This is a genomic window from Phenylobacterium sp. P4_E10 (assembly GCF_056401675.1).
Map to the genome: position 1 here is coordinate 55788 of NZ_JBFUIW010000009.1, position 57153 is coordinate 112940.

A 57153-nucleotide genomic window follows, 5' to 3' on the forward strand; every position below is an offset into this window, starting at 1 on the left:
TAAGAACACGGTTAGCGGAAAGGAGCATGCGCCGCGCCCGATTGCCGCGCGGCGTGGCCCTGCGCGATTAAGGAACAGGTAGGGGCGCCGGCGCAGAGTGCGCTGAAGTGCGCTCAGTCAGTGAGATCCTACCATGTTCAAGCGCGTCGCCGTGGGGCAGCGAATTCCGGCCGCGGCCCTGGCCGAACTGCAGGACGGCGAACTGACGGTGGTGCGGACCGAGCGCCTGTTCGAGGGCAAGCGCGCCATCGTGATGGGCATGCCCGGCGCCTTCAGCCCGACCTGCGCCCAGAAACATCTGCCCGACTTCATCGCCGCCGCCGACCGGCTGCGCGCCGCCGGCTTCCAGCTTCTCGCCTGCGTCACGCCCAACGACCCCTGGGTGATGGAGCGCTGGGCGCAGGACGTCGATCCCAAGCGCAAGGTCCGCTTCCTGTCGGACGGCAACATGGACCTGACTCGCAAGCTGGGCCTCAGCGTGCGGGCCGACGATTATCACCTGGGCGAACGCAGCGCCCGCTACACGATGATCCTGCGCGATGCGGTGATCGAGAAGCTGTCCGTCGAGAACGCGATCGACGAGTTCGCCTGCACGGCGGTCGATGCGGTGCTGCTCTAGGCCTTGAGACGCCGGCCGCGCCGTCGCATGTAGCTTGCATGAGCGCTCCCAAGCCCCCCGCCGCCCGCCGCGACCCGAAGAGCATCGAGCAACTCGGCCGCACCCGCATCGACGACTACGCCTGGATGAAGGACGACAACTGGCGCGACGTCCTGCGCGACCCCAAGGTCCTGCGCGCTAACATCCGCGAGCAGTTGGAGGAGGAGAACGCCTATACCAAGGCGCTGCTGGCCGGCACCGAGGAGTTGCAGGCCCAGCTGTTCGCCGAGATGAAGGGCCGCATCAAGGAGGACGACTCCACCGTCCCCGTCCCGGACGGCCCCTTCGACTACTATGTGCGCTACGAGATCGGCGCCGAGCATCCGGTCCATGGCCGCCGTCCGCGCGGCCAGGAGAGCGGCGAGCAGGTGCTGCTGGACGAGGAAGCGTTGTCCAAGGACAAGGCCTTCTTCCAGGTCGGCGCCGCCAGTCACAGCCCTGACCACAAACTCTACGCCTGGGCCGCCGACGAGCAGGGCTCGGAGTACTACACGATCCGCGTGAAGGACCTGGAGAGCGGCGAAACGCTCGAGCAGATCATCGAGAGCGCCTACGGGGCCTTCACCTTCTCGCCCGACAGCCAGTGGCTGTTCTGGATCTGGCGCGACGAGAACGCCCGGCCCTCGAAGGTCTTCCGCCGCCCGGCGCGCGGCGGCGAGGACGTGCTGGTCTATGAGGAGGCCGACGAGGGCATGTTCCTTGGCGTCGGCGTCGCTTCCGACCGCAGCCACATCATCATCCATGTCGGCAACCAGGAGACCACCGAGATCTGGCTGATCCCGGCGGGACATCCCACCGCCGAGCCGGTCGTCGCCGAGCCTCGGCGCGAAGGCGTGAAGTACGAGCTCGACCATTGGTCGGACCGCTGGGTGATCCGCACCAACGACGACGACGCGGTCGACTTCAAGCTCATGACCTCGTCGGCCGAGATTCCGGCCAAGGCGACCTGGACCGAATTCGTGCCGCACGAGCCCGGCCGCTACATCACCGGCTTCGCCGCCTTCGCCGGACACCTGGCGCGTCTGGAACGGGTCAACGCCAACGACCGCATCGTCATCATGGCGCGTGGCGGGGACAGCCACGAGATCGCCTTCGGCGAGGAGGCCTACGCCCTCTCGCTGGAGGGCGGCCTCGAGTACGAGACCAGCCTCACCCGCTTCGTCTACCAGTCGCCGACCACGCCCCGGCAGTGGATTGACTACGACATGGCCAGCCGCGAGCGGACGCTGCGCAAGACGCAGGAGATCCCCTCCGGCCACGACCCGGCGCGCTACGTCGCCCGCCGCCTGTCGGCGACGGCTCAGGACGGGGCGGAAGTGCCGATCACGGTGCTGATGCTGAAGGACACCCCGCTCGACGGCTCGGCGCCCCTCCTGCTCTACGGCTACGGCTCCTACGGGCACGCCATGGAGCCGACCTTCTCGATCCGCAATCTCAGCCTGGTCGACCGTGGCTGGATCTGGGCTGTGGCACATATCCGCGGCGGCTCCGACAAGGGCTGGGGCTGGTTCCTGGACGGCCGCAAGGAGAAGAAGACCAACACCTTCACCGACTTCATCGCCTGCGCCGAGCACCTGTCGGCGACGGGCTATGGCAAGGCCGGGCGGATGGTCGCCTATGGCGGCTCGGCCGGCGGCATGCTGATGGGCGCCGTGGTCAACATGCGGCCCGACCTGTGGAGCGGCATCATCGCCGCGGTGCCGTTCGTCGACGTGCTGAACACCATGAGCGACACCTCCCTGCCCCTGACCCCGCCGGAATGGCCTGAATGGGGCAACCCGCTGGAGGACGTCGCCGCCTACGATCGCATCGCCGGCTACAGCCCCTATGATCAGGTGGCCGCCAAGCCCTATCCGCCGATCCTGGCGACCGGCGGGCTTTCAGATCCGCGGGTGACCTATTGGGAGCCGCAGAAGTGGGTCGCCAAGCTGCGCACCCACACGACCGGCGAGGCCCCGATCCTACTGAAGATCAACATGGAGGCCGGGCACGGCGGCGCCTCCGGGCGTTTCGATTTCCTCAAGGAGATCGCGCTGGACTACGCCTTCGCCATCTGGGCGCAGGATCGGAGTTGGGAACAGTGATCGTCAGGCCTTCGACCACCGAGGATGCGCCGGCCCTGGCCGACATCTACGGCCATCACGTGCTGCACGGCTTCGGCACCTTCGAGGAGGTCCCGCCCACCGTGCAGGACATGGCCGCACGCCGCCAGCTGATCGTAGAGCGCGGCCTGCCGCATCTGGTGGCTGAGGACGCCGGTAAGGTGCTGGGCTTTGCCTATGCCGGTCCGTTCCGGCCGCGCGCCGCCTATCGCTACACGGTCGAGGACAGCGTCTATGTCGCGCCTGAGGCCATCGGTCGCGGCGTCGGCAAGGCGGTGCTGGCGGGCGTCCTGGAGGCCTGTGAGGCGTTCGGCGTTCGCCAGGTCGTGGCGGTGATCGGTGATTCCGAGAACGCCGGCTCAATCGGCCTGCACGCCTCGCTCGGATTCGAACATGCCGGGGTCGGAAAGGCGGTCGGCTGGAAGCATGGCCGCTGGGTCGACATTGTCTGGATGCGCAAGGCGCTCAACGGCGGCGACGCGAGCGCGCCCGACGCCCCCGGCATGATCCTGGGCGGTTCGTAGGAGAACCTGCCGCTTTCATCAGTGTCGGGAGGAAGTGGCTGGGGAACTAGGACTCGAACCTAGAATGACGGTACCAAAAACCGCAGTGTTACCATTACACCATTCCCCAGCAGGAACGGCTCGGAGGGCGAAGTCCCCCGCGGCGAGGGCGTGGAGATAGCTCAACACTTCGCAGGATGCAACGCCCCAAAAAAGGTGTTTCAGGCCGGCTTGCGGGGTCGGTCGGTTGCCTCTATAAGGCGCCCTCCCAAGTCGGAGTGTGGCTCAGTCTGGTAGAGCACCGCGTTCGGGACGCGGGGGTCGCAGGTTCGAATCCTGCCACTCCGACCATTTTTTTCTTCGCCGATCCCGACGGCGAGGTCCCCCAGATAGCTATGTGGAGTTCACCCCTTTGGGGGCCGCCGCCGCGCAGTGGCGCGAACGAGGAAACGCGCCTGCCCTTCAGGGAAGGCGCGTTCCATGCGCGAGAGTCTTGATCTTGCCCGATCCGATCGGCGCTAGTGACCGTTCGGCACGCCCCAGCCGATGTCGGCGAAGCTGTTTCTCAAAGCCGTCGTCGAATCTACGGGAGCCGCAGCGGCGGTGTCAGAGGCGTCGGCGGCCGCGAGGCTGGCGTCCCGGACGACAAGCGCGGCGAGATGACGCTCCTGCGGCCGGAAATTCTGGATGGCTGTCTCGATCGGCCGGGTCTCGGGCAGCACGTAGATGACGCCCTTGGAGCCGGTGAACGCCGGCAGGACGACGTGCTGGTAGAACTCGGTCGGGACGTTGATGCAGCCGTAGGTGATGCGGTTGTCGTCCACGGTCGGGGATTCCAGACGCTGCAGCCGCTGCTCCTGGACGTTGGTGGTGACGACCGGGTGTAGCGAGACCGAGGTGTCATACTCGACCCACAGCACATTGCTGTCCGTCGCGGTCGAACCGAAGCTCGCCACGAAGCGCCCGGCGGGCGTCGTCCGCTCCTCCGGCGTGATCGTGGCTAGGGGCCGATCGCCGATGCCCGGCACGGAGTCATCGCCTCGCGCAAGCCCCAGCAAAGCCGGCGCGGCGCCCATCAGCTCGCCGTTCGAATTGAACAAGAACAGTTCGGCGCTGACCTTGTCGATGATCACGAACGCCAAACCTTTGTTATCGCGAGAAGCGATAACCCAATCTGCAAGTTGCACTACCGCTTCAGACGCCGACGTTGCGCCGGTGTCTGTCGGGTGCATCTCCTGCGCGGCTGCGGCCGAAGGCGCAAACGCTCCGACCGGCAGCACGCAGAGGAGAAGCGCCCAAGCTGTAAGCGCCATCCTCAAGGGAATGCGCATAGCTCCCCACTCCAAACAAAGCCCGTTTCACTGATAGCGGACGTCCGATGGCAAAGTTCCCTAAGACATCCGCATATCGTGGATCAGTTCCGAGGCGCTTTCGGAGGGGGCGCTTGTTCGAAGCGATCGACCCGCGAGGTGAGCTGATCGAGGCGCTCATTCGCGGTACGGGCGTCAGCCGCGGCGGCTTGAGCTGCGGCTGCAGCGGCGTCGGCGCGTTGAATCGCATCGCTCGCCTTTGCATCGACTTGGCCGATGCGGGTGTTCACGATGGCGATTTGCTCGTCCACGTATTTCTCCGTGGCGCAACCGCTGAGGGCGAGTCCACCCAGGAGAAGGGCCGCGACGAGCGGCACGCGCGTCGCAGGATTGTTCAGTCGGACCATTTCGCACGTCCTTTTGATGTTGAGCTTCAATGCTCGCCCAAGCCTGCTTGGGCCCATACTGGGTGAAACCCCGAAATCGCCCTTATTTGTCTGCTGATGGACAACAAGCGAGACCGCCGGAGCTCAACAATCAAGAACTGATTGCGCGCCAACGAGTTCCGAAATTGCAGCGACGTGGTTGATCATTGTTGGCGCGAGTGGTCGCAAGTGATCCCCGCTATCGCTTGGCCGCCGCCTCCGCCGACGCGAGCACCCGCAGGAAATTGCCGCCCCAAATCTGGTCGATCTGCGCCTCGGTGTAGCCGCGCGCCAACAGTTCGCGGGTGACGTTGGGCGCTTCGCTTTCATCCTTGAAGCCCGGGATCCCGGAGCCGTGGTTAAAATCGGTGCCGACGCCGACGTGATCTGCGCCGATCCGCTTGGCGATATAGTCGATGTGGTCGACGTAGTCCTTGACTGTCGCCTGAGGCGACAAGGCCCGATAGGCGGCGAAGAACGCGTCCCGGCGATCCTTGGGCAGGTCGTCGCCGCCTTGGTAGCCTGACCGCGCCGGATCGAGACCGTACTGTGTGCGCAAGGCCTTTAGGCGTTCGGCGTAGTCGGTCGGCGCAGGCAACAGATAGCTGTTGAACGGCACGACCTGCACAACCCCGCCCTTGGCCTTGATGGCGTCCAGCTCGCCATCGGACAGGTTGCGGGTCGCGTCGGCCAGGGCGCGGGCGGCCGAGTGGGTCGCCACGACCGGCGCACGGGAAAGCTCCAGCGTCTGGTAGAGCCCTTTTGGGGTCAGCTGCGAGACGTCGATCAGAACGCCAAGATCGTTGAGGCGGGCCACCGAGGCCTTGCCCAACGGCGACAGACCGCCATGCTCTTCGCCCGCGCCCTGCTGCGGCCGCGAAGAATCGGCGAAGGCGTTATTGCCCGCATGGGTCAGGCCGGCTACGCGCACGCCGTCCTTCTGCAGGCGGTCGAACTCGGCGACATCGGGCTTGAGGGCGTAGGCGTTCTGGAAACCGATCAGGATGGCGATCTTCCCGGCGCCGACGATCTTGCGCACGTCCTGCGCCGAATAGGCGATGGCGACCTCATTTGGATGGTCGGCGGCGATCTTGAGGATGGCGGCCAGCTTGGCGTCGGCCTCGGCCTGGGCCGCGGCATAGCCTTCCGGGGTGCGGGGACCGGTGGAGACCGCCACCGCGTAGACCAGGGCGTCGACGCCGCCGGCCTTCAACTTGGAAATCTCGGTGTAGGACTGGCCGTCCGCCGCGAAGGATCGGGGATTGGCGTTCGGCAGCAGCACGTCGACGTGGCTGTCGAGGGCGAGGGCCCGCTGGTGGACCGCCCCGGCGTCCAGCGCCAGGGCGGGCCCGGCGAAGGTCAGGCTCAATACCGAGCTTGCGGCCAGCAAGGTTCGCTGCGCCAAGCGTGCGCTCAAGGTCATGGAATGTCTCCGGCAAGGGCCGCGGTCGCCCCAGCGCGGCCGCGTTACATTCCTATCATCTCGATAGGATTATCGCCCTCAATAGAGATTTTCTACCGCAGCTAGGAGGCGGCCGTGTCCCAGCCCCCGCCCAGCGCCTTGAAGAGTGCGATCTGGTTGGTCGTCACCTGGGCGTCGGACAGCGCCAGCTGGGCTTCCAGCGTGGCCAGGTTCCGCTCGACCACCAGCACGGTGAGGAAGCTGTCGGAGCCCGCCTCGTAGCGCAGGCGGGCGAGTCGGACGGCCGTGGCGCCCTGGTCGCGCGCCCGCTTGAGGGCGGCCCGGCGATCCAATTCGCGAGCATAGGCGTTGAGCGCCGTCTCGGTTTCCTGGAGGGCCGTGAGATTGGCCTTCTCGAACAGCGCAAGCGCGCCTTCGGCGCTGGCGCCGGCCTGGTTCACGCGAGCGCGCGCGGCGCCGATGTTGGGGAAGTTCCAACTGATCAGCGGCCCGACGTTGAAGCGGAAGTCGTCGCCCAGATCTCCGGTTTCCAGACCGCTGGTGGAGATCGCTCCGCCGATGGTCACCGACGGATAGAGCGCCGCCGTGGCGACACCGATCCGCGCGGTGGCCGCGGCCAGTTCGCGTTCGGCCTGACGCACGTCCGGACGTCGGGCGAGCATGGCCGAGCCGTCACCGACCGGGATCAGCTGGCGGACCTGGGGCACGACGGCGCAATTGGCCACCGCGGCGGGCGCTTGGCTGGGCGCCTTGCCGAGCAGCAGAGCCAGACGAAACAGGGCGGCGGCGCGCTGAGCCTCAAGCGGCGGCAGGACCGCCTTGGAGGTTTCCAGCTGGGTCGCAGCGCTGGAGGTGTCGAGCGCCGTGCCACGACCCGCGTCTAGCTGGCGAGCGGTGAGGTCGTAGGTTTCCTGCTGCAGGGCGATGGTGCGCTTGGTCACCGCGATCTGAGCGCCGGCCGCGCAGACGTCGGCATAGGCGCGCGCCGTCTCGGCCGCGACCGAGATGCGGACCACGTCGAGGGCGGCTTGCGCCGCGTCGGTGTCGGCGCGGTTGGCTTCCAGGCTGCGTCGCACGCGGCCGAACAGGTCGACCTCGTAGGACATGTCGAAGCCGGCGGCGTAGTGGTCGTTCTCGCCGTACCGGCCGGTCAGCAGGTTCTGATCGCGCACACGTTGGCCGGAAGCTGAGACCGTGGTCGATGGCAGCAGGCCCGAGCGGGTCTCGCTGAGCACCGCGCGGACGCGAGACAGGTTGGCGCTGGCGACCGCGATGTCCTTGTTGGCGACGAGCGCCTCCTGGACCAGAGCGTCGACGGTCGGGTCCTGGAACAGCTTCCACCATTCGCCCGCAGGCGCGTCCGGGGTGGCGACCGTCGGTTCGGCGGCGATGAAGGCCCCCTGCCCCGCCGCCACCGGCGGCGGGACTTGGTAGTTGGGCCCGACTGCACAGGCGCTCAGCGCCGTAGCGGCCAGCAGGCCGGCGATGGACTTAAGGCGGGTCACTTCGCGCCTCCTTGGTACTCGATCGGATCGTGCGGCGTGCCGCCTGCGGTCGTGGGGTAGATCTTCTCCTTGCCCTTGGCCTTCGGCAGCCGGGCCGCGAGTTGTCGGCAGATGACGTAGAAGACCGGCGTGAAGATCAGGCCGAAGAACGTCACCCCGATCATCCCGAAGAACACCGCCGTGCCGAGCGCCTGACGCATTTCCGCTCCCGGCCCTGTCGCGATCGCCAATGGCAACACGCCCAGGATGAAGGCGAAGGAGGTCATCAGGATCGGCCGCAAGCGAGTGCGCGCGGCGCTGACCGCGGCCTCGAAGCGGTTCATGCCTTCCGTCTCCTCCGCCTGCTTGGCGAACTCGACGATCAGGATGGCGTTCTTGGCGGCCAGGGCGACCAGCACGATCAAGCCGATCTGGGTCAGGATGTTGTTGTCCTGGCCCCGCAGGTTCACCCCGACGATCGCCGCGAGGATACACATCGGCACGATCAGGATGACCGCCAGCGGCAGGGTGAACGCCTCGTACTGGGCCGCCAGCACCAGGAAGACGAACACCACCGCCAGGACGAAGATGATCGTCCCGGAATTGCCCGCCGCCTTCTCCTGATAGGCCAGTTCGGTCCACTCGTAGCTGAAGCCCGGCGGCAGAACCTTGGCGGCATGTTGTTCCATGGCGTCGAGCGCAGCGCCCGAAGCTACGCCCGGAGGCGCTCCGCCCTGCACTTCGGCGGCCGGGAACAGATTGTAGCGCACCACGCGGACAGGACCGGTTTCATCCTTCACCGTCGCCAGCGAGCCGAGCGGAACCATGCCGCCAGACTCCGAACGCACCTTGATGCCGGCGATGTCGGACGGATCGTCCCGCGCATCGGACTCCGCCTGAGCGGTCACCCGGAAGGTGCGGCCCAGCAGGTTGAAGTCGTTGACGTAGGTCGAGCCGAGATAGGTGCCGAGCGCATCGTAGATCGCGTTCGGCTGAACGCCCATCAACAGGGCCTTGTCGCGGTCGATCTCGGCGGTCACCCGGGGCGAGCCGGTGTTGAACTGCGAGAACACCCCGACCGTGCTTTGCGGAGTCTGGGCCGCCGCGCCGACCAGGCCGTTGGCGGCCTGCTCCAGCGCGCGGTAGCCCGCACCCGAGCGGTCCTGCACCATCATCTTGAAGCCGCCGGCGTTGCCCATGCCTTCGACAGGCGGGGGCGCGAGGAAGAAGATGTTGGCTTCCTCGATGCCGCTGAGGCGGCCCATGACCTGGCCGGCCATGGCTTCGGCGGTCATCCCCTTGCCGCGCTTGGACCAGTCGTCGAGCTTCACGAAGAAGACGCCGCCGTTGGACATGGCCGAGAAGCTCGCCCCGTCGAGGCCGGCGAAGGCCGCGACCGTGTCGACGCCGGGTGTCTTCTGCACGATCTCGCTGGCGCGGCGAACCACAGCGTCCGTGCGCTCGAGCGAAGCGCCCGGCGGCAATTGGACGACGCCGATCAGGAAGCCCTGATCCTGTTGCGGGATGAAGCCCGTGGGGGTGGCGGTCATCCGCCATCCGGTCAGGGCGATCAGGCCGCCGTAGACCACCAGCACGATCAGGCTGGTGCGCACCAGGCGTCCCGTGAGCGCGCCGTACTTGTCGCTCAGCCAGTCGAAGCCGCTGTTGAACTTAGCCCCGGCCATCCTGATCGGACGCATCCAACGCGGGCCGGTGTCGAGGCTGTGCTCGACGTGCGGCTTGAGCAGGATCGAGGCGAGCGCCGGCGAGAGCGTCAGCGACACCAGGAGCGAGATCATCGAGGCGGCCGAGATGGTCACCGCGAACTGGCGGAAGAACATGCCTGGAATGCCCGGCATGAAGGCGGTCGGCACGAACACGGCCAGCAGCACCAGGCCGATGGCGATCAGCGCGCCGGACACCTCGTCCATGGTGCGGTAGGCCGCCTCCCGTGGAGTCATGCCCAGCCTGAGATTTCGCTCCACCGCCTCGACCACGACGATGGCGTCGTCGACGACGATGCCGACAGCGAGCACGAGCGCGAACAGCGACAACGAGTTCAGCGAGTAGCCGAGGCCGAGCAGCACCGCGAAGGAGCCGACTAGGGCGATCGGGATGGCCAGGATCGGGATGATCGCCGCGCGCCAGGTCTGTAGGAAGACCATGACCACGATGACCACCAGGATCACCGCTTCGAGCAGCGTGCTCTGGACAGATTCCACCGAGGCCTGGACGAACTCGGTCGGGTTGTAGGGGATCGTATACTCCACGCCTTGCGGCATGGTCGGTTTCAGTTCCTCGACGGTCTTGAGCACCTCGGCGGCGGTGGCCAGGGCGTTGGAGCCCGGCTGCTGGATGATCGCCAGGCCGACGCCGCGATCGCCGCCGAAGTAGCCACGCATGCCATAGTCCTGCGCGCCCAGCTCGACGCGGGCGACGTCGCGCACGCGGGTGACACGGCCGTCGGCGTCGGTTCGGATGACGATGTCGGCGAAAGCTTCGGGGTCCGAGAGACGGCCCTGGACCTGGACCGGGAGCTGGAAAGCTGCGCCGGTGTCGGCAGGGGCCTGGCCAAGCGCACCGCCGGCGGCCTGGACGTTCTGGGCTCGCAGCGCCGCGACGATCTCACCGGAGGTCAGGTTGCGCGCAGCGGCCTTGCCCGGGTCGATCCAGACCCGCATCGAATAGAAGCCGCCGCCGAACACCTGCACGCCGCCCACGCCCTTGATCCGCAGCATGCGGTCGCGGAGCGTCGAGTTGGCGTAGTTGCCGATGTGGTCGAGGTCGGCGTTGGGATCCTTGGAGGTCAGGGCGACCAGCAGCAAGAAGCCGGAGAGCTGCTTGTTCACGGTCACGCCGACCTGGCGCACCTGTTCTGGCAGGCGCGGTTCAGCCAGGGCGACCCGGTTCTGGACCAGCACCTGGGCGGCGTCGAGGTCGGTGCCCGGTTCGAAGGTGACCGAGATCTGGGCCAGGCCGTCGGCGGTGGACGACGAGGTCATGTAGAGCATGCCCTCGACGCCGTTGATTTCCTGTTCGATCGGCGCAGCGACGGTCTCGGACAGCGTCTCGGCGGACGCCCCGGGGTACATGGCGGTCACCGCAATGGTCGGGGGCGCGATGTCCGGATACTGCGACAGCGGCAGCAGCGGATAGGCGAAGATCCCGATCAGGGCGATGAACACCGAGATCACGCCCGCGAAGATCGGGCGGTCGATGAAGAAGTGCGAGAAACGCATGAGGTCCGTCCCTGTCCTGGCCCCTATCGGGCGCCGGCGGGCGTGGCGCTCGAGGCCACGGGAATGGTCACTGTGGTGGTCGCCTTCTTGGCGGCCGCCTTCGGCGTGATCTGGACGAGTTTGGCTTGGACCTTTTGGCCCGGCATCATGATCCGGGCCGACCCGTTGACGATGACCTTGTCGTCCGGGCGCACGCCCGAACGGATCACCCGCAGGCCTTCGCTGAGCGGGCCGAGTTCGACCGGCTTCAGGGTTACCGAGCCGTCAGCCGATACGACGTTGACCGCCTTGCGCGCGCCGTCGGCGACGATGGCGTCCTCCGGAACCAGCAGGGCGTCGTAGGCCTGGCCGCCTTCGACCTTGGCCTTGCCGTACATGCCCGGCTTCAGGAAGCCGTTGGGGTTGGCGACCACGGCGCGCATGCGCACCGCGCCCGACGAGTCATCGAGGCTGTTGTCGGTGAAGTCGATCTGGCCGGTCCAGCGGTAGTCGGCCTCGTCCTGCAGACGGATCTGCACGCGGCCGCCCTTGCCGGTCTGGCGCTGGTTCTTCAGCAGCTGGGCTTCGGACGCGTCGAACTGGAAGTGGATCGGGCTGGTGGAGACGATGGTGGTCAGCACGTCGGCGCCGGAACCGCCGCCGGAGATCACGTTGCCCGGGTCGACCCGACGGTCTGACACCACGCCTGAAACCGGCGCGGTGACGCGGGTGAATTCGAGATCGAGGGTGCGGGCCTGAACGGTCGCCTGGGCGATGTCGTTGGCAGCGCGCTTGCCGTCGAATTCTTCGCGGCTGATCGCCTGAACCTTCAACAGGCTCTCAGCCCGGGTGAGATCCGCAGCGGCCTGCTTGGCCTGGGCGCGGGCGGCGGCCAGCTGGGCCTGGGCCGGGCGCGGATCGAGCGTGAAGAGCAGTTGGCCCTTCTGGACAAACTGCCCCTCGCGGAAGTGGGCGGCCTGAAGGTAGCCGCCGGCGCGGGCGCGCACCTCGACCCGTTCGGGCGCCTCGAAGCGGCCGGTGAAATCGTCCCAGTCGACGACTGATTGCCGCAGCGGCGTCGCCACCGAGACCTGGGGCGCCGGCATCTGCGGAGGAGCAGCGGGCTTGCCGCAACCGGCCAGAACCAATGCAGCAGCAGCCGTTGCGACGAACGGCGCGAAGAATTTACGCATGAATTATCCCACGGGCGGGGGAGCGCCCTAAGTCAACGGTTGATGACTTCTATCCTGACAGCCCCTACATATGTCAACAGACGATGACAACAAGGGAGCGGAACCGAGAAATGGCGCAGTTTCCAGCGCCGTCGCGCACGCGCAACGCGGCGGCGACTAGGCAAGCTATACTGGATGCAGCGAAAACCCGTTTCGCGAGAGAGGGTTACGACGGCGCGAGCCTGCGCGAGATCGCGACGGACGCCGGCGTCGATGCGGCCCTGATTTCTCGATATTTCGGCTCGAAGGAGGAGCTCCTTGTCGAGGTTTTGAACTGCCTCCCGGACGCGACCGAGCTGTTCCAGGGCGATCTGTCCACGTTCGGCGAACGGGTCGCGGCCAGACTGTTGGACAACCGCGACCCTGACGAGAGCTTGGATCACTTGCTGATCATGCTGAGATCGGCATCTTCCCCCGCGGCGTCCGAGCCGCTGCGGCGCTCCATGCGAGCGCATTTCCACGATCCCTTTGCGGCTTATCTGGGGGGCCCGGAAGCCGAAGTGCGTGCACGCCTGGCCGGCGACCTGATCATGGGCGTGGCGATCTCACGGGCCATCGCGGCCGATCACGACCTGGACGAAGAAGGTCAAGCCTGCCTCCGCAAGCGGCTGGTGGAAGTGTTCCAGACGGCGGTGAAGGCCTAGATCTGGTTCCAGAGCGGCAAGGTGGCGCCGAACTTCACCCGGCGACGCACGAAGATGGTCTCGAACCGTCCGACTAGCGGATGCTCGGCGACTTCGGTGTCCACGAACGTGTTGAAGGCTTCCATGCTGTCGAACACGGTGATGCACATCAGGTCGTAGGCGCCGGCGATCTCCATCACCACCTGCACGTGGGAGGAGCGGCTCAGGCGGGCGCGGACGTCGGCGACGCGGGCGGGGCCCTGCTGGGCGAGCTGGATCAGCAGCATGACCGAGATGTGGTCGCCGGCCAGCTTCGGATTGAGCACCGAAACGTCGGCGGTGATCACGCCGTTGGTGCGATAGGTGCGGATGCGGCGCTGAATCGCCGAGGCAGACAGAGGGACGCTATCGGCCAGCTCATGCGCGCTGGTTTGGTTGCAGACCTGGAGCGCAGAGAGGATCTGCATATCCAGTCTATCGAGCTGCAACTCCATCGGCGTCCCCGTACACTACCATGCGCAGATCGATAGAAATGCGGAGGCGGCGCGTCATCGACTTCGCGACAAACCACGCCTGCCACGCGTCAAACAAGTTGCATCGATGAAATGAAAGGAGGGCGGCGAATGACTTCGCCGCCCTCCCCGGTCGTCCAAATATTCGCTGACGCTTAGAAGCGCAGCTTGATCGCACCAAACATACGGCGACCGATAATGTCATAGCTGGACGGATCGGTGCCCGACTGGACGTTCGGCGCATAGAGGCGCGGCTGCTGATCGGTGAGGTTGTTGACGCCGATCTTCAGTTCCACGTTGTCAGTGATGCCCCAGGTCGCGTCGAGGTCGACATAGTAGGTCGCCGGGACGTTGGCGGGGACGCTTGCCGTACCCAGGAAGACTTCGCCCGGGTACTGACGGAACTGACGGTTGTCCATGTCGCCGAGGTAGCGGACGCGGGCGCCGAAGTTCACGGCTTCGGTCTCGTAGCCCATGAAGCCGATGCGGCCCAGGTTGAACCGGGTGTTCAGCGTCGCTTTCCATTCCGGGAACGAGGTGCCGAGGCCGGCGCCGAAGTACGAGATGGTGCCGGTGTAGTCGATCGGCGGCAGACCCTGACGGTCGGACTGCTCGTAGTTCAGCACGTGGGTGACGAGCAGGTTGGCCTGGAACGCGCCCATCCATTCCGGAGCGCCCAGCCATTCCCAGTCGAAGCCGTAGTCGAGCTGGAAGTCGAGGCCGGAGGTCTTGATGATCCCGCCGTTCTCGAACAGCCAGGCGCTGTTGGTGCCCGGCAGGGCGTTCGGGTTGTTGATCCGGGCGTTGGTCAGGTTGCCGCCCGTCCGCTGCATACCCGCGCAATACAGGTAGGTGCTGGAGTAGGTCGGGTTGGTGCCCGCGTAGTTGAAGCAGGCCGCGATCGCCGTGTTGGTGTCGAAAGCGATGATCGGGTCTTTGATTTCCAGGCTGTAGTAGTCGATCGAACCGCGCAGGCGCTGGGCCCACTGATTATCCCAGGGCGAAGAAAGCACCGCGCCGACCGTGATGGTGTCGGCCTTTTCAGGATTCAGGTTCAGGTTGCCGTTCAGGAAGATATTGGCCTGGGAACCCGGGGCCGTGGTCGCGCCGGTCACCGGAACGCCCTGAGCCGCGCAGAGGCCGCGCAGGGTGCCAGGGCCAGTGCCGGAAGCCTTCCAGGCCTCGGTCGTGGGCGCGCACGGATCGAAGATCTGCGGCGCCGAGGCGCTGCCGACGAACAGTTCCTGGAAATTCGGCTCACGCACCGCGCGCTGGTAGGAAGCGCGGACCCGGGCCCAATCGTTGACCTCCCAGTTGCCCTCGGCCTTGTAAGTGGCCGAACCGCGGGTCTCGGTGTGCTGCCCGTTCAGCTTGTTCTCGAAGCGAGCCCACGAGTAACGAGCGCCCAGGCCGATCTCCAACGAGTTGACGAACGGCATGTCCTTGACGACCGGGATCAACGTCTCGGCGAAGATGTCGTTGAACGCGCTGCCGCCGCTTTCCGGGTTGCCAACGGTGAAGCCCGAGAACGGGCCGGGGGTCGAGAGGAAGCGCAGATCGTAGTCGAATTCACGATGCTCGAGGCCGAAGACGATCGGCACCGCACCGGCCGGCAACTCAAACACGTCGCCGGTGATGAACGCCTGACCGATCGTCTGGATGTACTGCTGGCGTTGGGTCACCGGCGATTCCAGAGCGACGCGGCAGGTCGAGGCCAGCGGACGGTCGCCGAAGAAGTTCTGAGTGGCGCACGCTGTGTTGCCGTTCGGCGTCTGGGTCGGGTGAGCCAGGATGTCCGAGAGCAGCTGGGTGTTGATGTTGCCGAACTGGGTCCGCATGATCTCCGTGCGGCCCTGCGAGATGTACGCCTCGCCCTCGAAGTTCTCGCCGATCGGGAATTTCGCCCCGGCCGAGTACTGAACGACGGAGTTCTTGAACTCCGAGATCCGCGCGCCGAAGCCCAGCGGACGGAAGGCGAACAGGAAGGGCTCGTTCGCACCGGAACCGACCAGGGTCGGGTCATCGCCGGTCCGCGCCGCCAGCAGGGTGCGCAGGTCGTTCGGAATGAACGGGTTGGTGACCGGGACGACCAGGTTCTGGCCGACGTTATTGCCGGCCGTCACCAGCGGGGACGAAACCTGCAGGTTGGTGGCCGTGCCCGGCGCGGCGGTCACGACGGTCGGGATCGGCGTCGGCGCCAGCGCCTGGTCGGCGACGTACTCGGTCCAGCCGGCCTGGGTGAACACTTCCACGCCGCTATCGAACTCGTAGCGCAGGTTCGACAGGAACGAATAGCGATCCATCGGCAGGGTCAGCAGGTTCGGCGCGTCGAAGTTGTAGCTGTAGAAGTCCGGGTAGAAGCGGGTATTTACGTTGACGTCGATCGGATACTTGAAGTTTTGGACTTGCAGAGTCGCGTTGTTGGGGGCGCCGCCGTAGTACAGCGAACCATCCAGGTTGAAGCCGAGCGAGCCCGAAGCGTTGCCGACTGCCGTCGGCGAGATGCCATAGGAGGCGAACAGGGCCTGTACGGCGCTCAGCGGGATGGCGTTACCAGAGTTGTACTTGATCGCGCCGGCAGGCGGAGTGCCGGTCGTCGAGGTGGCCAGCGCCGAGAACGGACGCTGACCTTTGGTCACCGGTTCGCGGTACGAGCGGTCGAAGCCGAACAGGGCGTTGCCCTTGCCGTCGGAGAAGTTGCCGCCGACCACCAGCGAGAACTGGTATTCCTGGGCGTCATGGTACTCGGTCGAATCCGACAGGCTGGCGCGGAAATCGAGGCCCTCGAAGTTGCGCTTGAGCTTCAGGTTCACGACGCCGGCCACGGCGTCCGCGCCGTAGGTCGCGCCGGCGCCGCCGGTGATGACCTCGATGTTCTCGATCATCGCCTGCGGGATGGTGTTCAGGTCGACTGTCAGGGTGTTGTTCGACGTCATCGGACGACGGCCGTCAACGAGCACCAGGTTACGGTTGGAACCCAGGCCGCGCAGGTCGACGGTGGACTGGCCGTTGTTGCTCGGGTTGTTCGAGGTCGACGAGGCCGCCGGGCTGACCTGCGGCAGGGTGTTCAGATAGGTGTCGAGGGTGACGTCGGCGTTGGCCGTCGCCTGCTCGCCGGTGACGGTGGCGATCGGGCTGGCCGCCACGAAGTCCTGGCGCACGATGCGCGAACCGGTGACGACGACTTCCTGCACTTCTTCGGCGGCCTGGGCGTACGCCGAGGTCGCGGCGAACGCAGCGAATGCGCCGCAGATCATCGATGACGCCAAAAGGCGCTGTCGTGTAGTTGTGATTTTCAAGGTCTAGCTCCTCCGTCGACCCGCCCGTTTTCAGGCGAAGGCCGCACCCCGCAAAGTGTCCGCTGCCAATATGGCGGCGGTTACACCGTCGTTACGCGAAGCTGGAAAATTAGGTCAACACAGCACGGTCGCCATATTGAACATCGGCAGGGCTTCGTCGCCGATATGACACATTTTATGCTTTAACTGATCGCAGTTTTATTGATTTCATTCATGCAATTACATAGGCGCACGGAGACGCGCAGGCGCGCCGAGCCGATGCTCAGCGCGCGATTCCGACCGCTTCGCGGATGATGTTGTCCAGGCGGTCGCGGACGTCTTTCCCCGCCGGCGTGAGGTGCAGCACGCGGCTACGACCGTCCTGCGGGTTGAGGAAGGCTTCGACTAGCCCACAGGCCGGCGGGCGGGCCCACTCCGAACCCGCAGGCCCGAAGGACCGAACACTGCGCGAGGCTGTGGGCTCGGTCATCCGGGCCACATAGGCGAGCTCCTGGACGCTCAGCCCCTCGTTCTCACAGGTATAGAGGAAGGTGATGATCTCATTGACCGTGATGGTCGGATTGAGCTCGCGGAACAGCGACAACGCCTCCAGCAGGGAGTCCCTCGGCCTCATGGGCGTCAGGACTCAGCGTAGGCGTTCAGGCGGCCGGTGCCGGCGCCTGGCGGGAGGGCGCGAACCACCGGGGTCGAGCGGCGCTGGCGGCGTTCGCGCATGGCCAGCTTGGCCTCGGGATAAAGCTCGCGCACCTGGTTGAGAATGTCCTCCAGGCGCTTTTGGTGATCGGCGGCCTCGACATAGTCGCCGACGTTCAGTTCGACCGAAATCTGGCCCCACAGCTTCATTTCACTCTCCAAAACGATTGCGTCGCGGTCGCTAAGCTTAGAGGCGGACATCTGCGGCATTTACGCGTTTGCACTGGCCGAGACGCCGCGTGGCGGCGTTGTTGCGCGCACTTCGCCGCCGCGCGGCGCGCAAAGCAGGTGAAGTGGGGGCCGGCAAAGATGGAGGGTTCGCGTGCGTAAACGCAGCGCACTGCTGGAAGCGCTGGAGCTCCTGAGGGACACCAACCCTGGCTTCACCCTGGCTCAGATCATGGCCCTGCTTTACGTGGCCGACGAAGGCGATTCCCTGCCCTTGCCCGACCTGCAATGGCGCATGGGCATCACGGCCAACCATGCCTGGCGCACTGCCCAGGCCCTAACCAGCGGGGATGACGGGCTAGAGCCGCTGGTCGCCAGCGCGCGCTGGAAGGTCGGGACCACCAGCGCGCTGAGCCTCAGCCCGGCCGGTGAACGCATATGCACGCGCCTCGACCAGATTCTGAGCGACGCCGCGCCGATCGCCTCCCGACAAAAAGAACCGGCCGATCCCTTGGGGATCGGCCGGCGGTCTGCCTAGAGCTTTTAGAGTCAGGCGTCCCTAGAAGGACTTGCGGACGCTGACGTACCAGTAACGGGCGTAGGGCTGATAGAGGTCGCCCAGGTAGCCGTCGGATTCCAGCGGCGGCTTCTCGTCGGTGAGGTTGCGGACGCCGATGCGCAGGCGGGTGTTGGCCGCCAGGCCTTCGGTGAACTCATACTGACCGTAGAGGTTGGCGGTGAGCTGGGAGTCGACGATCCAGGGCGTGCCAGCGCTGTCCAGCAGGCCGGTGTCCTCGACGTCTCCGATGTACTGGGTGAAGGCGCCGACGGTCCACTGATCGTAGTTCCAGGTGGCCGAGGCCGACCACTTCCATTCCGGACGGCCGTTCTGGCGGACCATGTCGCCGCCGCCGCTGATGAAGATCGTCGGATCGAGCTGGCCGGCGTCCTGAGCGGCCATGAGTTCGGCCGCGCCGGGGGACGGCGAACGGTAGAACTTGATCAGGTGGGCGGCATTGAAGTTGACGCTGAAGTCGCCGAATTCGGTGCCGCGCAGGTTCCACATGACGCCGATGTCCAGGCCGCGAGCCTCTTGCGGCAGCAGGTTCTGGTACTGGTCGCTGACGTAGAGGATCTGGCCGACGGGTGCGAGGCCCGTGCCCTGGAAGGCGGCGACGTCGTCGATGGTCGGCGCGGCGCGAATGACGTCCGCATAGGACGAACCGTTCAGGCGGGCCAGATAGTCGGCGGTGATGGCGTTGCCGCCGCCGAACAGTCCGACGATGCCCTCCTGCTTCACGCGCCAGTAGTCGACGGTGAAGGTGAAGCGGCCGAACTCTTCCGGGATGATGCGCGGCTCATAGACCACGCCCATGCCCCAGGTTTCCGATTCTTCCGGCTTCAGGTCCTGGTTGCCCGAGCGGCGCTCCGAGATGTTCGGCGCGGCGCAGGCCGAGAGGGTGGCGATGCGGCCGGCGCGGCGGTCGGCCTCGCAACGATACCAGTCGCGGCGGCTGTTGGAGCGGGTCACCAGCGTGGCGTTCAGCTGCTCCAGGTTCGGAGCCTTGAAGCCCTGAGCCCACGAACCGCGGAAGCGGAGGCCGTCGATCACGTCCCAGGCCAGAGCGACCTTGGGCTTGGCCACGTCGCCGACGTCGCTGAAGTTTTCGTAGCGGCCGGCGAGTTGGGCTTCGAAGTTATAGACGAACGGGATCTCCATCTCCGGCGAGACGACCGGGACGGCCAGCTCAACGAAGGCGGACGTGACGTTGCGCGAGCCCTTGGTGTCCGGCGACGGGCTGGTGCCGACCAGATCGTTGTCATAGGTGACGCCGGTCAGGCTGTTGGTGAACTTGATCGTGCCGTCCAGGCGGGCGTCGCGGTCGTCCTTCTGGGTCTCGCGACGGTGCTCGACGCCCGCGGCGAAGCCGACGTCACCGCCCGGAAGCGTGAAGAGGTCGAGCTTGGAGATCTTGAAGTCCGCCAGGGCCAGCGAGCTGGTGCTCTTGCGGGTGGTCTTGACGCGGATGGCGTCAATAGCCGCCTGCGAGCTCGGCGCGTTGTCGCCGATGCTGGGGTTGTCGAGGCTGCCGCCGTTGAACGGGTTGTAGGCGTCCGGGGTGGCCAGAGCCATCTGGCGCTGAAGCGCGGTGGCGCTGATGCCGTCGGAGACGTCTTCGACCTCGGCTTGGGAGTAGAGCAGCGCGCCTTCCCAGTTGAAGCCGAACTTCTCGCCCTTCAAGCCGGCCAGGAAGCGCCACTGGTTGTTCTCGACGTCCACGCTGTTGGGGCCGACGTCGACGAAGTTATAGGCCGCCATGGTGGAGGCGACGCCGCCGGCCGGGGCGCTGAGACCCGGGAGGCGGTTCGCGCTCGAGGTCGGACCGAACGGGTTGTAGTAGTTGGTCGCCGCGATCGCGATTGGCAGCGAGGCCAGGTTGCTGGTCGAGGTCTGCACCGCATGGGTGGTGGCGGTGTAGTAGCCAACCTCGCCGAACGCCCGCAGGTCGTCGGTGATGTCGTACTTGCCGGTCAGGAACAGGTTGATCCGTTCCAGCTCCGGCATCACCGACGGGTTGAAGGTGCCGGCGGTGTTGAAGCGCAGGTTACGGTCGGCGCCGGTGACGCCGGTGGCCGCGGCGCCGGTGGCCAGGCAGATGCCCGAGCCGAGCGGGGAAGCGCACGCCGAATTGGTCGAGGGCTGGATGTGATAGGCTCCGGCCGCCGAGGTCACCAGGACGCCGTTCTGGCGCACCGCGCTGGCCGCGGTGAGGCTGCCCCACGGGGTGGCGGTGACCCGGTCGTCGAGAGTGGCGTTGCCGGCGTATGACGTGCCGGCGAACAGCGGCGTCTTGTCATCCGACGAGGTGAAGTCCTGGTCCCAGGCGTTCAGCGCGGTGCGGTTGGTGTAGTTGGCGAACAGGCTGATGTTGCCGCGGCCGTCATGGAAGTTGCGGCCGGCCTGGATGTTGAACTCGTACTCTTCGAGGTGGGTGCCCTCAGCCGAGCCATACTGCGCCTCGACGGTCAGGCCGTCGTAGTCGTCCTGCAGCACGGTGTTGACCACGCCGGCCACGGCGTCCGAGCCATAGAGCGCCGCGGCGCCATCGCGCAGGACTTCCAGACGCTTCAGCCCGCTCACCGGGATGGCGTTGGTGTTGTAGGTCAGGACCGGGACGAGGTTGTCATCGGCGCGGCTCGTCGGGTGGGCGACCACGCGGCGGCCGTTGAGCAGCACCAGGGTGTTGCCGACGCCGAGATTGCGCAGGTTCACCGAACCGACGTCGCCACGGGCGCTGTTGCTGGAGTTGGGGAGGTAGCTGGAGTTGAAGCTGACGTCGCCCATCTGCGGGATCGAGCGGAACAGGTCGTCGCCCGAGGTCGCCGCCACGTTGGCGAGTTGGTTGGCGTCGACGACGGTGACCGGCAGGGCGGCCGTGACCTTGGCGCCTTCGATCTGCGAACCGACGACGACGATTTCTTCCACTTCGTCCGCGGCTTGAGCCGAGGCGGAACCGGCCCAGCCGAAAGCGCAGAGCGCGGAGGTCGCGAGCATGGCGCCACGCCAGGACATGCGAGATTTCATTGAGATTACCCCCTCAACTAGTAAGTGCAAATTCCGCCTTCGCAGCTAACGCTGCAATGGCCGTTTAAACGACGCGACAGACAGCAAGTGCGTCTTCGCGTCACCCCCCTCGTCCGGATTTGGCGAGAAATAACGGTGTCTGTGTCATGGCGACCACCACTTCTCATCGACGCTGCTGGATACTCGACACGGCCGAGCTGAATCCCAAACTCAACCCTAGGTGCAGATTATTGCCGCAAGACTAGTAGAGGGTCAGGTTGTCGATCTCTAGCCACATCTTCTGACCGCCGGCGCGGCCGCCATCGACCGTGACTTCCAGGACGTCGTCGCCGGTCCAAGGGCCTGTTCCGGCGCCGCGGCCAGCCACACGCTTCAGCGCCGAGAACGGCACTTCGACAGTCCGCCATTCGGGCCCCGAGCCGACCTCCGATTCCCAGCGGCCATTTTGGGTGTTGACCCCGAGCTGGTAGGCGCCGCCGTCGCCGCGCACGTCGAAGCGCACGCCCTTGAAGGCGCGGACATCGACTGGTTCCACCGAGCCACGGCTGAGCGGGATGATCACCCCGGCATTGGGATCGTCTTTCACGGACATCCGCGCGGCGATGCTGAGCGCGTGGTCGCTCGCAGTGCGGTTGATCACCTGGGCCACCTGGACGGTGCGGTCGATGCCGCCGTCCGTGTCGTCCAGGCGCAGGGTGTCGTAGTTCGAGCGCGGGCCTTCGAAGTTGTCGATCAGCGGGCCCTTGGCCTTGATCACCAGCATCGACTTCTGGCCGTTGGCGGCCGGCAGCTTGGTTCCAGCGCCGTGCACCTGGACGCCGTCGACGAAGACCCGGTCGGTCTTGCGCACGTCGGCGATGTTCACCCAGGGCTGGCCGTCGATCAGTACGAGGTCGGCGCGCTTGCCAGTCTCGATCGTACCGCGGTCATTCAGTTCACCCAGCACCTTGGCGCTGTTGGCGGTGCCGGCGACCAGCGCCTCGGACGGCGTCAGGCCGGCGCGAACCAGCAGTTCCATTTCCCGAAGCGTCGAGGCCCCGTGCGGCGTGCCGGGCATGCCCGCGTCGGTGCCGAGCGCGATGGTCACGCCGGCGTCGTGCAGCGCCTTCACGTTGTGCAGGGCGTAGCCGAACTTCACCTCGCTGCGGCGACGCGCTTGCGGATCGGTCGACGGCTCGCCCTTGTCGGGGTCGTAGACCGCCAGGGTCGGAGCATAGGCGGTGCCGCCCGCCTTGATGGCGTCGACGGTCGCCTGGTCGATCTCGCGATCCTGCAGGCTGTGGGCGATGACATCGACCTTGGCGCGGCCCGCGATCGCGCCGCGATCGACGGTGACCGTGTGGGTCAGGACCTTAAGGTTGTTTTTGTGGGCTTCATCCACCAGGGCCGACAACGTGCCCTGGTCCATGCTGGTGTTGTCGGCGGAGGCGCCGTAGCGCCAGCCATCGGCGAACGCCTTGATGAAGTCCGGCTTGTACGGGACCAGGGCCTTGACCTCCAGGCGGGCCGAGGCCGGAGAGTTTACCCACTTGGTGGTGGCGCGGTCGGCCCAGTCGGCGCCGTGACCGCCCGGCGTGCTCATCCGCGCCACGTAGTTCACGTGCGGCGAGGCCATCGACGCGATCCAGCGGCGGCGCGGCTCGAACGACTCCGGTTGCTGGTGAAAGTCGTTCACGGTGGTGACGCCGGCCGCGATGTAGGCGTTGGCGATCTCCGGCGAGATCCGCGGCTCGCCGCCTGGGGTCCAATGGGTGTGCACGTCAAAGAAGCCCGGCAGCAGCGCCTTGCCCTTGGCGTCGATCACCTGGGCGCCGCGCGGCGCCTTCACGCCGGGGCCCACGGCCAAGATCCGGCCGTCCTGGATCACGACATTGGCCAGGTGCGGGGCCGCGCCCGTGCCGTCGAACACAGTCGCGCCGATGATGGCCACTGGCCGGCCGGCCGCGAGCGACGCACTCGGAAGGGTCGCCAGACCGACGATCGCGACGGCTCCAGCCGCCCGCCATCCGTCACGCACAAAATTCATGGCAGCCCCCGATAGATCAAATACAGTTCGCACTACGGCGTGGGCGCAGAGCCCCGCCTTCTGTTTAAGACGCGCCCACGCCGCCGATCCACACCCACTTCAGGAATAATATCTGGAGGCGGCGTCCGCGCCCGGCGCAGCGCGCGCAACGCCTCCGCCAGCTGGCGACAAGCTCTTCATTGGAACACAACCCAAGCCAATGTAGCCTGGAGTCTACATTCCTCCCTGGCGATCCCATGAAGCAGTTCCTCACCACCATGGCCGGCGTCTTTGCGGGCCTGGTGCTCTTTCTCATCGGCGTGCCGTTCCTGCTGATCATCATGGCCGCCGGCGCCGCCAAGCCCGCCCCGACCCCCGCCCAGACGGTGCTGGAACTGGACCTGCGCGAACAACTGACCGACCAGGACCCGGTCAATCCCTTCGCCGCCTTCGGCCGCCAATCGATGTCGGTGATGTCGGTCATCGAGACCCTCGACCGGGCGGGCAAGGACGGCAGGGTCAAGGCCGTGCTCGTGCGGCTGCCAGAAGGCGGGATAGCCCCGGCCGCGGCCGACGAGCTGCGCCTGGCGCTGCGGAAGTTCCGAGCTACCGGCAAGACCGTCATCGCCCATAGCCAGGGCCTCTACCCGTCCGGCATCATCACCTCGACCTACATGCTCGGCGCGGCCGCGGACGAGTTCTGGATGCAGCCGGGCGCGTCCCTGCAAGTGACCGGCCTGGCGATCGAGGACGTCTTCTTCAAACGGTTCTTCGACAAGTACAGCGTCAAGGCCAACTACGAGCAGCGCTACGAGTTCAAGAACGCGGTCAACCCGTACCTCTACAGCGACTACACCGCGCCCCACCGCGAGTCGCAGCTCTCCTGGATGGGCTCGGTCTACGGCACGACCCTGGCCAACGCTGCCAGCGACCGCAAGCAGACGCCGCAGGTCCTGCGGACCAATCTCGAGGCCGGCCCCTACCTGGCCGAGGACGCGCTGAAGCTGAAGCTGATCGACAAGCTCGGCCAGGTGAAGGACGCCGAGACGGCCATCCTCGCCAAGGCCGGCAAAGGCTCCCAGCTCGTGGAGTTCGAGCGGTACATGCGTTCCAACCGCGACCGCGGCGCGCGGACCGGTCCCGCGATCGCGGTCATCGAGGGCGAAGGCGCGATCGTGACCGGCCACGACGGCGCCGCCAATCCGTTCTCCGCCAGCTCGGCCATGCGCTCCGACGACGTCTCCGAGGCGCTGTACGACGCGATCAAGGACAAGGACGTGAAGGCCATCGTGTTCCGCGTCTCCTCCCCCGGCGGCTCCGACACCGCGTCGGAGCAAATCCTCGCCGCGGTCCGCGCGGCCAAAGCCGCCAAGAAGCCGGTTGTCGTGTCGATGGGCGCCTACGCGGCGTCCGGCGGCTACTGGGTGTCCAGCGAGGCGTCGGCCATCGTCGCGCACCCGACCACGCTCACCGGCTCCATCGGCGTGTTCGGCGGCAAGTTCGCCCTCGGCCCGGCTCTGGAGAAATACGGCGTCGACATCCGCCAACTCGGCGTCGGCGGCGACTATGCCGGCGCGTTTGGGCTGGGCGCCGAGATGAACCAGGCCCAGAGGGCGGCATTCTCCGGCTGGATGGACCAGATCTACGCCAACTTCATCGCCCGCGTGGCCGAGGGCCGGAAGCTTTCGCCCGACCGCGTGCGCGAGATCGCCAAGGGCCGCGTCTGGACCGGCGCCCAGGCGCGGGAACTGGGCTTGGTCGACGAGGTCGGCGGCTTCTATCAGGCGGTGGACAAGGCTAAGGCCCTGGCCGGACTGAAGGGCGACGTGCGCCTGCAACGTATGACCACCCAGGTCTCGCCGTTCGAAGCTCTGGAAAGCGCGCTCGGGCTTTCGGCGACCTCGGTCCGGTCCCTGGCGGCGGCGGCGTGGATCCTTGGCGATCCGCGTGCTCAGGGCCTGCTCGACGAAATGGCCCAGGAGCGCATGCGCAGCTCCGGCGCGATGGTGCTGTCGCCCACGCCGATGAAGTGACGACGGCCGCTTAGCCCAGCCGGCGCAAGGTTCGCGCCGGCGGCCGGAACAGAACCCGCTGATTGGCGAAGTCCAGTTCGATGGCGTCGAAGTGGCGCATCACGTCGATCCCGATCAGGATCGCCGGCCGGTCGTTCAGCTCCCAGAGCTTGAAGATGTGCAGGTCGGCGAAGACCGCCGACAGGTTGCCTACGCTGAGGCCGCCCATGCGCAGCGGCGGCACGGTCGACAGCTCGCCCTTGGCCCGCTGACCCGTGGCGCTGATCAGCTCGACGACCGAGACCTGCGCGGTCAGGGCGAAGGGCGTGATCTTGAGCTGTTCGTGCAGTTTCAGATTGCCGACCGTGTTCTGCGAGCCGGAATCCAGGAAAGCGGTGACCGGTACGCCGCCCATGTCGGCGTCGATGATGATCAACTGGCCGAACCGGTAGCGCGCCGGCACGATGACGACATTGTTGTCCGCCGCCGCCATCGCAGCGTTGTCGCGCAACCTGGTGTCTGAGGCGTTGCGTTGAGTGCGGATCTCATCGTCGGGCTTGCTGATGGTGAACAGGTTGCGCTCGAAATCCATCGCGACGCGGCGGTTCTTCAGCACATCGACGCCGAGCAACCCATCCGCGCCCAATCGCGCGCGATCCAGCATCGGCGCCCGCAGCCGCTTTGAGGTCACCTTGCCGATGTCCAGGCGATCGATGCTGACCGTCTCCGAGGGCTCCACCCCGGCTATGCCGTGGATTTGCGCCTTGCCGGACGCCTTCAGTGCGAGCGTCTCGGCCACGTCCCGCGCGATGACCGTCCGGTTCGCGCCGGTGTCGATGACGAAGCTGTACGGTCCCTTCCCATTGATCAGGACCGGCGCCGTCATCCGCTGGGCCGCGTCTGCGTCAGAGCCAAGATGAGCCGTATCGCCATCGGTCGGCGGCGCCTGGTCGGCCAGGTTGACCAGCACCGGGGGGGCAAGGCGCTCGACCGTAGACGCGCATCCGGCGCTCGCCAGGCTGGCGCCGATCACCGTCACCGCGCGTCTGCGTGTCCATTCCACGTTCAACCGGGCCTCCCCCGTCCTCGACATGCCACGGTCATTGACGGGCGCAAACTGAAAAGGGCCGATCTGGCGCAGGTGCGGATCGCCGGCGCAGGCTGTAGAAGAAGCCCATGAGAACTTACGAACAGGTGCTGGCGGCGGCCCAGGCCGGCGACGCCGCTTCCCAAGACCTCATGGCCCAGGCCATGGAGCAGAGCGGGCGACTGGACGAGGCGCTGTCCTGGTGGATGTCCGCCGCCAAGAGCGGCTATCCGGCCGCGCACGCCAAGCTCGGCCTCTGGCAGCTGGTCGGCTTCAAAATTCCCCAGAACGTCGCCCAAGGCGTGGAGCGGATCATCGCGGCGGCCAAGGCCGGCGACTATCTGGGCCTGACCCTCGCCTGCGTGGTGGACGCCGGGGGGGTCGGGGCGCCGCGCGACGTCAAGCGGGCGATCTCGTGGCTCGTCCCGCTGGCCAAGGCGGGAGATGCACGTTCGATCTGTCAACTGGCCCTGCTGGCCGGCGTCGACGGGCCCAAGTCGGCCATGGCCCGCGCCGCGCTCGCCATCGCCCGCGCCGACGGCTTCGAGCCGGCGCGCCGAGTGCTGGGCGGCGGACCGGTCACCGCCGTGCCAATCGACTATGACGCCTTGGCCGCGGCTGCGGACACGGCGCCCTTCGAAGGCGCGCTGGCACGCGAGGCGCAATTGCAGAGCCCGGCCATTTCCCTGGTTCACGACCTGCTGCCCAGCTGGGCCTGCGACTACGTGACGGCGCTGGCCGAACCGGCCCTGCGGCGGGGCATGATCGTCAACGAGGCCGGCGGCGAAAGCGTCGAGGACGTACGGTCCAACCGCGTCATGCATTTCGGCATTCCCGACAGCGACGTGCTGCTCGAACTGATCAACAACCGCCTGGCCGAGGTCGCCGGCCTGCCGAGCGAGAACGCCGAAGGGCTTGGCGTCCTGCACTACGCGCCCGGCGAGCGCTACGCGCCGCACGTGGACTACATTCCCGACACCCCGGCCAATGCCGAGCATCTGGCGGCGCGTGGGCAGCGGGTCCGTACTGTGCTCGTCTACCTCAACGACGGCTTCGAGGGCGGGGCCACCGAGTTTCCGCGCCTGGAACGCAGCTTCAAGCCGGCCCGCGGCTCGGCGCTGGCCTTCGACAGCGTCACTCCCGACGGCGCGGTCGACCCGATGACGCTGCACGCCGGATCCCCGCCAACGAGCGGCGAGAAGTGGATCATTTCCAAGTGGTTCCGCACCAAGGCCTTGCGGCCGACCGCGGCTTGAGGCGCCATATCCAAGGCGCACGCCGCCAGCTATTCCAATGATCAGGACAAACGGGAGAACGCTGTGCTTGCGGCGAGAGTGATGAGCCGGCCCGACACGCTCGGCGCCGAGGTAGGAAAGTTCCAGCAGGCGCCCTTGCGCCAGACGGCCTTCCTCAACAGCGTGCCCAAGTGCGGCACGCACCTGCTGCGCAACATCGTGCGCATGTTCGTCCCGGCGCAGCAGCACTTCGACCGCGAGTTCATCCAGATCCCCAATCTGGAACAGCACAAGATGGCCCTGCATCCGCAGCGGCCGATGTTCAGCGTCGGACACCTGCTGTTCGCCGACATGTCGCTGATGGCGCTCAAACACGCCAACACCGTGGTCCTGGTGCGCGATCCCTACGACTACGTGCTCGCCCGGACGCGCTTCAACCTGTCCGACCAGTTCGACCACCCGCAGCAGAACCATCTGAAGAACGGCGCGGTCAGCGTCGAGCAGATGCTGAACCTGGTGATCTTCGGCATTCCTGGCCGTGGCCCGGCGCTGCGCGAGGTCTTCCTGTTCCACGCGGTGGCCTGGATGGGGACCGGTGTCCACGTGGTCCGCTATGAGGACATCGTGGCCCACCTGAAGGTGCTCGACACGCCGCAGGCCGAGGCCTTCTTCCGCGAGCTGCTCGGCAAGTTCGGGATCACGAATCTCCCCGCCGACTGGCGCGAGCGGGTGCAGATCGGCTCGGACCGAAAGCACAGCTCCACGGCCCGAGAGTACCTTTCCAGCGGCCAGAAGATCCCCGAGGTCCTTCCCGACACGCAGAAGCAGCTCGTCGAGCACATGGCCCCCGGCCTGCGCGAACTGCTCGGCTACGCCTGAACCATCGATCTAGAAACGCCGAACGCCCGCGGCTCGCGCCGCGGGCGTTTTCGTTTGCGCGCAAAACAAAGGGGCGGCGGACCTAGGTCCGCCGCCCCCAAGCTTTAGAGGATCAGGCTGCTCTTAGAAGCGCAGCTTGATGCCGCCGAACACGCGACGACCGACAACGTCGTAGGTCGACGGATCGGTGCCCGATTGGATGTTCGGAGCGTAGGTTTCCGGTTGCTTGTCGAACGCGTTGTTCAGGCCGAGCTTCAGCTCGACGTTGTCCGTGACGTTCCAGGTGCCGGTGAGGTCGAAGTACCAGACAGCGTCCACGCCGGTGAACTCGGGCTCGCCCGGGAACTCGATGCTGAGACGGTTGTCCATCGCGCCGATGTAACGGGCGCGGGCGTTGAGCTTGAAGTCCTCGAACAGCGACCATTCGCCGTTGATCGTGGCCTTCCACTCCGGGAAGCTCGTGCCGAGGCCGGCGCCGAAGTAGGAGATGGTGCCGGCGAAGTCGAGTTCCGGCACGCCTTCGATCGGGTCCTGTTGCTTGAACTCGATCACGTGCGTCAGCAGGACGTTCAGGCGAACGGTGCCCCACTCCGGATCAGCGCCCAGCCATTCAGCGTCGAAGCCCCAGTCGAACTGGAAGTCCAGGCCGCTCGACTGTTGCGTGCCGCCGTTGCTGTTGGTGAAGAAGCCGTCCGGATCCGACGGGTTGTAGACCCAAAGGATGTCGCCGCCGCCGCGGGCCGGGCCCTGGCAGTTCAGGTTGTTGATGTCGTAGTTCGGGTTGGTGCCGTAGTAGTTGAAGCAAGCCGCCACGATTTGGTTCGGGGTCGGGGTCAGGATCGCGTCGTCGATCTGGATGTTGTAGTAGTCAACCGAGCCTTGCAGGCGCGACAGCCACTGGTTGTCCCAAGGCGAACGCCACACGACACCTGCGGTGAAGGTCTTACCGATTTCCGGATCGAGATCCAGGTTACCGGCCAGGTCGACACCGATCTGCGAACCCGGGGTCTGCACGTAGTTGTTGATCGCGCTGGCGCCGACGCCTTGAGCCAGGCAGAGCGCCCGGACTTGAGCGGCCGACGGACCGGTGCGAGCAGCCGAGGTGACCGAGCAGGGGTCGAAGTACTGCGGAGCCGAACCACCACCGGCGAACAGTTCCGAGAAGTTCGGTTCGCGGACCGAGCGCTGGTAGGACATACGCGCGCGGAGCAGGTCGTTGATGGTCCAGTTCAGCTCGCCCTTGTAGGCCCACGAACCGCGCGGACCGACGGTTTCACCGGTGATCTTGTCGGCGAATTCGGATTCCGAGTAGCGGGCGCCGAGGCTCAGTTCCAGGTTCTGGACGTAGTTCTCATCCTTCAGCAGCGGGATCAGCACTTCGCCGAACACGTCCTTGAACGAGTTGGTGCCTTGGTCCGGATCCTGGGTGTTGGCGCCCGAGATCGGGCCCGAGGCCGCGCCCGGATCGAAGTTGTATTCGAAGCCGCGGTATTCGGCGCCGATCACGAAGGACAGGTCGCCGGCCGGCAGTTCGTACACCGGGCCGGTGATGAACGCCTGAGCGATTTGCGACTTCATTTCGGTCGACAGGGTCGTCTGAGCAGCGAGGTACTCGCGGCAGGACGCCGAGATCGGCTGACGGCCGAAGATGTTGAAGCCGCCGTCGCAGACGCTCGCGCCGCCGTCGGCGGCTTCGATCAGGCCCTGAAGACGCTGGGTGTTCAGGTTGCCCGTCTGGGTTTCGTCGATTTCGGTGCGGCCTTCCGACAGCGAAGCTTCGAAGGTCAGGCCGGTGTCGCCGATCGGACCGCGCACGCCGGCCAGGAACTGGACGACGGTGTTTTCGAAGCGCGATTCACGCAGGCCGAGGTCGAGGGTCCGCTGACGCAGCAGGAACGGCTCAGCCGCGCCGGTGCCGACGAGACGCGCATCATCGCCGGTACGCGACGCGAGCAGAGCGCGCAGGTCGGCCGGGATGAAGGGGTTCGTCAGCGGAATGACGAGCTGTTGCGAGATCTGCGAGCCCGGGGTGACCAGCGTGCTGACCACGTCGGACGAGCCGGCGTTGCTGGCGTTACGCGTGTTGACGGTCGGGAACGGCGTCGGCGCCAGGGCGGTCGTCGCGTTGTACTCGGTCCAGCCGGCGTTGACGAAGAACTCGATGCCGTTGTCCAGCTCGTAGTTCGTCTTGAACATGAACGAGTAGCGGTCCATCGGCAGGACCAGGATGTTCACGTAGTCGAAGTTGTAGCTGTAGAGGTCCGGGAACAGCGACTGGTTCACAGCGCCGTCGATCGGGTAGCGGAAGTTCTGGACGTCCAGCGGGTTGTTGAACACACCGCGGTAGAACAGCGAACCGTCCAGGTTGAAGCCGAGCGTACCCGAGCCCAGGCCGATCTTGTCCGGGGTCACGCCGTACTTGGCGAAGACCGCGTCCAGGGCCGCCTTGGTCGGGGCGTTGCCCGCGGCCCAGAACAGGTTGCCTTCCGGCAGGAAGGACGTGGTCGAGGTGGCGTTCTGCGAGAACTCACGCTGCGACTTGATCAGCGGCTGACGGTAGGAACGGTCGAAGCCGAACACCGCGTTGCCCTTGCCGTCGGCGAAGTTGCCGCCGAGGGCCGCCGAGAACTGATACTCTTCAGCATCCCAGAACTCAGTCGAGTTCGAGTAGCTGGCGCGGACGTCGATGCCTTCGAAGTTGTTCTTCAGCTTGACGTTGACCGCACCGGCGATGGCGTCGGCGCCGTAGGCCGCACCGGCGCCGCCGGTGATGACTTCGATGCCTTCGATCAGGGCCTGCGGAATGGTGTTCAGGTCGACGGTCAGCGTGTTCGCCGAGACCATCGGACGACGGCCGTCGACGAGGACGACGTTACGGTTCGCGCCGAAGCCGCGAAGGTCGACGTTCGATTGGCCGTTGTTGCCCGGGTTGTTCGAGGTCGAGCTGCCCGCCGGGTTAACCTGCGGCAGCGTGTTCAGGAACATGTCGAGCGTGACGTCGGCGTTAGCGACGACGGCTTCGCCGGTGACGGTCGCGATCGGGCTGTTGGCCACGTAGTCCTGACGGACGATACGCGAACCGGTGACGACGACTTCAGTGACTTCCTGCTCTTGGGCGTTGGCCGCCGTAGCCGAGAAGGCCGCGAACGCCGCGCCGCAGATCATGGAAGACGCCAAAAGGCGTTCCCGCGTGGTCATGATTTTCAAGGTCTAGATCCTCCAGCGGCCCGCCGACCATTACGGTGGCGATGCCCGCTCCCCACAAAAGGTTCGGTCCCGGATTCGCATTCGAACCCGGTTACGCTGGAGTTACGGGGGAGAAAGCGGGAGGGTCAACGCTGATTAAACTCCAGCAATGTTGAGGGCGCCGACCTGTCGCATTCTGGTCACAGATTGTGGCGTGGCGCAGCTTGGGCGCACGATTTTACCCTTTTGGCGTAACGGGATTCACTGACGGTGTGTGCGCGTCCGAAATGCACCAGTAGCGTGCCCTATGCTGGTCGACGATGTTGTCGACGAATCCAGTGACCTTCGGCGAGACCAAATTCTTGTTCACGTAGAAGTAGATAGGCGCCACCGGAGCGTCCGCCAGCATGATCGCCTCGGCCTGGGACAGGAAGCCTGCGCGGACCTTCGCGTCCGGCTCGGCGTCGGCTTTCGCCAGCAGGGCGTCGTAGGCCGGATTGCGGTAGTCGCCATAGTTTTGCGGGCCGGTGGCCGACTGCTGCAGATAGAGGAAGCTCATCGCGTCGTTGTAGTCGGCGATCCAGGCGGCGTCGGCGACCTGGAAGTCACGTGAGCGATACGCCGCGTAGGCGATCTGGGCCTCATTCTGCGCCAGGCTGGCGTCCACGCCGATCGCCTTCCAGTCGGCCTGCACGGCCGGCATGAACAGCATCGGGTCGGGCGTGTTGCGGTGCTTGATCTCGACCTTCAGCGGGTTCTTCGGACCATAGCCGGCCTCGGCCAGCAGGCGCCGCGCTTCGGCCTGTCGCTTCTCCAGCGGCCAGGACGCCCACTCGGGCAGCTTGGCGGTCTCGTAATCGGCCACCCCAGGCGGCGTGAAGGTGTAGGCGGACTTCTGGCCGCCGCGCAGCAGCTTCTGGGTGATGAAGTCGCGGTCGATGGCCATGGTCAGGGCCAGACGCACGCGCTTGTCCTTGAACGCCGGGACGTTGGCGTTGAAGGCCAGGTAGGTGACCCCAAGATAGGTGTGGGTGCGCACGTACTTAGGCATCGTCTCACGCAGGAAGGCGATCCGGTTCGACTGGATGTCGGCGTTCATGTCGAGTTCGCCGCGCGCCACGCGCCGCTCGGCCATGGCCGCGTCGGGGGTCGGGTAGAGATAGACCTGGTCCACGCAGACCTTGTCGGCCTCGTAGAAGCGGGGGTTCTTGACGATCTTCACGTAGTCGCCCAGCCGCCAGTCGGTGAGGATGTAGGGACCGTTGGACAGATAGTTGCCGGGCTCCACCCACTTGTCGCCCAGCTTGTCGACCAGGTGCTTGGGCAGCGGGAACATGGTGTGGTGCTTGGCTAGCTCGGGCAGATACGGCGCCGGGTGGGTCAGGGTGATCTCCAGCACCTTGGGCGAGATCGCCCGCACGCCGAGCGCCTCCTTGGACGCCTTGCCCTCGTTCACCGCCTGGGCGTTCTTGATGAGGTAGAGGACCGATGCGTACTCGGACGCGGTCTCCGGCAGCAGGATGCGGCGCAGGGCGAAGACGAAGTCGTCGGCGGTGACCGGCGCGCCGTCCGACCAGTTGGCGTCACGTAGATAGAAGGTCCAGACCAGGCCGTCGGGGCTGGTGGTCCAGCGCTCGGCCATGCCGGGGACGGCCCTGCCCTCCGGATCGGCCTCGGTGAGCCCGATCAGCAGGTTGGAAATGATGCGGTCTTCCCAGGTTCCCGTGGACTTGTGCGGGTCCAGGGTGGCCGGCTCGGACACGTTTCCGGCCAAGATGCAGACCTCTCCGGCCGGACACGGAGGCCGGGAGGGTCCCTTGGGCGCGCACGCGGCGAAGGAAATCGCCGCCACCCCCAGAACCAACATATTGCCCAGCGCTCGCAGCGCCCTATCAATGCGGGACATCGTAACCATGGGGGCCACGGATGACACACTTTAAGACGCGCTCAAAGCTGACGGCCCTGGCTGCGTTGGCCCTGGTCGCCGGCGTCGATCACGCGAGCGCCCAGCCCTCCAAGGACGCCCGCGCCCAGGTCTTTCAAGGCCTGATGGACTGCAAGGCCAAGAGCGACCCCACCGAGCGCCTGGCCTGCTACGACGCCGCCGTCGGCGCGATGGACGTCGCCGAGAAGAAGGGCGACATCGTCGTCGTCGACCGCGAGCAGGCCAAGGCCGTGCGCAACCAGGCCTTCGGATTCAGCCTGCCGTCCCTTGCCATGTTTGAGAAAGGCGAGACGCCCGAGGAACTCAATCAGGTGGCCCTGAAGGTCGAGCGCGCCTATCGCGGCGGCGACGGCAAGTGGGTCTTCGAGCTCGAAGGCGGCGCGGTCTGGGCGCAGAACGACACCGAGGCGATGTTCCGCGAGCCTCGGGCCGGCTCCAAGGTCGAGATCCGCAAGGCCTCGATGGGCAGCTACTTCATGAACGTCGACGGCCAGCGCGCCGTGCGGGCGCGCCGGGTCAAATAGCCGCGAACATTCAACGGTCCTTCGGGTCGATCGCGTCCCGAAGGCCGTCGCCGATGAAGTTGAAGCTCATCAGGGTGACCACCATGGTCAGGGACGGGAAGATCAGCAGCCAGGGCGCCAGCTCCATGTCCTGAGCGCCGCCGGCGATCAGGGTGCCGAGCGAGGCCATCGGCGGCTGCACCCCCAGGCCGAGGAAGCTGAGGAAGCTCTCGGCGAGGATAACGGCAGGTATCGTCAAGGTCACATAGACCACCACCGGACCCAGCAGGTTGGGCACGATGTGGCGGAAGATGATCGCTCCCTGGTTCAGGCCCGCGGCCCGCGCCGCCTCCACGAACTCCTTGTGCTTCAAGCCGAGCGTCTGGCCGCGCACGATGCGGCTCATGGTCAGCCACTCCACCGCGCCGATGGCGATGAAGATCAGGATGATGTTCGAACCGAACGTCACCATCAGCAGGATCACGAAGAAGATGAAAGGCAGCGAGTAGAGCACGTCGACGACGCGCATCATCACCTCGTCGAGCGCCCCGCCGACATAGCCGGCGACGGCGCCCCAGGCGATGCCGATGGCCAGCGAGACCAGGGTGGCGACCAGGCCGATGGCCAGCGAGACCCGCAGCCCCATCAGCAGCCGGGCCAGCAGGTCGCGGCCCAGCGAATCGGCGCCCAGCAGGTGGCCGGCGGTCAGCGGCGGGGCCCAGACGTCGTTCTTGTTGATCTGGTCGTAGCTGAACGGGACCAGGTGCGGGCCGATCAGGGCGATCAGCACCAGCACCGCCAGCACCGCCATGCCGGTCACCGCGGCCCAGTTGCGGAACAGCCGGCGGCGGGCGTCGTCCCACAGGCTGCGGCCTTTCACAGCCTTTTCCATGACTTGCGCCCCGGCGCGGGAGCCGGGGGCCAGGATCGGACCGCTCAAGACAGCCTCACGCGCGGGTCGAGCGCCGCGTACAGCAGGTCGGCGATCAGGTTCAGGACAAGGATCAGGGCGGCGTAGAAGATCACCATGCCCATGACCACGGTGTAGTCGCGCTGGAGGGCGGAAATGACGAAAAACTTGCCCAGTCCCGGCAGGTTAAAGATCTTTTCCACCACCAAGCTGCCGGTAAGCAGGCCCGCGCAGGCCGGGCCGAGATAGCTGACCAGCGGCAGGATCGCCGCGCGCAGCGCGTGCTTCCCGACAATCCTGTGTTCCGGCAAGCCCTTAGCCCGGGCGGTGCGCACGTAGTTCGAATGCAGCACCTCGATCATGCCGGCCCGGGTCAGGCGCGAGATGATCGCAATCTGCGGCAGGGCGAGGACGGTTATCGGCAGTATCAGGTTCTGAATCGCGCCGCCGTTCCAACCGCCGGAAGGCAAAATCCCCAGCTTCGAGCCGAAGAACAGCACCAGCAGCGGAGCCGTGACGAAGGTCGGGATGCAGACCCCGACGATGGCCACGGCCATGACGCCGTAGTCGACCAGCCGATTCTGCCGCAGGGCCGCCAGCACGCCGAGCGTCACCCCGACCACCGCGGCGATGAAGATCGCCGACAGGCCGAGCGTGAGGCTGACCTTGTAGTTCTCCTTGAGGATCTGGAGGACGCTCTTGTCCTTGTACTTCAGGGACGGTCCGAAATCGCCGTGGCCCACGTCCACGAGGTAGTTCAGGTACTGCTCGTGCAGCGGCTTATCCATGCCGTACTTGGCCATGACGTTCCGCTCGATCTCAGGCGAGAGCTTGCGATCCATGTCGAACGGGCTGCCCGGCGCCGCGCGCATCATGAAGAATGCGACCGTCACCACCAGGAACAGGGTCGGGATGGCCACCAGCAGGCGGCGGCCTATGAAGCGAAACATCAGGGGCTCGAGATGGCGCCCATCGACGGCGGGGCGTTGCGAAACTTTCACCGGGCTCCGATGATGTCAAATTGACCGCCCTCCCCTCAGCCAACCGGTATTGCATATGACCGACTTCCGACGCGTCACCGACCAGATTTCCGTCGCCCCCCAGATCGCGCTGGGCGATCTCGCCGCCGCCGCGGCCCAGGGCTTCAAGCTGGTGATCAACAACCGCCCCGATGGCGAGGACCCGGCGCAGCCGAGCAGCGCCGAGGTGGAGGCGGCGGCGCGCGCCGCGGGCCTGGACTATGTGCACATCCCAGTTCGGGGCGGCCCGACCCCGGAGCAGGTCGAGGCCAATTATCGCGCGGTCGAGGCCGCCGGCGGGCCGGTGCTGGCCTTCTGCCGCTCGGGCACCCGCTCGATCGTCACCTGGTCGCTGGGCCAGTTCGCGGCCGACGAGCGCAGCCGCGAGGAGCTGGTCGAGCTCGGCGCCCAGGCCGGCTACGACCTGTCGGGCGCTTTCCCGCGCTAGTTGGTCAAGGACACTTGCACCCGGGCGGCGCCCATGGCGACCTGCTCGGGCTCGCAACTTGCGACGCCCAGCACCAGCTGAGCCGCAAAGAGACACAGCAGCGCGAAGACCGCTCGCTGGAGCCGTTTTGATACATATATTGCCGTGTCCGCCGTCATGACCGACCTCGCTCGTCCATTTCAAAGAGCAGAGAGCAAGGCGGGCGCCGTTTTTGAGGACTTCCGATGATCCCCTATGTGCGTGAGATCCAGTTCGACTACGGCGCCTGCGACCAGGTCTCGCCGCTGATCCGGCGGGTGGTGGCCAACAATCCCGGCCCGTTCACCTATCTGGGCACCGGCACCTTCATCATCGGCAAGGGCCAGGTGGCGGTGATCGACCCTGGCCCCGACCTGCCCGAGCACCTCGACGCGCTGCTGGCGGCGCTGGAGGGCGAGACGGTCACCCACATCCTGGTGACCCACCACCACTCCGACCACTCGCCGCTGGCCCGGCCGCTGCAGGAAAAGACCGGCGCCAAGATCTACGGCTGCCCGGTCGTCGTCCCGGCGGCGCAGTCGAGCGTCATCACCGAGGCCGGGGCCGACTTCGGCTTCAAGCCCGACATCGAGATCTGCGGCGGCGGGGCGGTGTTCGAAGGGCCGGGCTGGACGCTGGAGGCGGTGGCCACGCCCGGCCACACCTCCAACCACATCTGCTTTGCGCTGAAGGAGGAGAACGCCCTGTTCTCCGGCGACCACATCATGGGCTGGTCGACCACCGTGGTCTCGCCGCCGGACGGCGACATGACCGCCTATATGGCCAGCCTGGAGAAGGTGAAGGCCCAGAACTACGACGTGCTGTGGCCGACCCACGGCCCGCCGGTGCGCGAGGTCACCCCGTTCATCGAGGCCTATATCGCCCACCGCCGCGCTCGCGAGGCCCAGGTGCTGAAGGCGCTGGGCGAAGGCCACGGCCGCATCAAGGACATGATCCCCAGCCTCTACGCCGAGACCGACAAGCGCCTATGGCCGGCCGCCGCCCGCTCGGTGCTGGGCCACATGATCGACCTGGTTCGGCGCGGGGTGGTGACCACCGCCGACGCCGAGCCGGGCCTGGACAGCGAGTATCGACTGGCGGGGTGAGGCGGGAGGATCGGTCCCCTTCACTTTCGCCCGAGCACTCCGTCAGCCAGGTCGCTGAATGCTTTGCGCACCTGGGCGGGGATCTCGATCCATGGAAAGTGGCCGGCCAGTCGCAGCACCGGCAGCTTCCGCGGCCCAGCGGCGGCTGCCAGACGAGAGGCAATAATTCAATTTCTACATAATATTCATTATTAAACGCATGTGATTACGGCCGCAATATAAGTGTCTGGTTCCAGACATTCCCGTCAATCAAGTACAATCTGCATATTTATTTTAGCATCCACCCAAGCGTTGCTAAAGGAACACCGGAAACCGCGCGCCGTTTAACCCTGCATCCAAGGAGAAAATTGTGATGCAGCAAGAACAGCCCGGCAACGCCCCCGACCCCTTCGGCCAGACCGGTGAACGCCCCGACCAACAACAGGGCAGTCAAGGCGGCCTGCCAGGCCAGGGTTCCGACGAGGAGCAGCGCACCTTCGAGCTAGAGGAGCAGCGCCGCCGCCAGGCTCAGGGCGAGGGCGTTCAGCGCGATAACGACAACACCCAAGACAGCATCGAAGGCGAACGCCAAGGCGACGCCGGCGTCCGCTGACGTCGACCAGCGGCCGGGCGACACCCGCCCGTCCTTGCCAAGATTTCCAGTCAGGAGGGCCAGTTGGCCACCACCGCAACAAAAACCGCACCTAAGTCCACCCCCGCCTCCGCCGCCTCCCGCCGCACGCGCCGGACAGGACGCCGCGATCCCCTGGCCGTCAGCCTGCTCAAGCAGGATCACCGGCAGGTGGAGGAATGGTTCGACGAGTACGAGCAGCTCGAGAACGACGCCGACAAGCTGGCGCTATTCGGCAAGATCGCCCTCGCCCTGAAGGTTCACACCCAGATCGAAGAGGAAATCTTCTACCCGGCCGAACGCGGCGAGGTTGAGGACGACATGCTCGACGAGGCCTATGTGGAGCACGACGGCGCCAAGAAGCTTATCGCCGAGATTGAGGCGATGAAGCCGAGCGCCGAGTTCTATGACGCCAAGGTCAAGGTGCTCGGCGAGTACATCAAGCACCACGTCAAGGAAGAGGAACAGCCCGGCGGAATCTTCGCCCAGGCCAAGCGCGGCGATGAAGACCTCGACGCGATGGGCGAGCGGATGAAGGCCCGCAAGGAGGAGCTGATGGCGAAATTCGCGCCCGCCAAGCGGAACTAGACGCGTCGGAGGGGACGCGGCCAGACCGCGTCCCGAAGCGCGCGGTGTCGCCGCTTGCCGCGCGCTCAAGCTCGAGCGAGGTTGACCCGCTAGACGCCGCCTCTCTATGTGAGTTCAAAAAATAGACTCATGTCAGTAGGGGGCGTTGTGGGGCGTACAGGAGCCGTAAGGCGGGCGGGGCTAAGTGCGGCTTCGTCGTTGGCGTTGATCTATTGCGCCCCAACCTTGGCCTGGGCCGCCGAACCGGCCGCCGAGCCCGCCCGCGCAGCGCCGACGACCTTTCCCGCCGGCTTCTTCGCCCAGTACAATCCGATCACCGCCGCCGACATGGTGGCTAGGGTTCCGGGCTTTGAATTGCGTGACGGAGACGAACGAAGGGGCTTTGGCGCCAGCGCCGGGAACCTGCTGATCAACGGCGAGCGGCCCAGCTCGAAAACCGCCCCCTCCGAGCTGCTGAAGCGCATTCCTGCGACCAACGTCCAGCGCGTCGAGCTGCTGTCCGGCAGCGACGCCGGGGTCGACGTGCGCGGCCAGTCGCAGATCGTCAACGTGGTGGTGAACAAGGCGGCCAAGGAGGACGGCGCGGCGACCTCGTTCGTCGCCGGGCTGCGCCACATCCAGTATTCCAACCGCATTGGCTGGACGCTGCAGGCCTCGCGCACCTTCTCGCTGTCGCCGAACGCGGACCTATCCGTCGACCTGCAGGCGCCGAACACCCTGGGGCGCGGGGTGTTCGAGGAGACGCTGGCGGCCGGGTCCGGCATGGTCACCGGCTCGCGCTATCAAGTCAGCCAGGGCCGGAACGCCGGCCTCCTGGGCTCGGCCAACCTGAGTTGGCGGCCGACCGACCAGGACACGGTCAATGCGAACCTGCAGGTCCTGCCGAACTGGAACTCCAGCGAGACGGTGCAGTTCGAGGCGGCCCCCAATGGGGCGCTGAGGAGCTCGCTGTACGGGCTCACCGACTACGACAACTACTACACAGCCGAGATCGGCGGCGATTGGGAGCATCGCTTTTCGTCGTCGCTGTCGATGAAGCTGATCGGCCTGATCGCGAACGCCAGCGTCGACCAGTTCGACACTTTCGACATCCATACCGCGCCGGCGACCTACCTGACCCGGACCCAGGACCGCACGACGAGAAGCGGCGAGCGGATCGTTCGGACCCAGATCAAGTGGACGGCGTCGGACAGCCACACCGTCGAGTTCGGCGGCGAAGGCGCGTTCAATTTCCGCGACACCACCCTGGACATCATCAACCAGCCGCGCGACGGCGCGCCAGTGCACGTCCCCCTGCCCGTCGCCAATGCGCGGGTCGAGGAGATGCGCGGCGAAGTGTTCGCCTCGGACATCTGGCAGGCGAGCCCGGCGCTGACGATCGAGGGCGGGCTCAACTTCGAGTTCTCGCGGATCTCGCAGACCGGCGACCAGGAGCAGGAGCGCGAGTTCACCTATGTGAAGCCTCGGATGACGGCGACCTATGTCCTCAGCCCGCGCAACACCTGGCGGTTCAGCCTGCAGCGCGACGTGGCGCAACTGGACTTCGCCGAGTTCAGCAGCGCGGTCGATTTCGTCAACGCCTCGGCGATTCAGGGCAACCCCGACCTGGTGCCGGAGACGGCCTGGAAGGCGCGGCTGGAATGGGACACCCGGTTCGCGCAACGGATGGTGGTCACCCTGGCGGCGTTCGCAGACAAGGTGTCGGACGTTCATGACCTGGTCGATATCGGCGGCTTCGACGCCTACGGGAACATCGGCGATGGGACGCGCCTTGGGGCCGAGGTGCGCGGGACCGCGCCGCTCGCCTTCGCCGGCCTGCCCAATGCCGAGCTGCGCTTCAGCGGGCTCTACCAGCAGACCCGGGTGACCGATCCGATCACCGGAGACGAGCGGTCGTTCTCGGTGCCGCTGGAGCGGCAGGGCACGGCCTCCGGGTCGCCGACGCTCAACGCCGGCAACAAGGACTGGGCCTACCTGCTGAACTTCCGGGACAACCTACCGGGCATCTCCTCGTCGTGGGGCATGACCCTGTTCCAGTGGGCCGGCCGCACCGAGTACCGGCGCGCGGAGAGCTTCTACTATGTTCGCTCCAAGCCCCGGCTCGACGTCTATTTCGAGACGCGGCTGATCAAGCCGGTGACCGTGCGCTTCTACATCAACAACCTGCTGGTCTCGTCGGAGGAGCGGACGCGGACGTTCTTCCTTGGCGACCGGAGCTCGGACATCGTCCAGCGGTTCGAGGTGCGCGACGCCTACGGCGGACCGGAAGGGTCGCGGGCGGTCGGCATGTTGGTCTCGGGGCGGTTCTGATCAGCGGCTCCTGACCAGGCCGCTGACGCGCTTGCGCCAGGCCACGTAGGGCAACGAGACCAGGGCGGCGACCAGCAGGTAGAGCAGGACGGCGGCCGTGGCGCCCTTCATGTCGGGGAATTCCAGGCTGGCAAGGGCGACGGCCATGCCTGGGTGGCGCGAGGCGCAGGCCAGGGCGAGCACGGTGCGGTCTTCGTTGTCCGGACCGCCGAGCAGATGGCCGATCACCAGGCCGCTGACGACCACGACGACCATGGCCAGCAGCGTGCCGTCGCCGACCAGGGCCATGATCGCCCCCCAGGCGCTGGCCAGGACGAGGACGAGGCCGACCAGCAGCACCAGGGTCCCGATGCTGGCGAGGAGGCCGCTAAGGCGCTGGGCGAAACCCTTGGCCAGCAGCCCGACAATCGTGCCGGCCAGCAGCGGCAGCAGCACCGTCTTGCCGACCACGGCGATGATGTCCATCGGGTGGGCGTGCAGCGGGATGCCGAAGATCAGCTGGATCAACTCCAGGGCCAGCGGGATCCAGACGATCGCGAACAGCGCGGCCACCACCAGGAGGCTGACGGCGTAGTTGCTGTCGCCGCCGGCCTTGGTCTGCTTGCCGGGCAACAGCGGCGGGACCGGCGCCAGCGAGAGCGCGATCAACGCCGTGGAGACGGGCTGTTCGAGGCCGAGCAGCTTGACCGCGAGCACGGCGACCACCGGCATGATCAAGCTCATGGCCAGCAGCGATCGGAGCAGCAGCGCAGGCTGGCTGAAGAGCCCGACCCAGTCGCGCAGCCGGGTCTGGAGACCCAGCGCGAACACGATGAGCATGATGCTGAGACCGAGCACCATCGGGACTATCTGCGACAGGCTCATGTCCGGCTCTCCTGCGTGCGGGCGCCTTGACTGCACGCCCGCCGCGAGAAGCCGTCAATCAGGCCGAACCCTTCCGCCGGGATCAGGGAGCAGGCGACTCCACCGGCGCAAGGACCGCGGCGGGCTGGCGCACCTCACGGTCCCAGACGTAGCCGAACAGGGTGACGGTGGTGATGGCCACGGCCAGCAGCGCCCGCAGCCAGAAGCGCGAGAAGCCGGACAGCAGGGCGACGATCACCCCGCACAGGCCGGCGGCGACGCTGGTCAGGGCGATGCGCGGGGCCCACTCGAAGGCGATCATCTCGCCGGCGCGCGGATCGAGCAGGCCCAGTTGCGCCCCGCCCAGCCCGACGCAGACCATCAGGGCCGGCGCCAGGGCGATCAGTGTGGCGAAGTGCAGGTAGGTGTCGGCGAAGCCGCTCGACACCGCTCCGCCCCGGCGCGGCGCGGCCGGCGGGACTGGCGCGGGTCGAGGGGGCGCAGGTTGAGCCAGCTCGGAAGCCGGCTCAGGCCCGGTCAACTCCGCCGAAAAGGGCGCGGGGCGTCCGCCGGGGCCTCCCCTTGCGGGGGTGCTGCGGCGGGCGTGGCCGGGCGGTCGAACGCCTGGTCAGGCCCCGGCGTCCAGTGCAGCCAGGCGCCGTCGTCATGGCCGTGACCGTGCGCGGCCTGCCGTTCGGGCGCGTAAATCTTCGGCTCGGGCGGGGCGGCCAGGGCCACCGCGCCGCTGGGCGAGTTGGCGGTCGGCAGGACGTAGTCCTTCATCCGGTCGCGGATGACCTTCTTGTCGATCTTGCCGGTGGCGCCGAGCGGGATCTCGTCCACGAAGAGCACGTCGTCGGGCATCCACCACTTGGCGATCTTGCCCTCGAGGAACTGCAGGAACTCCTCCTTGGAGGCGGTCTCGCCGGCGTTCAGCTTGACCAGCAGCAGCGGCCGCTCGTCCCACTTGGGGTGGAAGACGCCGATGACTGCGGCCAGCTCGGCCTTGGGGTGGCCGGCAGCGAGGTTCTCGATCTCGATCGAGGAGATCCACTCGCCGCCCGACTTGATCACGTCCTTGGCGCGGTCGGTGATCTGCATGAAGCCATGCTCGTCGAGGGTGGCGACGTCGCCGGTGTCGAAGAAGCCGGCCTCGTCGAGGATGTCGCCACCCTCGGCCTTGAAATACTTCCCGACCACGAACGGGCCGGCGACCTTCAGGCGGCCGAAGGTGGAGCCGTCGTGCGGCAGCGGCTGTTCCGCGTCATCGACCAGGCGCAGCTCGATGCCCAGCGGGGCGCGGCCCTGCTTCAGCTTGAACTGCAGCTGGGCCTCGGGGTCCATGGCCGCAATCTTGTGGTTCGGAGTGGCCTGGGTGCCGAGCGGCGAGGTCTCGGTCATGCCCCAGGCGTGGGTGACGTCGACGCCGAACTCGTCGCGGAAGCCGCGCACGATGTTCTCGGGCACCGCCGAGCCGCCGATGACGACACGCTTGAGGGTGGTCAGCTTGCCGTTGGTGGCGCGCAGGTGCTGCAGCAGCATCTGCCAGACGGTCGGCACAGCGGCCGAGAAGGTGACGCCCTCGGTCTCCAGCAGTTCATGCACCGAGGCGCCGTCCAGCTTCTGGCCCGGCATGACCAGCTTGGCGCCGACGGCCGGGGCGGAGAAGGCCAGGCCCCAGGCGTTGGCGTGGAACATCGGCACCACCGGCAGCACGGTGTCGGTCGCCTTGATGCCCAGCACGTCGGACCCCATGGTCACCAGGGTGTGCAGGAAGTTCGAGCGGTGCGAGTAGAGCACGCCCTTCGGATTGCCGGTGGTGCCCGAGGTGTAGCAAAGGCCCGCGGCGGTGTTCTCGTCGAAGCCGCCCCAGGTGAACTCGGCCGAGGCGCCCGCCAGCAAGGTCTCGTAGGCCAGGGCGCCGGGCAGTTGGTCGCCCAGGTGCGCCTCGTCGGAGAGGACGATGAAGTGCTTCACGCCGGGGATCTGGTCGCGGATGGCGGCCAGGATCGGCAGGAAGGTCAGGTCGGTGATGATGACCTTATCTTCGGCGTGATTGATGATGTAGACGAGCTGCTCGGCGAACAGGCGCGGATTGAGCGTGTGGCAGACCGCGCCCATGCCCATGATGCCGTACCAGGCTTCGATGTGGCGGGCGGTGTTCCAGGCCAGGGTGGCGACGCGGTCGCCGGGCTGGACGCCCAGGGCGGCCAGGGCGTTGGACACCTTCTTGGCGCGCTCGTGAACTTCGCCGTAGGAGGTGCGGACGATGGGCCCCTCGACCGAGCGGCTGACGATCTCGCGGCCGCCGTGCCAGGCCTTGGCGTGGTCCAGGATCTTGTCGACCGTCAGCGGCCAGTCCTGCATCAAGCCTTGCATCACGTACTTCCTCCCGACGTACTCTTTTGTGGGAGGCAAGCTAGATTCACCAAGTGTGCAATGCAACGCGCGCAGGCCGGCATGCGTCGATACGGTGAACGGCGGCGACGAAACCGTCCGTTGACTTTGCAGGCCCGGTCCTATCGAAGGGCCGACTTCTTCCCTCCAGGCATGAGGCCCTCGTGGATCAGTTCGACGTCGTGGTGATCGGCGCCGGGGCGGCCGGCATGATGTGCGCCATCGAAGCCGGCAAGCGCGGCCGCAAGGTGCTGGTGATCGATCACGCCGCCGCGCCGGGCGAGAAGATCCGCATCTCAGGCGGCGGGCGCTGCAACTTCACCAACATCAACGCCGCGCCGGCCAACTTCATCTCGGCCAATCCGCACTTCGCGATCTCGGCCCTGCGCCGCTACACCGCCAAGGACTTCATCGCCTGGGTCGAGCGACACGGCGTCGCCTATCACGAGAAGACCTTGGGCCAGCTGTTTTGCGACGGCTCGGCCAAGGAGATCATCGCCATGCTGACCGGCGAGATGCGGTCGGCTGGCGTGACCCTGCGTCTGAAGACCACCGTCGAGCAGGTCGAGCAGGAAGACGAGGGCTTCAGCCTGACGACCAGCGGCGGGCCGGTGACCTGCGCCACGCTGGTGATCGCCAGCGGCGGCAAGTCGATTCCGAAGATGGGCGCCACGGGCTTCGGCTACGACATCGCCCGGCAGTTCGGCCTGGACATCGTCGAGACCCGGCCCGCCCTGGTCCCGCTGACCTTCGAGATCGGGATGCTGGAGCGGCTGAAGCCGCTGGCGGGCGTGGCGGTGGACGCGGTGGTGTCCTGCGGCAAGACCAAGTTCGCCGAGGCGATGCTGTTCACCCATCGCGGGCTTTCGGGCCCCTCGATCCTGCAGATCTCGTCCTACTGGCGCGAGGGCCAGGCGATCACTGTCGACATGGCGCCTGGCGTCGACATCGCCGCGACCTTGAAGGCGGCGCGTCAGAACCGCGGCAAGCAGGCGGCGCTCACGGTGCTGAGCGAGCACCTGCCGCGACGGCTGGCCCAGATGATCCTCGACGACGCGGCCGCGCCCGCGAACGCCGGCGACCTCTCGGACAAGGCCATCGGCCGGATCGGCACGGCGGTGAATGCCTGGACGGTCAAGCCGGTCGGCTCGGAAGGCTATCGGACTGCCGAAGTGACCTTGGGCGGCGTCGACACCAACGGCCTGGAGTCCAAGACCATGCAGGCCAAGGCCGTACCGGGGCTCTACTTCATCGGCGAGGTGGTCGACGTCACCGGCTGGCTGGGCGGCTATAACTTCCAGTGGGCGTGGTCGTCCGGCTGGGTGGCCGGACAGTCGGTTTAGGGGCCATCGAGTTCCTCCCCTCATGGGGGAGGTGGATCGGCGCGCAGCGCCGAGACGGAGGGGGACTGCTCTCAACCGGCAAAGTCGAAGCCCCCCTCAGTCAGCCATGCGGCTGACAGCTCCCCCAGCGGGGGAGCAACTCGACCTTCATTAGGCCAGCGGCGAGCCGCCGTGGGTGATCGACCAGGCCTCCGCGGCGTCCTGGGCCGGGCCGGAAGCGTCGACGGCGATCCAGTCGATCGGGCCGACGTCGCGGTCGAGCTGCATCTGCAGGGTGGCGACGGTGGCGTCGGAGGCGTCCCCTTCCCGGCCCTCGATGCGCTGGGCCAGCACCTCGGGCGAGGCCTGCAGCCAGACGCCGTGGAATGGCACGCCGGCGTCCTTGGCCAGGGCTTCGACCCGGCCGCGCAGCTCCGGCTGGATGAAGGTGGCGTCGACGACCACGGCGCGGCCGGCGTCCAGCAGGGCGCGGGCTTCGCGAAACAGGGTGTCGTAGACGTCGTTGTAGAAGGCCGGCGAGTAGACGCTGGACGGCAGCGACGCGGTGGGCGCCACGCCGAGCAGGCGCTTGCGGATCTCGTCTGTGCGCAACACCACTGCGCCAGGCGAGGCGCCGAGGCCCGGCGCGATCAGCCGCGCGAAGGTGGACTTGCCGGAACCTGAGAGGCCGCCGACCGCAGTCAGCTTCGGCGGCGGCGGGGAAAGGTGGCGCAGACCGGCGTCGAGATAGGCGCTGGCGGCCTCAAGGTCGCCGCTGTGGGCCTGGACGTGGGTGCGCACCCCGGCGCGGACCGCCATCATCAGCGGCAGGGCGGCGAGGCCTTCCAGAAGTTCAGCGCCGAAACCGCGGAGGCCTTCATCGAGATAGGCCGACAGCACCCGCACCGCCGCGTCGCGGCGGCGGCGGAAGTCGAGGTCCATCAACAGGAAGGCCATGTCGTACTGCACGTCGATGTCCGACAGGACGTCGTTGAACTCGATGCAGTCGAAGAGGACCGGCTTGCCGTCCTCCAGCAGGATGTTCCCCAGGTGCAGGTCGGCGTGGCACTGGCGTGCAAAGCCGGCGGCGCGGCGCGCGTCGAGCAGCGGCTCGCGGCGGAAATACTCGGCGTCGGTGGCGGCGATCAGCGCCTCGACCCGCTCGTGGCCGAGCTTGGAGGCCAGCTCGCGGATCAGCTTGGCGTTGGAGTCGATGGTGTACTTCAGCGCCTTGCCGCCGCCGCCCTGCGGTCGCAGCTCGGCGCGGGCGTGGACTGCAGCGACCTCGCGGCCCAGGGCGTCGGCCAGTTTGCCGTCCACCGCCCAGGGTCGGGCGGCGAGCACGAAGCTCTCGTCGAAGCGGCGCATCTCCAGCGCGTACTCGACGACCGCGCCCGGGCCGTCCAGCTCCAGGCCGCCGCCGCTCGCGCGGGTGATCTGGCGCACCGAGCGGTAGATGTCCGAGGTGGCGGCGCGGTTGAAGCGCAGCTCGCGCTCCAGCGCCCAGTGCCGCAATTCCAGGGTCGAGTAGTCCAGGAAGCCGAGGTCGACCCGTTTCTTGACCTTGAAGGCGGTGTCGCCGGCCAGGAACACCCAGGCGCAGCCGGTCTCGATCTTCTTCTCGGAGTCGCCCTCCAGCCAGGCGACGACTTCGGCCTCTTCGGCGTCGGTCACGGATAGAGGCGCTGGGTGGTCCAGCCTTCGGCGACGCGGGTGAAGACCAGGCGCTCGTGCAGCCGGAACGGGCGGTCACGCCAGAACTCGATCACCTCGGGCTGGACGCGGTAGCCGGACCAATGCGGCGGGCGGGTCACCTTGCCGATGCCGAACTTCAGGCCGACCTCGGCGATGCGCTTTTCCAGCGCCAGGCGGTCTGGCAGGGCCTGGCTCTGCTCCGAGGCCCAGGCGCCGATCTGGGCCGGACGCGCACGGGTGGCGAAATAGGCGTCGGCTTCCTCCGGCGTCGTCGGGATCACCGTGCCGCGGACCCGCACCTGGCGGCGCAGCGACTTCCAGTGGAACAGCAGGGCGGCCTTGGGATTGGCCGCCAGCTGGCGGCCCTTGGCGCTGCCGAGATTGGTGTAGAACACGAAGCCGTCTGGGCCGGCGTCCTTGAGCAGCACCATGCGAACGTCGGGCATGCCGGCGTCGTCGACGGTGGCTAGGGCCATGCCGTTGGCGTCGTTCGGCTCCTTGGCCACGGCCTCGTGCATCCATTCTGAGAACAGCTCGAATGGATCCTGGGCGGCCAGCAGCGGCGGCGGCTGCGCCGCCGTCACCTGACGGACGTACTCGTCCTCGCTGGGCGAGGGAGGGATTTCGGCCTTGTCGCTCATGGCGCGGATATAGCGCGTACCGGCGCGCTTGCCATGCTTAACGCGCCGTTGACCACGTCCGCGTCAGAGTTTGCGAATGGCCACGCCACAGTCACCCTCGATGGACAGGAAGCGGGCGCGTGTGGTGCTGGGCGTAGGCCAAGCCGCGACGCCCGCCGAGCTACGCCGCGCGTTTCGCGAGGCGGCCAAGCAGGCCCACCCCGACCGGCCCGGCGGCGACGCCGAGCAGTTCCGCCAGGTGGTCGAGGCCTACCGCCTGCTGGGCGAGCAGCCGCCGGCCGACCGCATCATCCAGCCGCCAACCGTCAGCTATCCAGCCGCCGGCGACAGCATCCTGCCGATCACCCCGATGCTGGCCCTGAACGGCGGGGTCGTGCTGCACGAGACGCCGGACGGGCGGGGCCTGAAGATCACCCTGCCCGCCGGCCTGCGCAGCGGCGACACCTTGCGAGCCGGACGCGAGATGTTCGAGATCGCGGTGCGCGGCGACGGCCAGATGATGGTCCGCGGCCACGACATCTGGCTGACCACGCCGCTGCACCCTCACGTGCTGGCCCAGGGCGGCCGAGTGTCGGTGGACACCCCGCTAGGCCGCCGGGTGGTCTGGATCACCAGAAGGGCCGCCGAGCGCGGGTTGATCCGGCTGGTCGGTCAGGGCCTGCCGGCGCGGGGCGACCACCCGGAAGGCCACCTGTTCCTGCGGCTGACCGCCCAGGCCCGCACCATCGACACCGCCACCAAGGCCCTACGCCGCCGCTTCGCCGCCGCGTGGGCGGCCTAGCCGCGCTCTAGCCTTGAGCCAGCCACGGCTTTAAGAACCCCGCCATGTCGCACAACACCTTCGGCCATCTGTTCCGCGTCACCACCTGGGGCGAAAGCCACGGGCCGGCCCTGGGCTGCGTCATCGACGGCTGCCCCCCCGGCATCGGCCTGACACCCGAAGAGGTGCAGGTGTGGCTCGACCAGCGCCGACCCGGCCAGGGCAAGTTCGTCACCCAGCGCCAGGAGCCGGACGCGGTCAGGATCCTGTCCGGCGTGTTCCAGGACGAGCGCACCGACGGCCAGGTGACGACCGGCACGCCGATCTCGATGCTGATCGAGAACGTCGACCAGCGCTCGCGCGACTATGGCGAAATCGCCACCCAGTTCCGACCTGGCCACGCCGACTACACCTACTTCGCCAAGTACGGCGTGCGCGACTATCGCGGCGGCGGACGTTCCTCGGCGCGAGAGACCGCTGCGCGAGTGGCGGCCGGAGCCGTGGCCCGCAAAATCATCAAGGGCGTCACGGTCCGCGCCGCCGTGGTGCAGATCGGTCCCCACGCCATCGACCGCAGCCGCTTCGACTGGGACCAGCGCCACGAGAACCCATTCTGGTGCCCCGACGCCCAGATGGTGGCGATCTGGGAAGAGCACCTGGAGAAGGTGCGCAAGGCCGGTTCGTCGACCGGCGCCATCGTCGAGGTGGAGGCGATCGGCGTGCCGCCCGGCTGGGGCGCGCCGGTCTACGGCAAGCTGGACGCCGAACTGGCGGCGGCGCTGATGTCGATCAACGCCGCCAAGGGGGTGGAGATCGGCGCGGGCTTCGCCTCGGCCGCCTTCTCCGGCGAAGAGAACGCCGACGAGATGCGGATGGGCAATGACGGTCAGCCGCTGTTCCTGTCCAACAGCGCCGGAGGCATACTGGGCGGCATCTCGTCCGGCGCGCCGGTGGTGGCGCGCGTCGCCTTCAAGCCGACCTCCTCGATCCTAACCCCGCGCCGCAGCCTCAACGAGGCGGGCGAAGAGGTCGAACTGCGCACCAAGGGCCGCCATGATCCGTGCGTGGGCCTGCGCGCCGTTCCCGTGGTGGAGGCGATGGCCGCCTGCGTGCTGGCCGACGCCTTCCTGCGCCATCGGGCCCAGACCGGCGGCGGGGCTTTCACCCCCGGTCAAGCTAGACCTTAGGTCGCACGCTCCAGAAACTATCTTCTGGCGATAAGAACATTTTGCAGCGCCCACGAATATAGGTCGCAGACCGGTGTTTTTTGGATTGACCCGCAAAGTTACACGCTTGTAATCAGCCCTTACCGAGGGGCGGATTGTTCGAGTCGTCGGCAGTTTGTCAGCCACCACCCGGCATCAAGTGTGAAGCACATGCGCCTGGATCGCCTCAAAGTACTTGTGGTCGATGACAACAAGCATACGCGGCAGATGCTTGCGCAGATCCTCCGCGCGCTCGGCATCCACCAGATCTACGAGGCCGGCGACGCCGAAGGACTGCAGGCGCTGCGCAACCACGCCGCCGACATCGTGCTGACCGACCTGGCCATGGAGCCGCTGGGCGGCATCGAGTTCGTACGCCTGTTGCGCACCTCGCCGGAGAGCCCAAACCCGCTAATTCCGGTGATCATGATCACCGGCCACTCGACCGTGAAGGCGATCCGCGACGCCCGCGACGCCGGGGTGAACGAGTTCATGGCCAAGCCGATCACCGCCCGCGGGGTGATCGAGCGCCTGGTCCAGGTGGTCGATCACGCACGCCACTTCGTCCGCGCCGGGGACTATTTCGGTCCCGATCGCCGGCGGCGTGTCGATCCCAAACACGAGGGTCCATGGCGGCGGGTCGGCGACAGCGACAATGTGCGCGCCCTTGAGATCTGAAGCTGCCACCATTTGGTGACCTTCCACCGCTAGGCCGGGCGCATATCCGTTGGAGTGCGCCGATGCCGATCTTCCGCCTAGCCTTGCTGTGCGCCCTCGCCCTGCCTCTGTCCGGCTGCCTGGCCATGGCGGTCGGCGGCGCGGTGGTGGGAACCGCCGTCGGCGTCACCGGCGCAGCCGTGGGGGTGACCGCCAAGGGCGTCGGCATGGTCGCCGGGGCGGTTATCCCGGACGGCGACGACAAGGACGACAAGAAGCAAAAGTGAAGATCCCAGCGCCCACGGCGTCCCGACCGGCCTTGACACTGACCCCAGGTCAGTAGTTAATGACCCTCAGTCAGTTGAGAGCGATCGATGGACAAGCGTCCGAGGCGCCGCCTCCAACCCGAGGCGCGAAAACTGGAAATTGTCGAGGCGGCCGAGCGCCTGATCCACGCCCATGGCTCACAGGTGCGGGTCGAGGACGTGGTCCGCGAAGCGGGCGTCGCCAAGGGCACCTTCTTCCTCTACTTCCCGAGCTGGGACGACCTGCTTGAGACCGTGCGCGAACGGCTCGTTTCCGACTTCGACGCCGCCAATCCGCTGCCGACCGAGGTCGATGGGCCGATTGACTGGCCGGCGCTCGTCGAGGCTCAAGCCTGCGCCTTCATCGACTTCACCCTCTCGCGTCGCGGGTTTGGCGAGGCGGTGTTCCATTCGGATTTCGCCGAGCGACGTCCGCTGGCCGACAACGGCATCCTGCGGATCACAGCGGTGATCCGCGCCGGACAGGAGGCCGAGGCCTTCGGGCCGGTCGATCCAGAACCCACCGCGCGCCTGCTCTTCGCCGCGATCCATGAAGCCTCGGACGCCCTCGCCGCCGGCGCCGACCGCGCCGCCACATTGGCCGCTTTGCAGAACCTGCTGCGACGCTGCCTCGCACCTTGAAAGCTTGCATCACACCAAGGAGGAACACCGATGAGTGAGAGCCCTGTGAACGTGCGGTACATGGTCAACGACGTGATGGAGTCCGCCAGCTGGTACGTCGACAAGCTTGGTTTCAGCCGGCTCCCCAATGCGTCGCCAGCCTTCGCGGCCGTGGAGCGCGGACCGCTCAGGCTTCTGCTGAGCGGCAAGATGAGCTCGGCCGGCCGGCCCATGCCGGACGGCCGGCAACCTGAGCCCGGCGGCTGGACCCGCTTCCAGATCATCGTCGAGGATATCGGCGCTGAGGCTGAACGGCTGCGGGCCGACGGCGTCAAGTTCCGTAATGACATCATCGTCGGGCCCGGAGGGTCGCAGATCCTGGCCGAAGACCCCTCCGGCAATCTGGTCGAGCTGTTTCAGCCCGCGAAGCTAGCCTAGGACCGCCCGGCCGACGCCGAAGCACGCCCCGGCCGCCACCACCGCGACCGGCGGCGATCGAAACGCGATGAGCAAGGCGAAGCCCGCCATGACCGCCAGGAAATCCAGGCGGTCATGGACGGCGCTGGTCCAAAGCGGGTCATAGAGGGCGGCCGCAAGAATACCCACCACGGCGGCGTTGACCCCGCGCATGGCGGCCTGCGCCGCAGGCCGGACGCGAAGTTGGCTCCAGAAGGGCAACGCCGCCAGCAGGGCGAGCAGCCCCGGCAGGAAGATCGCCACCAGGCCCAGCAAGGCGCCGACCACGCCGTTGGGCGGATGGCGCATCACCGCGCCCAGATAGGCGGCGAAGGTGAAGAGCGGCCCGGGAACCGCCTGCGCGGCGCCGTAGCCCGCAAGGAAGCTCTCGCTGTCCACCCAGCCTGGCTCGACGACGGCCTCGTTCAACAGCGGCAGCACCACGTGACCGCCGCCGAACACCAGGGCTCCGGATCGGTAGAAGGCGTCGAAATAGGCCAGCGCAGGGTTGGCCGTCGCCGCCGCGACCAGCGGGCCGCCGATCAGCAGGATCAGGAAGAGCGCGAGCGCGGCGACGCCGAACGCCGGCGGTATGGTGAGGACAAGGGCGTCCCGGACGGGCGCCGCACCGTTGCGGCACAACAGCAGGCCGGCGAGACAGCCCATCCCGATCGCGGCGAGCTGTCCGAGGGTGGCTGAGGCCGCCATCACTAGCGCGACGGCGGCCAGCGCGATCCCTGCCCGTCGGGCGTCCGGCGTCAGGGTCCTGGCCATTCCGACTACGGCCTGGGCCACGATGGCGACGGCGACGAGCTTGAGCCCGTGCAGCAGGCCCTGGCCGAGCGAGCCCCGCATGGCCCCTGCCCAGAAGGCGAAGGCGGTCAGAACGATCGCGGACGGAAGGGTGAAGCCTATCCAGGCTGCGAGCGCCCCCAACGGGCCGGCGCGCATGAGGCCGATGGCGAAGCCCACCTGGCTGGAGGCCGGACCCGGCAGAAACTGGCAGAGCGCCACCAATTCGGCGTAGGCCGCTTCGCTGAGCCATTGGCGTCGGACGACGAACGCCTCACGGAAATAGCCGAGATGGGCGATCGGCCCGCCAAATGAACTGAGGCCCAGCCGCAGGAAGACGGCGAGCACTTCGGGCCAGCGCCCACGGCGGACAGCGGCGTCAGCCGCAGCGCTTTCGTTCATGGCGCGATGCTAGCACCTGCGCACGTCGGAGCGATGACCGAACTGGCCTGCTAGGCGACCGCCATCGCGCAGCTTTCGCCGATGGTCGGGCGGGAGACGACGATCCGCGAGAGGCCCGGGAATTGCGGCTGCAGGCGCTGGGCGAAGTACATGCAGATGTGCTCCAGGGTCGGACGCTCGAGGCCGGGCTTCTCGTTGAGCAGGCCATGGTCGAGTTCAGCGGCGACCGCCTTCAGCGCGCCATCGAGGTCGGCGAGGTCGGCGACCCAACCCACCGGCTCCTGCTGAACGCCGCGCACGGTGGCCTCCACCTTGAAGGAGTGGCCATGCAGGTTCTTGTAGGGCCGGTGATCGGGCCCTTCGCTGAAGTAATGCGCCGCATCGAAGGTCGCGGCCTTGGTGATCTCGAAGACGGGCTGGGTCATGTCGCAGGGTCTGGGGCGTCCGGCCGCGCGTGCGCGCGTGTCACGGAATGCCGAGGTACTTGTGAGTTTGGACGCTTAAACGCCACCGAGGGTGCGCAAGGCAATAGGCGATCGCCGCCTCGGTGTTCGCCATGCGGTCGGGACCGTCCATCGGCTGCAGCAGGAAACGCTCGAAATCCAGGTGTTCAAAACTCGCGGGATCGACGCCGACCTGGGGATAGACGAGCTTCAGTTCCTGCCCGCGGGTCTGGACCACGGCGGCGTCCGCCTTGGGACTGACGCAGACCCAGTCGATCCCGTCGGGCGCCTGGAGGGTGCCGTTGGTCTCCAACGCGATGCGGAACCCCTTGGCGTGCAAGGCCTCGATCAGCACCGGATCGACCTGCAGCAGCGGCTCGCCGCCCGTGCAGACCACCAGCCGATGCTCCGGGCCGCCGGTCCAGGCCGCTTCCACCCCCTCAGCCAGCGCCTCGGCCGTGGCGAAGCGGCCGCCGCCCTCGCCGTCCATGCCGACAAAGTCGGTGTCGCAGAATGTGCAGACCGCCTTGGCGCGATCCTCTTCCCTTCCCGACCACAGGTTGCATCCCGCAAAGCGGCAGAACACCGCGGGCTGGCCGGCCTGGCCGCCCTCGCCCTGAAGGGTCAGGAAGATCTCTTTGACCGCGTAACTCATGCTTCAAGCACCGGGCGCCCGGCGGCGACCCACTCGTTCCAGCCCTTGGCGCGAAGTTCGCAGGCCGGGCAGTCGCCGCAGCCGTAGCCCCAGGCGTGAGGCTCGCCACGCGTTCCGCGGTAACAGGTATGGCTGTCTTCGACGATCAGCGCGACCAGCGCCTCGCCGCCCAAGCCCTTGGCAAGGCTCCAGGTTTCGGCCTTGGTCAGGCGCATCAGCGGTGTCTCGACCACGAAGTCCTGGGCCATGCCGAGATTCAGCGCGGCCTCGAGGGCGTCCAGCGTGTCGCGTCGGCAGTCCGGGTAGCCGGAGAAATCGGTTTCGCACATCCCTCCTACTAGAAAACGCAGACCGCGACGATCCGCCAAGGCGGCCGCGTAGGTCAGGAAGACCAGGTTGCGGCCGGGCACGAAGGTGTTGGGCAGGCCCTTCTCGGTGACCTCGAAGGCCCGCTCCTGCGTCATCGCCGTCTCGCCGACGGCGCCAAAGCCCTTGAGGTCGAGGACGTGATCCTCGCCGAGGCGGCCGGCCCATTGCGGGAACCCGGCGCGAAGGGCTTCGCGAACCACAGAACGCTGTTCCATCTCGACGCCGTGACGTTGGCCATAGTCGAAACCGACGGTCTCCACATGGTCGTAACGAGCCAGGGCCCAGGCCAGGCAGACGCTGGAATCCTGGCCGCCGGAGAACAGGACAAGTGCGCGGGAACGGGGTGAAGCTTGCTCCATCAGCCCCATATGCGCGTCCGCGGGCCAAACCGGAAGCCCGGTGCGTCGAGTCTTCGCGGCCCTCGCCATACCGAGTGCTTGAAGATCAATTCGCTAGGCCAGATCTCGCGGACGCAGCAATTCCAATACGGTCAAGCTTGTAGTGTTCGCACCCGCACAACTGCAACCCCTACCCAGAATTGCGAGTTTTCGATTCCTTGGTATTTACGCCACAGCCAGTGCTCAGTTTTAATATTACCGGTGATAACTTAACGACGTCACGTTGACAGACTCCACAACTACGCGAGAGCCTGTTGATGTCGGGGGAGGGGCCGCCAGCCCTTAGACGAATTCTCGTGCGGCGATGCAGACGTACCGGGCCGGTATGTAGAGAGTTCCGGGCGTCTTGGGAGGAACCTGGAATGTTGAACACTCTGCATTTGCGGAGCCTGCTGGTGGTGGGCGCTTCCGCCGCCGCCCTCAGTTCTATTGCGTCGCCTGTCTTCGCCCAGTCCGTCATCGAAGAATTGGTCGTCACGGCGCAGCGCCGCGAACAGGCCCTGCAAGACGTTCCCGTCGCCGTTTCCGCCTTCTCTGAGGATTCACTGCGGACGCAGCGCCTCGATGGCGGCCAGAACCTGCTTCAAGCTATTCCGAACGTGAACTTCTCGCGCTCGAACTTCGGCGGTTACAACTTCTCGATCCGCGGCATCGGCACCAAGGTTGTCGGCAGCGGCGAGGCCGGGGTCAGCTTCCACCAGAACAACAGCCCGCTCACCGCCAACCGCCTAGCCGACGCCGAATTCTACGACGTGGAGCGGGTCGAAGTGCTGCGGGGCCCGCAGGGCACGCTCTACGGCCGTAACGCCACCGGCGGCGTGGTCAACATCATCACCAACAAACCGATCGTCGGCGACTCCAGCGCCAGCGGCTGGCTGACCGGCGAATACGGCAACTTCAACACCACGCGACTGCGCGGCGCGGTCAACATCCCGCTGACCGACAACATGGCCGTCAGGGCCGCCGCCGCCTGGATCCAGCGCGACGGCTTCGGTGAAAACACCTACACCGGCAACGACGCCGACGACCGGGACATCACCTCGACCCGCCTGTCGTTCCGCTTCAGCCCGAACGAATGGCTCGACGCCACCGCGCTGTGGGAACACTTCAACGAGAAGGACCACCGTTCGCGGATCGGCAAGCAGCTCTGCATCCCCGACCCGGGCCCGGTGGCGATCGGCGGGGTGCCGACCGGCGCCAACCAGAACTTCTTCAGCCAGGGCTGCCTCCCCGGCACCCGCTATCAGGACTCCGCCTACGGGGCGGTCAACTCGGTGGCGACCCTCGGTGGCCTGCTCGCCCAGCTCGGCGGCCTGTCCAACGGCAACCTGAACGAAGGCAAACTGCAGGATCACGACCTGCGCAACATCGAGTCGACGATCGACCCGATCTACCAAGGCCAGCAGGACTTCTTCCAGATCGACGTGGCGGTGCGGGTCACCGAGGAACTGACCCTGGCCTCGCTGACCAGCCTCAACCAGAACGAAGGCTACAGCTACCAAGACTACAACCGCATCGTCGGCACCCGCGGCTTCTCGCCCACGGGGGCGATGAACCTGGTGGCGCCGGGCGGCTTCTTCAATGACCCGCAGGTCGGCCGCGACAACAAACTGCGCTCCTTCGACTACGGGGCCGGCACCAGCAAGGAATTCACCCAGGAGTTCCGGCTGTATTCGGCCTATGAAGGGGCGTGGAACTTCAACGTCGGCGGCATCTACACGAAATTCCGCTCGATCACAGACTACTACGTGTTCTCCAACTCCCTGACGGCCTTCGCCGAGCTCAACAACCTGGCCGGCATTCCGCACATCTTCCCGTTCTATGTGGATCCGAACTTCCCGCCCTCGGACAACGAAGGCCGCAACTACTTCGACTCCCGCGGCCAAAACCTGACCAAGTCCGCCGCCGTGTTCGGTGAAGTTTACTGGGACGCGACGGACACCCTGAAGTTCACCCTGGGTCTGCGTCAGACCAAGGACGAGAAGACCCTCTACAGCACCCCGATCACGCTGCTGGCCGGTCCCACCAAAACCGCGCCCCCGCCGGGTTCCGGCGTGATCCTAAACCCGAACTTCACCGGCGGCCGCGGCGCGGC

General features: G+C 66.8%; 48 protein-coding genes and 2 tRNA genes (1 of these 50 cut by a window edge). 23 read left to right on the top strand and 27 right to left on the bottom strand.

Going from position 1 to position 57153, the window contains the following annotated elements:
• Positions 1 to 133 precede the first annotated feature (133 nt).
• From AC1DQJ_RS12215 to AC1DQJ_RS12225, 3 genes are read left to right on the top strand one after another with little or no spacing between them, the layout of a single operon-like run.
• Complete coding sequence (locus tag AC1DQJ_RS12215) at positions 134 to 619, top strand: peroxiredoxin family protein (RefSeq protein ID WP_477603613.1); 486 nt, start codon at positions 134 to 136, stop codon at positions 617 to 619.
• 38 nt (positions 620 to 657) lie between these two features.
• On the top strand, positions 658 to 2742 hold the full coding sequence (locus AC1DQJ_RS12220; RefSeq protein WP_477603615.1) for a S9 family peptidase: 2085 nt from the start codon (positions 658 to 660) through the stop codon (positions 2740 to 2742).
• Positions 2739 to 3284 carry an N-acetyltransferase family protein gene (locus tag AC1DQJ_RS12225; protein WP_477603616.1) on the top strand — a complete coding sequence of 182 codons (546 nt, stop codon included), beginning with the start codon at positions 2739 to 2741 and terminating at the stop codon, positions 3282 to 3284. Before AC1DQJ_RS12220 ends, AC1DQJ_RS12225 begins: the two co-directional genes overlap by 4 nt.
• A gap of 35 nt (positions 3285 to 3319) precedes the next feature.
• On the opposite strand, the gene AC1DQJ_RS12230 is transcribed toward AC1DQJ_RS12225, so the two are convergent.
• Positions 3320 to 3393, bottom strand: a tRNA-Gln gene (locus AC1DQJ_RS12230).
• Between the two features lie 144 nt (positions 3394 to 3537).
• Between AC1DQJ_RS12230 and AC1DQJ_RS12235 the strand changes: the two genes are divergently transcribed.
• A tRNA-Pro gene (locus AC1DQJ_RS12235) sits at positions 3538 to 3614 on the top strand.
• A gap of 167 nt (positions 3615 to 3781) precedes the next feature.
• Here the strand turns inward: AC1DQJ_RS12235 and AC1DQJ_RS12240 are convergent.
• From AC1DQJ_RS12240 to AC1DQJ_RS12265, 6 genes are all read right to left on the bottom strand, one after another.
• Positions 3782 to 4594 carry a L,D-transpeptidase gene (locus tag AC1DQJ_RS12240; protein ID WP_477603618.1) on the bottom strand — a complete coding sequence of 271 codons (813 nt, stop codon included), beginning with the start codon at positions 4592 to 4594 and terminating at the stop codon, positions 3782 to 3784.
• Between the two features lie 83 nt (positions 4595 to 4677).
• Positions 4678 to 5010, bottom strand: a complete 333-nt coding sequence (locus AC1DQJ_RS12245) for an Lpp/OprI family alanine-zipper lipoprotein (protein WP_477603619.1) — start codon at positions 5008 to 5010, stop codon at positions 4678 to 4680.
• Positions 5011 to 5197: 187 nt separating this feature from the next.
• On the bottom strand, positions 5198 to 6421 hold the full coding sequence (locus AC1DQJ_RS12250) for a dipeptidase (RefSeq protein WP_477603621.1): 1224 nt from the start codon (positions 6419 to 6421) through the stop codon (positions 5198 to 5200).
• 101 nt (positions 6422 to 6522) lie between these two features.
• A complete protein-coding gene (locus AC1DQJ_RS12255) occupies positions 6523 to 7926 on the bottom strand; it encodes an efflux transporter outer membrane subunit (RefSeq protein ID WP_477603623.1) in 1404 nt (467 codons plus the stop codon).
• Positions 7923 to 11144 (bottom strand): efflux RND transporter permease subunit, encoded by a 3222-nt coding sequence (locus tag AC1DQJ_RS12260; protein ID WP_477603625.1) that lies wholly within the window; start codon positions 11142 to 11144, stop codon positions 7923 to 7925. The genes AC1DQJ_RS12255 and AC1DQJ_RS12260 overlap by 4 nt, the downstream gene beginning before the upstream one ends.
• 23 nt (positions 11145 to 11167) lie before the next feature.
• The gene (locus tag AC1DQJ_RS12265) at positions 11168 to 12316 is read right to left on the bottom strand and encodes an efflux RND transporter periplasmic adaptor subunit (protein WP_477603627.1); all 1149 of its coding nucleotides are present in this window, start codon (positions 12314 to 12316) and stop codon (positions 11168 to 11170) included.
• Positions 12317 to 12426: 110 nt separating this feature from the next.
• Between AC1DQJ_RS12265 and AC1DQJ_RS12270 the strand changes: the two genes are divergently transcribed.
• Entirely contained in the window at positions 12427 to 12999 is a 573-nt protein-coding gene (locus AC1DQJ_RS12270; protein WP_477603629.1) for a TetR/AcrR family transcriptional regulator, read from the top strand.
• Here the strand turns inward: AC1DQJ_RS12270 and AC1DQJ_RS12275 are convergent.
• The 4 genes from AC1DQJ_RS12275 to AC1DQJ_RS12290 all read right to left on the bottom strand — a co-directional run bounded on the left by AC1DQJ_RS12275 (position 12996) and on the right by AC1DQJ_RS12290 (position 17632).
• On the bottom strand, positions 12996 to 13472 hold the full coding sequence (locus AC1DQJ_RS12275; protein ID WP_477603631.1) for an Lrp/AsnC family transcriptional regulator: 477 nt from the start codon (positions 13470 to 13472) through the stop codon (positions 12996 to 12998). The genes AC1DQJ_RS12270 and AC1DQJ_RS12275 overlap by 4 nt on opposite strands.
• Positions 13473 to 13645: 173 nt before the next feature.
• The gene (locus AC1DQJ_RS12280; RefSeq protein WP_477603633.1) at positions 13646 to 16747 is read right to left on the bottom strand and encodes a TonB-dependent receptor domain-containing protein; all 3102 of its coding nucleotides are present in this window, start codon (positions 16745 to 16747) and stop codon (positions 13646 to 13648) included.
• Between the two features lie 304 nt (positions 16748 to 17051).
• The gene (locus tag AC1DQJ_RS12285; RefSeq protein WP_477603634.1) at positions 17052 to 17402 is read right to left on the bottom strand and encodes a hypothetical protein; all 351 of its coding nucleotides are present in this window, start codon (positions 17400 to 17402) and stop codon (positions 17052 to 17054) included.
• Positions 17403 to 17407: 5 nt separating this feature from the next.
• Positions 17408 to 17632 carry a hypothetical protein gene (locus AC1DQJ_RS12290; RefSeq protein ID WP_477603636.1) on the bottom strand — a complete coding sequence of 75 codons (225 nt, stop codon included), beginning with the start codon at positions 17630 to 17632 and terminating at the stop codon, positions 17408 to 17410.
• Positions 17633 to 17804: 172 nt separating this feature from the next.
• Here AC1DQJ_RS12290 and AC1DQJ_RS12295 point away from each other — a divergent pair, with 172 nt between their 5' ends.
• Positions 17805 to 18188, top strand: a complete 384-nt coding sequence (locus AC1DQJ_RS12295; RefSeq protein WP_477603638.1) for a hypothetical protein — start codon at positions 17805 to 17807, stop codon at positions 18186 to 18188.
• 21 nt (positions 18189 to 18209) lie between these two features.
• Here AC1DQJ_RS12295 and AC1DQJ_RS12300 read toward each other — a convergent pair whose 3' ends face one another.
• Both AC1DQJ_RS12300 and AC1DQJ_RS12305 read right to left on the bottom strand, forming a co-directional pair.
• Complete coding sequence (locus tag AC1DQJ_RS12300; RefSeq protein WP_477603640.1) at positions 18210 to 21206, bottom strand: TonB-dependent receptor plug domain-containing protein; 2997 nt, start codon at positions 21204 to 21206, stop codon at positions 18210 to 18212.
• A 271-nt stretch (positions 21207 to 21477) separates the two neighbouring features.
• Positions 21478 to 23262 (bottom strand): CIA30 family protein, encoded by a 1785-nt coding sequence (locus AC1DQJ_RS12305; RefSeq protein ID WP_477603641.1) that lies wholly within the window; start codon positions 23260 to 23262, stop codon positions 21478 to 21480.
• A 236-nt stretch (positions 23263 to 23498) separates the two neighbouring features.
• Between AC1DQJ_RS12305 and sppA the strand changes: the two genes are divergently transcribed.
• A complete protein-coding gene (gene sppA, locus AC1DQJ_RS12310; RefSeq protein WP_477603643.1) occupies positions 23499 to 25274 on the top strand; it encodes a signal peptide peptidase SppA in 1776 nt (591 codons plus the stop codon).
• 10 nt (positions 25275 to 25284) lie between these two features.
• Here the strand turns inward: sppA and AC1DQJ_RS12315 are convergent, their stop codons facing one another.
• Complete coding sequence (locus tag AC1DQJ_RS12315; protein WP_477603819.1) at positions 25285 to 26316, bottom strand: retroviral-like aspartic protease family protein; 1032 nt, start codon at positions 26314 to 26316, stop codon at positions 25285 to 25287.
• 113 nt (positions 26317 to 26429) lie between these two features.
• On the opposite strand from AC1DQJ_RS12315, the gene AC1DQJ_RS12320 reads away from it, so the two are divergent.
• The gene (locus AC1DQJ_RS12320) at positions 26430 to 27596 is read left to right on the top strand and encodes a 2OG-Fe(II) oxygenase (RefSeq protein WP_477603645.1); all 1167 of its coding nucleotides are present in this window, start codon (positions 26430 to 26432) and stop codon (positions 27594 to 27596) included.
• A gap of 81 nt (positions 27597 to 27677) precedes the next feature.
• Complete coding sequence (locus tag AC1DQJ_RS12325; RefSeq protein WP_477603646.1) at positions 27678 to 28454, top strand: sulfotransferase domain-containing protein; 777 nt, start codon at positions 27678 to 27680, stop codon at positions 28452 to 28454.
• Between the two features lie 123 nt (positions 28455 to 28577).
• Here AC1DQJ_RS12325 and AC1DQJ_RS12330 read toward each other — a convergent pair whose 3' ends face one another.
• Both AC1DQJ_RS12330 and AC1DQJ_RS12335 read right to left on the bottom strand, forming a co-directional pair.
• On the bottom strand, positions 28578 to 31631 hold the full coding sequence (locus AC1DQJ_RS12330) for a TonB-dependent receptor domain-containing protein (RefSeq protein ID WP_477603648.1): 3054 nt from the start codon (positions 31629 to 31631) through the stop codon (positions 28578 to 28580).
• Between the two features lie 247 nt (positions 31632 to 31878).
• Positions 31879 to 33414 carry a peptide ABC transporter substrate-binding protein gene (locus tag AC1DQJ_RS12335; protein WP_477603649.1) on the bottom strand — a complete coding sequence of 512 codons (1536 nt, stop codon included), beginning with the start codon at positions 33412 to 33414 and terminating at the stop codon, positions 31879 to 31881.
• Between the two features lie 152 nt (positions 33415 to 33566).
• Here AC1DQJ_RS12335 and AC1DQJ_RS12340 point away from each other — a divergent pair, with 152 nt between their 5' ends.
• Positions 33567 to 34109 carry a hypothetical protein gene (locus AC1DQJ_RS12340; RefSeq protein ID WP_477603651.1) on the top strand — a complete coding sequence of 181 codons (543 nt, stop codon included), beginning with the start codon at positions 33567 to 33569 and terminating at the stop codon, positions 34107 to 34109.
• Positions 34110 to 34119: 10 nt separating this feature from the next.
• On the opposite strand, the gene AC1DQJ_RS12345 is transcribed toward AC1DQJ_RS12340, so the two are convergent.
• On the bottom strand, positions 34120 to 35028 hold the full coding sequence (locus tag AC1DQJ_RS12345; RefSeq protein WP_477603652.1) for an ABC transporter permease: 909 nt from the start codon (positions 35026 to 35028) through the stop codon (positions 34120 to 34122).
• Complete coding sequence (oppB, locus tag AC1DQJ_RS12350) at positions 35025 to 35948, bottom strand: oligopeptide ABC transporter permease OppB (protein ID WP_477603653.1); 924 nt, start codon at positions 35946 to 35948, stop codon at positions 35025 to 35027. Before oppB ends, AC1DQJ_RS12345 begins: the two co-directional genes overlap by 4 nt.
• A gap of 106 nt (positions 35949 to 36054) precedes the next feature.
• Between oppB and AC1DQJ_RS12355 the strand changes: the two genes are divergently transcribed.
• The 5 genes from AC1DQJ_RS12355 (at position 36055) to AC1DQJ_RS12375 (ending at position 41097) form a co-directional block, all read left to right on the top strand.
• Positions 36055 to 36465 (top strand): TIGR01244 family sulfur transferase, encoded by a 411-nt coding sequence (locus tag AC1DQJ_RS12355; RefSeq protein ID WP_477603655.1) that lies wholly within the window; start codon positions 36055 to 36057, stop codon positions 36463 to 36465.
• A gap of 224 nt (positions 36466 to 36689) precedes the next feature.
• Positions 36690 to 37589 carry an MBL fold metallo-hydrolase gene (locus AC1DQJ_RS12360; RefSeq protein ID WP_477603657.1) on the top strand — a complete coding sequence of 300 codons (900 nt, stop codon included), beginning with the start codon at positions 36690 to 36692 and terminating at the stop codon, positions 37587 to 37589.
• 352 nt (positions 37590 to 37941) lie between these two features.
• The gene (locus AC1DQJ_RS12365) at positions 37942 to 38181 is read left to right on the top strand and encodes a hypothetical protein (protein ID WP_477603659.1); all 240 of its coding nucleotides are present in this window, start codon (positions 37942 to 37944) and stop codon (positions 38179 to 38181) included.
• Between the two features lie 63 nt (positions 38182 to 38244).
• Positions 38245 to 38787 carry a hemerythrin domain-containing protein gene (locus AC1DQJ_RS12370; protein WP_477603661.1) on the top strand — a complete coding sequence of 181 codons (543 nt, stop codon included), beginning with the start codon at positions 38245 to 38247 and terminating at the stop codon, positions 38785 to 38787.
• 198 nt (positions 38788 to 38985) lie between these two features.
• The gene (locus AC1DQJ_RS12375; RefSeq protein WP_477603663.1) at positions 38986 to 41097 is read left to right on the top strand and encodes a TonB-dependent receptor plug domain-containing protein; all 2112 of its coding nucleotides are present in this window, start codon (positions 38986 to 38988) and stop codon (positions 41095 to 41097) included.
• On the opposite strand, the gene AC1DQJ_RS12380 is transcribed toward AC1DQJ_RS12375, so the two are convergent.
• The 3 genes from AC1DQJ_RS12380 to AC1DQJ_RS12390 form a co-directional block, all read right to left on the bottom strand.
• Positions 41098 to 41961, bottom strand: a complete 864-nt coding sequence (locus tag AC1DQJ_RS12380) for a bile acid:sodium symporter family protein (protein WP_477603665.1) — start codon at positions 41959 to 41961, stop codon at positions 41098 to 41100.
• Between the two features lie 82 nt (positions 41962 to 42043).
• Positions 42044 to 42388 carry a hypothetical protein gene (locus AC1DQJ_RS12385; RefSeq protein WP_477603667.1) on the bottom strand — a complete coding sequence of 115 codons (345 nt, stop codon included), beginning with the start codon at positions 42386 to 42388 and terminating at the stop codon, positions 42044 to 42046.
• A gap of 89 nt (positions 42389 to 42477) precedes the next feature.
• On the bottom strand, positions 42478 to 44319 hold the full coding sequence (locus tag AC1DQJ_RS12390; RefSeq protein ID WP_477603669.1) for a long-chain-fatty-acid--CoA ligase: 1842 nt from the start codon (positions 44317 to 44319) through the stop codon (positions 42478 to 42480).
• Positions 44320 to 44501: 182 nt separating this feature from the next.
• Here AC1DQJ_RS12390 and AC1DQJ_RS12395 point away from each other — a divergent pair, with 182 nt between their 5' ends.
• Positions 44502 to 45680 (top strand): BaiN/RdsA family NAD(P)/FAD-dependent oxidoreductase, encoded by a 1179-nt coding sequence (locus tag AC1DQJ_RS12395; RefSeq protein ID WP_477603671.1) that lies wholly within the window; start codon positions 44502 to 44504, stop codon positions 45678 to 45680.
• 150 nt (positions 45681 to 45830) lie between these two features.
• On the opposite strand, the gene AC1DQJ_RS12400 is transcribed toward AC1DQJ_RS12395, so the two are convergent.
• Together AC1DQJ_RS12400 and pdxH are read right to left on the bottom strand one after the other, a co-directional pair.
• Positions 45831 to 47333 (bottom strand): bifunctional aminoglycoside phosphotransferase/ATP-binding protein, encoded by a 1503-nt coding sequence (locus tag AC1DQJ_RS12400; RefSeq protein ID WP_477603673.1) that lies wholly within the window; start codon positions 47331 to 47333, stop codon positions 45831 to 45833.
• Positions 47330 to 47995 (bottom strand): pyridoxamine 5'-phosphate oxidase, encoded by a 666-nt coding sequence (pdxH, locus tag AC1DQJ_RS12405; RefSeq protein ID WP_477603675.1) that lies wholly within the window; start codon positions 47993 to 47995, stop codon positions 47330 to 47332. Before pdxH ends, AC1DQJ_RS12400 begins: the two co-directional genes overlap by 4 nt.
• 76 nt (positions 47996 to 48071) lie before the next feature.
• Between pdxH and AC1DQJ_RS12410 the strand changes: the two genes are divergently transcribed.
• From AC1DQJ_RS12410 to AC1DQJ_RS12435, 6 genes are all read left to right on the top strand, one after another.
• A complete protein-coding gene (locus tag AC1DQJ_RS12410; RefSeq protein WP_477603677.1) occupies positions 48072 to 48776 on the top strand; it encodes a DnaJ domain-containing protein in 705 nt (234 codons plus the stop codon).
• A 44-nt stretch (positions 48777 to 48820) separates the two neighbouring features.
• Positions 48821 to 49942 (top strand): chorismate synthase, encoded by a 1122-nt coding sequence (aroC, locus tag AC1DQJ_RS12415; protein WP_477603679.1) that lies wholly within the window; start codon positions 48821 to 48823, stop codon positions 49940 to 49942.
• A gap of 189 nt (positions 49943 to 50131) precedes the next feature.
• Positions 50132 to 50638: a response regulator gene (locus AC1DQJ_RS12420; RefSeq protein ID WP_477603681.1), complete on the top strand. Its 507-nt coding sequence runs from the start codon at positions 50132 to 50134 to the stop codon at positions 50636 to 50638.
• 62 nt (positions 50639 to 50700) lie between these two features.
• Complete coding sequence (locus AC1DQJ_RS12425; RefSeq protein ID WP_477603683.1) at positions 50701 to 50904, top strand: hypothetical protein; 204 nt, start codon at positions 50701 to 50703, stop codon at positions 50902 to 50904.
• A gap of 87 nt (positions 50905 to 50991) precedes the next feature.
• Positions 50992 to 51564 carry a TetR/AcrR family transcriptional regulator gene (locus AC1DQJ_RS12430; protein ID WP_477603685.1) on the top strand — a complete coding sequence of 191 codons (573 nt, stop codon included), beginning with the start codon at positions 50992 to 50994 and terminating at the stop codon, positions 51562 to 51564.
• Between the two features lie 30 nt (positions 51565 to 51594).
• On the top strand, positions 51595 to 51981 hold the full coding sequence (locus tag AC1DQJ_RS12435; RefSeq protein WP_477603687.1) for a VOC family protein: 387 nt from the start codon (positions 51595 to 51597) through the stop codon (positions 51979 to 51981).
• On the opposite strand, the gene chrA is transcribed toward AC1DQJ_RS12435, so the two are convergent.
• From chrA to queC, 4 genes are read right to left on the bottom strand one after another with little or no spacing between them, the layout of a single operon-like run.
• Positions 51973 to 53193 carry a chromate efflux transporter gene (chrA, locus tag AC1DQJ_RS12440; protein ID WP_477603689.1) on the bottom strand — a complete coding sequence of 407 codons (1221 nt, stop codon included), beginning with the start codon at positions 53191 to 53193 and terminating at the stop codon, positions 51973 to 51975. The genes AC1DQJ_RS12435 and chrA overlap by 9 nt on opposite strands.
• Before the next feature lie 50 nt (positions 53194 to 53243).
• Positions 53244 to 53618: a 6-pyruvoyl trahydropterin synthase family protein gene (locus AC1DQJ_RS12445; protein ID WP_477603691.1), complete on the bottom strand. Its 375-nt coding sequence runs from the start codon at positions 53616 to 53618 to the stop codon at positions 53244 to 53246.
• 40 nt (positions 53619 to 53658) lie between these two features.
• Complete coding sequence (queE, locus tag AC1DQJ_RS12450; RefSeq protein ID WP_477603693.1) at positions 53659 to 54291, bottom strand: 7-carboxy-7-deazaguanine synthase; 633 nt, start codon at positions 54289 to 54291, stop codon at positions 53659 to 53661.
• Complete coding sequence (gene queC / locus AC1DQJ_RS12455; protein WP_477603695.1) at positions 54288 to 55019, bottom strand: 7-cyano-7-deazaguanine synthase QueC; 732 nt, start codon at positions 55017 to 55019, stop codon at positions 54288 to 54290. The genes queE and queC overlap by 4 nt, the downstream gene beginning before the upstream one ends.
• A 401-nt stretch (positions 55020 to 55420) precedes the next feature.
• On the opposite strand from queC, the gene AC1DQJ_RS12460 reads away from it, so the two are divergent.
• A protein-coding gene (locus AC1DQJ_RS12460) for a TonB-dependent receptor (protein ID WP_477603697.1) crosses the window boundary here: on the top strand, positions 55421 to 57153 show its 5' portion. The gene runs 1090 nt beyond the window's last position; 1733 of the gene's 2823 nt are visible here — the first part of the coding sequence; the start codon lies at positions 55421 to 55423; its stop codon lies off the right edge, out of view.

Excerpts from the sequence above, each read along its gene's own strand:
- AC1DQJ_RS12215 (WP_477603613.1), top strand. The coding sequence starts at position 134 with ATGTTCAAGCGCGTCGCCGTGGGGCAGCGAATTCCGGCCGCGGCCCTG.
- AC1DQJ_RS12220 (WP_477603615.1), top strand. The coding sequence starts at position 658 with ATGAGCGCTCCCAAGCCCCCCGCCGCCCGCCGCGACCCGAAGAGCATC.
- AC1DQJ_RS12240 (WP_477603618.1), bottom strand. The coding sequence starts at position 4,594 with ATGCGCATTCCCTTGAGGATGGCGCTTACAGCTTGGGCGCTTCTCCTC.
- AC1DQJ_RS12250 (WP_477603621.1), bottom strand. The coding sequence starts at position 6,421 with ATGACCTTGAGCGCACGCTTGGCGCAGCGAACCTTGCTGGCCGCAAGC.
- AC1DQJ_RS12260 (WP_477603625.1), bottom strand. The coding sequence starts at position 11,144 with ATGCGTTTCTCGCACTTCTTCATCGACCGCCCGATCTTCGCGGGCGTG.
- AC1DQJ_RS12265 (WP_477603627.1), bottom strand. The coding sequence starts at position 12,316 with ATGCGTAAATTCTTCGCGCCGTTCGTCGCAACGGCTGCTGCTGCATTG.
- AC1DQJ_RS12270 (WP_477603629.1), top strand. The coding sequence starts at position 12,427 with ATGGCGCAGTTTCCAGCGCCGTCGCGCACGCGCAACGCGGCGGCGACT.
- AC1DQJ_RS12275 (WP_477603631.1), bottom strand. The coding sequence starts at position 13,472 with ATGGAGTTGCAGCTCGATAGACTGGATATGCAGATCCTCTCTGCGCTC.
- AC1DQJ_RS12280 (WP_477603633.1), bottom strand. The coding sequence starts at position 16,747 with ATGATCTGCGGCGCATTCGCTGCGTTCGCCGCGACCTCGGCGTACGCC.
- AC1DQJ_RS12285 (WP_477603634.1), bottom strand. The coding sequence starts at position 17,402 with ATGAGGCCGAGGGACTCCCTGCTGGAGGCGTTGTCGCTGTTCCGCGAG.
- AC1DQJ_RS12290 (WP_477603636.1), bottom strand. The coding sequence starts at position 17,632 with ATGAAGCTGTGGGGCCAGATTTCGGTCGAACTGAACGTCGGCGACTAT.
- AC1DQJ_RS12300 (WP_477603640.1), bottom strand. The coding sequence starts at position 21,206 with ATGCTCGCGACCTCCGCGCTCTGCGCTTTCGGCTGGGCCGGTTCCGCC.
- AC1DQJ_RS12305 (WP_477603641.1), bottom strand. The coding sequence starts at position 23,262 with ATGAATTTTGTGCGTGACGGATGGCGGGCGGCTGGAGCCGTCGCGATC.
- sppA (WP_477603643.1), top strand. The coding sequence starts at position 23,499 with ATGAAGCAGTTCCTCACCACCATGGCCGGCGTCTTTGCGGGCCTGGTG.
- AC1DQJ_RS12320 (WP_477603645.1), top strand. The coding sequence starts at position 26,430 with ATGAGAACTTACGAACAGGTGCTGGCGGCGGCCCAGGCCGGCGACGCC.
- AC1DQJ_RS12325 (WP_477603646.1), top strand. The coding sequence starts at position 27,678 with ATGAGCCGGCCCGACACGCTCGGCGCCGAGGTAGGAAAGTTCCAGCAG.
- AC1DQJ_RS12340 (WP_477603651.1), top strand. The coding sequence starts at position 33,567 with ATGACACACTTTAAGACGCGCTCAAAGCTGACGGCCCTGGCTGCGTTG.
- oppB (WP_477603653.1), bottom strand. The coding sequence starts at position 35,948 with ATGTTTCGCTTCATAGGCCGCCGCCTGCTGGTGGCCATCCCGACCCTG.
- AC1DQJ_RS12355 (WP_477603655.1), top strand. The coding sequence starts at position 36,055 with ATGACCGACTTCCGACGCGTCACCGACCAGATTTCCGTCGCCCCCCAG.
- AC1DQJ_RS12360 (WP_477603657.1), top strand. The coding sequence starts at position 36,690 with ATGATCCCCTATGTGCGTGAGATCCAGTTCGACTACGGCGCCTGCGAC.
- AC1DQJ_RS12365 (WP_477603659.1), top strand. The coding sequence starts at position 37,942 with ATGCAGCAAGAACAGCCCGGCAACGCCCCCGACCCCTTCGGCCAGACC.
- AC1DQJ_RS12380 (WP_477603665.1), bottom strand. The coding sequence starts at position 41,961 with ATGAGCCTGTCGCAGATAGTCCCGATGGTGCTCGGTCTCAGCATCATG.
- AC1DQJ_RS12390 (WP_477603669.1), bottom strand. The coding sequence starts at position 44,319 with ATGCAAGGCTTGATGCAGGACTGGCCGCTGACGGTCGACAAGATCCTG.
- pdxH (WP_477603675.1), bottom strand. The coding sequence starts at position 47,995 with ATGAGCGACAAGGCCGAAATCCCTCCCTCGCCCAGCGAGGACGAGTAC.
- AC1DQJ_RS12410 (WP_477603677.1), top strand. The coding sequence starts at position 48,072 with ATGGCCACGCCACAGTCACCCTCGATGGACAGGAAGCGGGCGCGTGTG.
- aroC (WP_477603679.1), top strand. The coding sequence starts at position 48,821 with ATGTCGCACAACACCTTCGGCCATCTGTTCCGCGTCACCACCTGGGGC.
- AC1DQJ_RS12420 (WP_477603681.1), top strand. The coding sequence starts at position 50,132 with ATGCGCCTGGATCGCCTCAAAGTACTTGTGGTCGATGACAACAAGCAT.
- AC1DQJ_RS12425 (WP_477603683.1), top strand. The coding sequence starts at position 50,701 with ATGCCGATCTTCCGCCTAGCCTTGCTGTGCGCCCTCGCCCTGCCTCTG.
- AC1DQJ_RS12430 (WP_477603685.1), top strand. The coding sequence starts at position 50,992 with ATGGACAAGCGTCCGAGGCGCCGCCTCCAACCCGAGGCGCGAAAACTG.
- AC1DQJ_RS12435 (WP_477603687.1), top strand. The coding sequence starts at position 51,595 with ATGAGTGAGAGCCCTGTGAACGTGCGGTACATGGTCAACGACGTGATG.
- chrA (WP_477603689.1), bottom strand. The coding sequence starts at position 53,193 with ATGAACGAAAGCGCTGCGGCTGACGCCGCTGTCCGCCGTGGGCGCTGG.
- AC1DQJ_RS12445 (WP_477603691.1), bottom strand. The coding sequence starts at position 53,618 with ATGACCCAGCCCGTCTTCGAGATCACCAAGGCCGCGACCTTCGATGCG.
- queE (WP_477603693.1), bottom strand. The coding sequence starts at position 54,291 with ATGAGTTACGCGGTCAAAGAGATCTTCCTGACCCTTCAGGGCGAGGGC.
- queC (WP_477603695.1), bottom strand. The coding sequence starts at position 55,019 with ATGGAGCAAGCTTCACCCCGTTCCCGCGCACTTGTCCTGTTCTCCGGC.